The sequence below is a fragment of the Microbulbifer variabilis genome (genome assembly GCF_052467165.1).
The window spans coordinates 982,915-1,040,585 of the sequence record NZ_CP174301.1 but is presented as its reverse complement, the minus strand read 5'-3'; the positions used below and the strand labels follow the sequence as shown (position 1 = coordinate 1,040,585).

The following is a 57,671-nucleotide window of genomic DNA, read 5'->3' as shown; positions in this document are numbered from 1 at the left end:
CAAATTAGCTGTGTATTTAAAAACTCCTAATATGTTCCCCTAATTGGGTAATGATTATCAGGATTTCGAATAAACTCGATACCCACCAATAGCGTTTGCAAGTCAGGCCTTGCAAAAGGTGCATTGGAAATATCGACTATTTGCAGCCTTCCTGATTCGTTGATGACAAAAACACCCGGTTCAGCAAAGGGCCTGTCTGTTTCTTCTGGGGAGCGGGGTTTTGAAATATAGAGCCCAAGCTGCTGCATTTGGGGTATTGATAAACCGTAACCGATAGTAAATCCCGGCTGAATTGTTTCCATATGCAGAGAAGCTTTTTCCTCGGTATCGGCAGAGACAGCAACCACGTCAATACCCTCCGCATGATAGCGGGGTAGTAGCACACTCAATACACGCAAATACTTGGTACAAAGAGGGCAGTGCTTACCTCGGTAAGCGACTACCATCTGCCAATGAAAACTACCGTCGGGCTTCCCCAGCACCAACTCACCTCCGCCAAGTCGCTGTACCTTTATGGAAGGGAAATCTCTACCAGAAGCAAGCTTTATATTGCTCATTAGCACCCCACTTGAGAATATAAGTAGAGACCTAGTCAACCAATGAATCCCACCGTTAGTATAGGAGACTCGATGAAAAAGCCCCTTATTCGTTTTCTATCAACGCTACTAGCAACCGGACTGCTAAGTGGCTGCCCTGCTAACCACCAAAGTAACTCTTCTCCTGAAAATCATTCCCAACCACTCGAGTTTTTGCCTGCCCTGAAAGGGGACTACTTTAAGTTGGATTCAACGATTATTGGGCGCCCCTACCATATCTATACTCGCCTGCCTGAGGGCTACAATTCAAACGAGGATACAACTTACCCGGTAATTTATCTCCTCGATGGGGATTCCCTGTTCCCAATTTTGGCTACTAATCACCTGTTTATGCATTACGACGATTACGCCCCCGAGGCGATTATCGTAGGTATTGCATACGGCTCATTTAAACCCGAGATCAATCATCGCAGTTTTGACTTTTCGCTACCCAGTGACAGTGACACACTTAAGTACGGCGGTGCAGCACAGTTTCTCAACTTTCTAGAGCAGGAGCTCTTGCCAGCAGTTGAAAGCCGCTACGCAATAGACCCTCAGCAACGGGTTCTCTTCGGTCAAAGCCGCGGGGGGCATTTTGTACTGTACACGGCCTTTACTAAGCCCGACTTATTTCAAGGCTTGATAGCTAGTAACGCCACCTTTCTTCCACAGCAGGAGTTTTTCCATAGGGAACCTGTACAAGCGACAAGAGAGGATCTGACTCTGGTAGTAACCAGTGGCTCTAAAGACATGCCAAACCTACGCAATGATGCACTCTCCTGGCATAAGCACTGGAAAGAACGAGAGAACACTCCCTGGCGCATTGCATTTACAACGATTCCGGGCGGTACCCATGCGGCAAACAGTACTGACAGTTACCGTTTCGGCATCCATGAGATTTTTGCGGAAGAGATCGAAGTATCTCGTATGAAAGCAGAGAACAATTTACAAGTGGCAGAGGATCACTAGAGCTAAAAATTAATAGCAGTAAATATGTGATTCCCGCAAACTAAAAAGCCCGCTTAAAAGCGGGCTTTTTAAAACGATGAGCTAATTACTCTGTACAGGCAGCAATACGACCAGCCGTATTTTTACCGGCACCACAGTTCAGGCCACCGGGGATACCAGTGTAGTCTGGGGCCATAATACCGCCGTTACGCTGAGCATCATGGTCAGTATAGAGGCTCGCCAGGTTATAAGAGCGTGCAGTACCTTTGTGATCATTATCACAGGAGAAGATCGCGCTACCGTATGCGATACCCAGGAAGGTTTTGTATTCTTTCAGGTTTGAGTAGAGGTTGCGCTTCCCTGAGCCAGAACAGTTCATCTGAGACGCCAGGTTAATATAACCGTCGTCTTCACCGCCCAACAACAGGGAACTTGCAGTTGCAATGCCAGGGAAGCCCGCATAACCGCCAATGGTATAAACCGGTGCAGCCAAATTTGTACCTACATAGTTACGCACCGCATAAACATCATTTGTCTGCAGATAGCGCACCGCTGAGCACTCTCGACCTATAAACAGATCATTGACCACGCTTTCTATCCAACTACCGTTACACAGCCGATCGACAAATTCTGTGCCGGTAATAGCACCACCAGTAGTGAAAATTGCAGCAATACCACTAATCGCTTTATTAAAGTCAACCTCAACCGCATAACGGTCATCTAAACCAGCTACGTTATAGGTCTTGGTTTCGGTTTTACATCTCTTCCAGAACCATCTGCCAGTACAAACCTTTGAGCTTTCAGTAACAGTATTTGTGTCAAACTGGTTATAAGCGCGATTGTAGTAAGGAGATCCGGGTACAGCATTGCCGGTGAGGTACATCATTTGCGCCGCACCCTGGCTATGAGCAATCACCCAAAAGGTATCATCGGCTTCACACTGATTATCATGCTCGTATCCATCTCCCTTACCACTGCGAATATCAATGATCTGCCGGGCAATCTCACCTGCTGTACCATCATGCCAATAGGGCATTTCACCCTCATCGGTGGAGTTATATCCAACTACTCCGTAGTTGCCACCGTTCATGCGCAACTGCTGGATAAAATTACTACCATTGTATTTATCAAAGAAGGCCTCGCTCCAATAATCCAGGGCTGGCTGTTCCAGCTTACCTTGAGAATCAGTGCGCTGTTTAATATGCCCTTCGGTACCATGACCATGGACGAGAATATAGCAGTTGTCAGCTGCTGCAAAAGCTGACGCCATGAGCCCAGCAAGTGCAAGAGAGAGACTTACACCCAATCGTTTGTAGAATGTCATTGTTGTATCCTTATATTTTTTCCCAGCCCCACTTCACACTTCCAAAAAATTATTTTTATTGGCCGGAATACTATTTTTGGACTGGCAAACTTATCTGGAGAAGATATTGCGGTAATAGGACTTCAAGCGCCAAACGAGAACCCGGAGCGACATGCTTGCAGACCAGTTAGTCAGAAGGCAAGTATTCAGGCAGTTAACCAAATATATTTTAAAAAACTTATAAATCTTGACCAAAGCCCTGGTAAATCAAACAGACCGCACAGGAAGAACCCCATATCTGGATAGATTTTTTGTCCAAATTTTAACCAGGCCGAAAAATAGCAAATGTGAAAAAGGGGGCTTCCCCCCCCCTTTTTAGTCAACAAACCCTCTATAAAAAGCGCGCAGAAAATTAAAACTGCTGATCAAATTACAATCGAATTAGTTAACGCTTTTTGAGTGATAAATCATCGCCTGCCACGTATTCTGCTGACCACCACCATAGTTTTCAAAAGTTGGGTTCTTGATGTAACTCCAAGCTACCTTGCCACCACCCATATACATAGGCTCATCCAATCCACCCCAACCATGATTAGGCAACTGAATCGGCCCTTCAAGAACATTCAAGTCCGCATCAATTTCCATCACATAGTAGGCTTTGGGAACCAAGAGACGTAATGACTTTGGGCTATAAATTCGATCAAAGGGTAAGTTATCCGAGATACACTGGAACTTGGCATATCCGAATAAATAACGACCATTTTTTAAGTCAACTAGCTGAGGATCACTAACCTGGCAATCATTATCCTCTACCAGCCACTTAAAGCCTTGCCCACTAATGCTTCCACTACCATTGACCTTAGCAATACCAATGCGTGTCAGAGAGGAAGGATCCAGAGCATCTCCTGAATAAAGTCCTTGACGCTCAATTGAAGGAAACTGGGCTTTCTCTGGGTACCAATAATTGTAAGACATATAAGAGAGGAAGCAGTTATTTTCATCATAATCTGAACACTCCTCGTCAAATGGCCCCTCTTTGCTAGGGTCTACACCCACTTCATCTTGTAGAAACCGATCCATATCGGCATCAGCAATAAATTTTGGAGAGACAATTAATGACAAATTAGTATCTGCATCCAGGGGCACAACAGTATGCCCTCCACCATTGGAGACCATTGCCGCGGTTGAAGGTACAAAATGGTTAAAATAGCCTTCAGAGCTCGAACTTGAGGTTTCCATTTTAATCGCGATAGTTCCAAGCTGACCGTGAGTGCTGCCAATCCAGTCATTCCAGTCGCTAGTGCATAGAGCCCCATATTTCTCATTATCGGGATTATAGAATGCCCGGATATTGACAACATGGCCATCGCCACAAGCCCAATACCAACCGCGATTATCCGAACCACTCATATTCAGCGACCAATCATTTCGATTGATAACCGTTAAGCCCGCAGAATAATGTGAGTCCCCTTCATTATCGAATACACGGGCTGAGGCCGAGAAAGCATAGCTAGACCTCCCCTGGCTATCTGTATCCACGTAAACCAATTCTTCTGTTCCCACATGAGATCCGCCATGCATTTTATTTACTACATAAGCATCGGGCGTTTCACTCAGAGCTTCGCTCTCCCACTCCAGCAGCCATATCTGATCATTATATTTGTAACCATTGTCACGAATATGTTGTAGAAGAGCATCGTGATCGGCAGAGGATAAATTATCTATGATATATTCCATTTCCTCCTGCATTTCAGCACCTTTAATGGTAGTAAAGGAAGGTGATTCACCGAAATCAGTATCAGGGAACGTGCTTTTCAAACCGGGGAGAAAATCATCAAATTTTAATGTCGGGTGCTCAGTGAAGAAATCAATGAATTTTCCATGATTAGTGGCCACCATTAAGCCAATTTCATTACTAATTCGTGCTTCAATTTTGTCAATATTATCTTCCATTGTCATCCAACCGCTACCATACTGCTCCACAAGGTCCCCTTGAACCTCGTAGCGTTCATGCGCCTGGTAATCTGTATTACAAAGTACTGCCACTCGGGAGCAATCTTTGCTCGCGGCAATACCATGGGATTCATGGCATTGTTTTAAAATTGTCGCATTGCCTGTCTGGTCGAAGCTGGAGGTTTCGGGGTTATATTTTAGTTCATACACGGAACCATAGGTGGTATCGTCAGCGCTGGTCCCCTCAGATAAAGTTGTTGAGACAAACATTCGGGGAGTCTCGGTGTCCGTCGCACAGGTAGCTACATAGTTACGAATAGGGATATCAATGTCATTTTCATTCTGCTCACCATCTGTCCGAGCAATATAGTGAGCCATTTGATAGACTTCTTTGGCGTTATTCATTGCATCAGGCAAGGTCACATCCACAGCTTTCAAAGTGGCAAATCCAAGCTCAGTGACTTCTACATCACCGACCATCACTGAAGTACCGACATTATCTGATATTGGCGTATCACCTGCGCCTCCTTGCCCATTTCCGGAACCCTGTCCACTACCACCATCTCCTGCAGGTTGGTCAGTATCAGAAGATGAGTCTCCCCCGCCACCCCCACCACAGGCGGTCAGAAGTGTTACTAAGGTAACTGCAAGTAATTTCTTGTTAAATAATGTTCCCATGAGTTCTGCTCTTCCAGAAAGTCGCTACAAATATAGTTATTGGCTGGGCCTAGCCAGGTTGTCCCACCTAGAAACAACGGCCGACCTTAAAGGCTATGCAATCGATTTTCTGCGAAGTAGCTAAAGCAAAAAGTGTCTACTGGTTCAAAGTAAGCCTGAGGAATAAATATGCATAGGATAAAAACCTGGAAAAAGTATAGATAAAAGCTTTTATATAGATGAAATTAGCCAGAAAAATTCCCTAAAAAGACTTTCCTAAGCCCCGGGCGACCCAAAGTCATCTAGAAAAGTTATTTGATAAAAATCAGAATTTATTTCCCCAGAACGCCTAACACTCAACTTGTCACACTTTGGCAATTTAAATCAGTTTTTAGTGATTTTGGTCACTTATGACTAATTAATGACCTCGGAGGGGTTTGCAAATATAATTACAACTTCAGCTAATTTTTAATATAAGCCCACCAACAACGACTTTTCAAAGTGAGAAATCAAAATGAACAGGATGCTACTGTTATTTACCTTTCTTCTATCCAATATCTGCGTAGCAGAACCAGAAATAAAGGGTTCTCCTCAAGAATTACGCGGAATCCTATATCCTGCAGACAATATTGTCACAATCCGTGGTAGCGCTGAAGAAACCGCTTATTCTGACCGTGCCATCATCAGCTTAGTCGTTACTACCGAAGAAGAACAATTATCAGATGCCATCACAGCAAATCACTCTCTTCGTACAAAGCTCCGACAGAGCCTCATTACAACAGGCATTGATCAAGATAAAATCAAGAACTCCAGATTTTCTTCTTCTCCACAATTTGGCTGGCTAGGCAAAAGGCCTAACAGCTACAAAGTAATGAATCGAGTAGCAATTACAATAGAGGGAGAAGATCAGCTACAAGCTGTCGCCCGGCTCGCAGATCAAAATAAAGAGGTTATGATTGTAAACACTGCATTTGAGCATTCAAAAGAGAGGCAGACCAACAAAGAGGTACAGTCTCAAGCCCTACAAAATATTTTACAACAGAAAACCGACTATGAGATGGCTTTGGGTGTAAAACTAATACCCGTCGGCATTCGGAAAAATAACACGTACTTTCGAGCCACCGGTGGTGCCATGGCTATTGAGGAAGTCGTAGTCACTGGCTCCAGAGTACAACAGGATGACCTTTACTCTTTCGAGCAGGAACCTTCCTTTGATGAGATTCTATATGAAGCAGATCTTGCAGTAGATTTTAGAATTCAGTCTGAGTCCAGAACCCAATAAATCAGCCTTTGAATAAGGGCTTGACTTCGGTATCTGAATGAAGCGCTGGATAGCTATCACCACCCCCTATCCAGCACCCATAAACTCACCCTACAGATAGTGACAATATCTGGCTAATTTCATTCAAACTGCGATTGGATTGCATTTGCCAGGTTTCAATTGCTTCTTGCAATGCTGCCCAGTCCTTTTTTGAAGAGGGAGATTTATCCACTACTCCCTCCCTGACAAGCGCCCTTATGGTATCGCTAGCAAAAACCAGAGTATCTACCCCCATTCGGCGTAAGAATACTTGAGCAGTTTTACCTCCCAACCTATCTCCGCCCCTGCGCAGATACTTTAGATTCTCTATATAATTAGCTGTATTCCAGCTGGAAAAATAGCTTCCCAGACTGCCGTGCTTATTAGACAGCTGCCAAAAAAAATCTGCATTCCTTGGTATCGATCGTGTTTTCGTCCAATGCTTTATCATTCCCTCCTGGTGCATCAGGTCATCAAGTACCTCTTCCGGCAAGTACCGGCAAAAAGATAGGTCAAACCCATGAAAGATATTCTCAATACCTGGCCATTTTTTCTCCACCACCTTCCAGCTAAATCCCGCCTGAAAAACAGCCCTTGAGGCGGCAGATAGCCACTGACTATTGGGAATAGACTGGATCTGCTCCGCCGCCTTGGGTTTTGTCAATCTTGCTTCAAGGCCTGCCTCTCCTCCAAATCTATCAATTACCGGAGCCTCAATATCTAAAAAATTACGCATGTAAAAATACTCCGTAAAAATTCATACCGACTTATATCAGCCTAAAGCAAGGACGACTAGTAAAATGACAAGAGACTTTTAAATAGGGACTCACTCCCAGCCTGATTTCTGGTGAGTAAATTAGGACTCACCTGAGTAATGAAAACAGAGAAAAACTCTCCCCAAACTGATACTTTGTATACACCTACTTTCTTGAATATCTATTTTATAACAGCAGGAGTTCCATATGGTCCGACGTACACTCCCCGCCCTTATTTTTGCTATCTCAGTTGCTACAGCAGATGCTTCAGGGCCTGAATCACTACCAGAGGATGCTAGTTGGGTTAGCAGCCAATCTGAACAGATGAAATCCCAGGCTATTGAACTCGCTGATCACCTGTGGAGTTTGGCCGAGGTAGGTTATCAGGAAACCCTCAGCAGTGCGGCCATCCAAGCTCAGTTGAAAGCTGCGGGTTTCAGGATCGAAGAGGGTATCGCAGACATACCCACTGCTTTCGTCGCCACCTTTAAACAGGGACGAGGAGGACCAACCATTGGACTACTGGCAGAAATGGATGCGCTACCCGGAGTCTCCCAAAAAGCGGTGCCCTACCATAGCCCGATTGAGAAGCAGAACGCTGGGCACGCCTGTGGACATCACTTGTTTGGCGCTGGATCAACAACAGCAGCGGTTATGCTCAGTCGTTGGTTACAGGAAACTGACACGGACGGTGAGATTCGCCTGTATGGTACGCCAGCTGAGGAGGGAGGCTCTGGCAAGGTCTATATGGTAAGAGCTGGCGCTTTTGAAGATACCGACATAGTTCTACAGTGGCACCCGGGTGACCAAAATGAAGCTCACCCACAATCCAGCCTGGCAAACAAGTCTGCAAAATTTCGTTTCAAGGGTATTGCCAGCCATGCAGCCGCTGCACCTGAACATGGCCGCTCCGCTTTGGACGGCGTCGAGGCTATGAACTTCATGGTAAACATGTTGCGTGAACATGTACCAGACAGCACCCGCATTCATTATGTAATTACAAATGGTGGAATGGCACCCAATGTCGTTCCAGCCAATGCAGAGGTCTTTTACTATGTACGTGATCGCAGTGCTGCAGACCTAGAGCCAGTATGGTCACGCGTGGAAGAGATAGCGCGCTCTGCCGCCCAAGGCACAGGTACTGAAGTGGAGTGGGAGGTAATTCATGGTAACCATAGTCTTCTACCAAACCAAACGCTGAATCGCCTTATCGATTCCAGTATGCGGCAATTTGGCGGTATCCAGTACTCAACCGATGAATTGGAATTTGCCAAGAACCTGGAGGGACTTACTCACCGCCCCGGTCGTCAAATCGGTGACCAAGAAAACATTGTCGACTATAACCCTAGCGAGGCCCCCTTCCCCGGCTCCACCGATGTGGGGGACGTAAGTTGGAATGTGCCTACAGGCGGTTTTACCACCGCAACCTGGGTTCCGGGCACATCAGCCCATACCTGGCAGGCCGTAGCGGCAGGAGGGACAAGTATTGGTCACAAAGGGATGCTTTTAGCTGCAGAAACCCTGGCACTCACTGGAATTCAATTACTGAAGTACCCTGAACTGGTGGAACAGGCTAAGCAAGAGTTCAGCCAAAAGCGTGGAGAGAGCTTTGAGTACATCCCCCTTCTCGGCAATCGCAAGCCACCGCTTGACTACCGCAAATAAGTAAATTTCACTCTCTTTTGAATTAGAAAAGGGAAGCAAGCCTACCAAAAGCTTTGCCTCCCTTATTTCCAAGCTGCAACTTTCGCTACATCCTCAAAGTGGAGAAGTGCGCGTTTCTTAAAGTGAGACTCCAGTTACTCTACAGGTACAGCAACTGCCTCCTGCCCGATGAGATCCAGATAAAAGGCATACTGCAAAGCAGTTTCATGGTAACGGCGAAAGCGACCGGAAGAGCCGCCATGTCCGGCCTCCATATTTACATTGAACAGCAGCCGGTTTTTATCAGTTTTAAACTCACGTAACTTAGCCACCCACTTCATAGGCTCAAAATACTGTACCTGGGAGTCATGCAGGCCAGTAGTTACAAGCAGATTGGGATAGTCTTGTGCCTTCACCTGATCGTAGGGTGAATATGACAGCATATATTCATAGCTATCTTTATTATTCGGGTTTCCCCATTCATCATATTCGTTGACTGTCAGAGGAATAGACTCATCCAGCATAGTGGTCACAACATCGACAAATGGTACTGCCGCAGTCACTCCCCGATATAACTCCGGAGACATATTCACGACGGCCCCCATTAACAGACCACCGGCACTACCGCCTGAAGCGAATATCTTATCTGGAGCGCCATACTTCATCTTAGTAAGGCCTTTGGTTACATCGATAAAGTCCGTAAAAGTGTTCTTCTTATTGAACATCTTTCCATCTTCATACCAAGCCCGCCCCAATTTTTGGCCGCCGCGAATATGAGCAATCGCAAATACAAAGCCGCGATCAAGCAGTGAAATCACAGAAGAGCGGAACCAGGGGTCCACCGTACTACCATAGGAGCCATAAGCGTACTGCAGTAAAGGGTTAGAACCATCCTGCCGGAATTTATCTTTCCGATACACAAGAGATACCGGCACTTTTACCCCATCGCGGGCAGTAATCAGAATGCCTTCACTTTGATAGTGCTCTGGATCAAAGCCACCAGGAACTATATCTTGCTTAAGCAGCTCCAGATTACCGGTATCTAGCTCGGCCTCATAAACACTATTTGGTGTCGTCAAACTCGAATAAGATACCCGTACGCTATTAGAATCCAGGTTGGGGTTCGCGCTCAGGCCCAATCTATATACTGGATCATTAAAACCTACCTGAATATCTTTATTGTTCTCGAGATTGATAATCCTAAGACCCGTTTGACCAGCTTTTCGCTCTATCACAGCAAGGTGATGGTTAAATAAGGTGAAATCTTCCAATAAAACATCGTTGTTGTGTGGTATCACCTCCTGCCACTTAGACTTATCTGCAGCATCTGCCAGTGCAGCTTTCATCAAGCGGAAGTTTTCAGCTTGCCAATTGGTCAGGATATAAAATTCATCTCCCAGCTTTAGAGCTGAATATTCATGATCCTCTTCGCGGGGATGCAAAGGTGAAAAGTCAGTGAGCGGGGCGTTAGCATTCAGGATTGACTGGCCACTGCTGGTTGTGGAACTGTGGTGAATCCTCACCAGCTCCCCATCTCTTGATTTGGAAATCCAAGTATAAAATGCTTTGTCACGCTCTTCATAAACAACGACATCTTCACTTTGCGGCGTCCCTAACTTATGGCGCATTACCTGATAACCAAGCAAGGTCTGGCGGTCTTTATCAATGTAGAAAACTGTCTGGTTATCGTTAGCCCAAACAGCTACCGGGGAGGCATTCTCCAACTTATCAGGCAGCAATTCCCCAGTTTTCAGATCTTTGAAACGAATAGTGTAAACACGACGCCCTACATTATCCTCCGGATATGCCAACAACCTATTGCTGGGAGACACCCCTAGGCGCCCAACACTGAAATAACCTGAATCTTTCGCCAGTTGGTTGACATCCAGCATCACCTCCTCAGCAGCTTCCAGGCTACCTTTACGGCGTGCATGAATAGCATATTCTTTTTCCGGCAGGTAACGGGTGTAATACCAGTATCCATTGTGGTACACAGGTACAGTTGATTTATCCTTCTCCAGTCGCCCCGTCATTTCCTCAAAGAGTAGTTCCTGCAACTCTTTAGTGTGGCGCATAACAGTATCAGTATAAGTATTTTCCGCCTCAAGATGCGCGATGACTTCTGGAGCCTTGCGTTCGTCATCGCGCATCCAATAGTAGTTATCTATACGCTCATGACCGTGCACAATCATCTTATGAGGCACTTTTTTAGCAACTGGAGCCGATGGCTGCTCAGAAGGTGTTATTGCATCTAAATTAGCGTTAGCTGTCTCATCACTGGACTTGCCACAAGCGGCAAGGCCCAGGGCGAGTACTAACGTCGCGGTGGTGGTTTTCATTGATTCTTATTCCTCTACAGTTCCATTTTCTTATTCAAAATACATGACCAGACGATCAAAAAAGCAACTGCCAGCCGCTCTATGCCAATATCAATCCACACATCCCCGCAATAATGAGTGAAGCGGTCACGCTCAGCACTGCACCCTCCCGCACCATATCCTGCATACGCACCTTTCCTGTGCCATAGGCAATGGCATTAGGCGCCGTGGCAACTGGCAGCATAAAAGCACAACTTGCGCTCATAGCGGCGGGAATCATCAACACCATGGGATCGAAACCTGCGGAGGTGGCCGCTACAGCGAGGATCGGCATTAGTAAAGTCGCCGTAGCTGTATTACTGGTAATCTCTGTCAGGAAAGTAACCCCAAGACACAAAATAACCAACATCAACCACAGCGGCATTGCAGTCAGGAATGAGAGCCCATTCCCAAGCATGTCGCTCAACCCTGAGGCAGTAAAGCCCTTGGCAAGGGCAATACCACCAGCAAAAAGCAGTAGCATTCCCCACGGGATTGTCTCAGCAGTCTGCCAATCCAGCAGACGCCCCCCTTTGCCATTCGGTACCATAAACATGGCTACCACTGCCGCGAGGGCGACCGTACTATCCCCGGCAGCCCCAATTCCCAGCCAATCACTCCAGCCACCAAATGGTGCGTTGCGCGTAACCCAAAAAAAGATTGCCACCCCAAAAACTATCAGTGTGCGCTTTTCTTCAGCCCGCCACTCTCCAATCACCGGCGGTTCAATTTTATTTTTCAGATGCACATTACGGGTTAGCCAAAGAGCCATTATTGGTAAAGTTACCAGGGCAACCGGCACTCCCACCTTCATCCAACCCAAGAAACTGAATTCCCTGCCAGTCACCTCTTCATAGATTCCCATAAAAATCACATTAGGGGGGGTCCCAAGGGGCGTGCCCACCCCCCCGAGGCTGGCTGCGTAAGCGATACCAAGGATTAATGCGATAGTAAGACGTTCATTTTTTATGCGGGAGAGGATTGCCAAAGCAATGGGTAACATCATTAGGGTTGTGGCAGTGTTGGAAATCCACATGCTGAGGAACCCGGCAGCCAGCATAAAACCCAAAACCAAGCGCCGGCCACTGGAGACCCCAAAGAGACGCAGCATATAGAGGGCAAGGCGCTCATGGGCACCACTCTTTTCCAGGGCCTTCGATAAAATAAATGCGCCCATCAGCAGTAATATCACATGACTGCCCAAAGAGGCTGCTACCATTTTGTGGTCTGCAACCCCAAATAAGGGCAAAAGCACAAAAGGTACCAAGGACGTGGCGGGAATAGGCAGGGCCTCAGTAATCCACCAGATGACCGTCAGCAACGTAATTGCTGCGGTAACTGCAGGCAGATACTGCATCCCTACCATGGATAAAAAGAAGTAGAAAGCCACTGCCAACAATGGCCCCAAAACTATGAAGCGCTGCCGCGCAATCGACATACCTGCCCCCAAAATGCGTAAGGGTAAATTTGTTATTGGTTTATCTATCCTTTCGGGTAATCAGATTCGGTGTCCTCAGCCCTCCAGGTGGGCACACAAAATACAAGAAAGCAGACACTAAGCGCAGTAGTTTGAGATAAGAAAATCCAAAAGTATCCGCAGTACACAAAACCCTATCAGTCGCTGTTTAAATTTCACTCAATCGATAACAACAATGCCATCAAAAGAGCAAATATTCACTTACCAGGAAAGCCCGACAGGCCTACAAATTGGAAATGAGGCACTTTTAGTAAATCAGACGCAAATGTACAATAGTGACAATTTATTATTTTGTTATTTTTTTCCAAGCAAAAGCTAAAGACCTCCACATAAGCCAGGGACCTCAACGAACCCTATTATTTTGTAGGAGGCACTGATTAAAGGCTTGAGCATCTGCTTCTAGAGGTACCCTTTGAAATACACCACTCTTGTTACCCTTATTGCGCTGGCCAGCACCGGCGTTTACGCTGAAGAAAAACCTTTCTACTTGAAAGCTTCACTCGGCCATACAGAGTTCGATTCAGAAAGCTCCTACGCACTTAGAGAGAACCTTAGTTCTACAGGTTATGCCTTTATTTTTGGCTACCGGGTAAATAGCTATATTGCTGTTGAGGGGGGTATGACTGATCTGGGAAGTATCCGCAGAGACTATGAATCTAATGTTCACGGCCTCGAATGGTACATTGACGATGATGATTTCATAGTGGAAAACTATGATTACAAAAGTAAACAGGAAGCTGAATATAACTCCTATAGCGTAGGATTAGCTCTCACAGCACCAATTCAGCAAAACCTAAATGCTGGTATTCGCCTTGGTGTTCACCAGTGGTGTGAAAACAATAGCGGCCAAAGTGAGACCTCCGGTACTCTCAACTGGTATAACGGTGATCGTGAGCTGCTGGAGGTAGAACCCTACTATAGGTCTTACAGCTGGGACAATGAAAAGGATAGCGGGAGCAACCCTTACTATGGTGTGGAAGTGAATTGGACCACTCGTGACTGGAGTATTAGCCTGGAGCACACTGTCTACGAGATTCAAAATGATAAAGCCAACTTCTCTGCAGTGGGCGTAACCTATAGTTTCTGATCCCACGCCAAGAGACTGGGGCTTTGTTCGGCAGGTACTCACTTACTGTTTACAAGGGGCCCCACACAAAACTTGCCTATAAAACATACACGCCCATAATTCCTCCCCTCCCTTTTCCTGTACATATCATGATTATCCGGCAAACTATCACCCTCAAAGTGAGTGCAAAACAGGCGGAAGGGATTCATGAGTTCGATACCCAATACAGTTGAAGTACTGGATAAATTGCGTTGGAACGCACACCTGTGTAAGCACAGCCACTTCCGGGCCTCTATGAAAGGCCGAAACCTGCACGTGCTCTGCGGTGTACCAATCGTAGTAGTTAACTTGTTCTTAGGCTCCCTGTTCTTTTCCCTGATCAATGCTGAACTGCCTGACTGGACCAAATGGACTGGCGCTGCACTGGCATTAATAGCGGCGCTGCTGGGGGGAATTCAGACTTTTTTCAATTTCAAAAAGAACTACGAAGGTCATCGTCAAGTAGGCAATGAATACCTGGCGATTGCCAGGGAGTGTGAGCGCCTGATTGCACTCTACTTCGACCGCATCCTCGACCTCGAGCACCTTTCCAACAAGGTCTCCGAGCTAAACACCCGCTATAGTGAAATCAATCAAAGAGCCGAAGAGTTTATTGTATCGGACAAAGTCTACCGCCAGGCCATGCAGATCCAAAACCAGAAAGCCAGTCGCGAACCCTCCCTGGTGGAGAGAATGCGTAAGCTGCAGAGTAGATCTCACGTAGAAGCCAAAATAGGCTCACAGACATCAACAATAGAACACCCCTGAAACATTTTAGGGACCTGGCAAAGAACTTCAGCAGTAGTAACATGCAAAAAGAGCACAACGATCATTCACCTGGCAGACATAAGTTTTCTCTCTGCTACCTCGCCACTGACATCCGTACCCCCAGCAACGTGGGGGGGCTCTTTCGCATTGCCGATGCTTTGGGCGTGGAGAAAATTTACCTGGCAGGAAAGAGCCTAGTACCGCCAAACTCCAAGATCCGCAAAGTTTCCCGTTCAACAGAACAGCAGATCCCCTATCAATACGAGAATGATGCCCTAAAAACTGCCCAACGATTGAAAACAGAGGGGTATCAAATTATCTGCCTGGAAATTACATCACATAGTGTTGAATTAAGTCATGCCCCAGTTACCGGGGGTGATAAGATCTGTTTGGTTCTAGGTTCGGAGAAAGATGGAATTGGTGAGGAATTATTGAAGATAGCCGATGCAACTGTACATATAGTTATGCAGGGTGTTAACTCCTCAATGAATGTGACATCGGCCTGCGCTATTGCAAGTTATGAAATTCTGCGCAAGATAACTTCTAAACATCAAGATTGAAATGGAGAAATCCAGAAAATTTAATTTAACAAAGAACCTGACATCAAAATCAGTAGAGTTGTAAATTTCTTAAGTTCTCTCTTAATCCGGCACTTTTAAAGTCATATTAATTTTATGTACATAATCCGGGTCACCACCAAAACGTTTATTACAATTCAAGCTGTTTATTACCTGAATATCTGCATTACTCAGATTAAAATCACTCAACAAAAAATTGGTCCTAATATTCTCTAAGGACTCCGATTTGGGCACTACAATACGGTGCTGTTGGATATTCCACTTCAAAATTACCTGTGCAGGCGTAGCTGAATACTTATCGGCGATTTCGGCTATCACCGGATCTACAATTGGCTTTTCAGCAAGAGGCACACCGCTCCAACTTCCCGATCCGAGAGGAGAGCAACAGCCAATAGCAATTTTGTGAAACTGGCAGTAATCGACCAAAGGCTGTTGAGTAAAGTATGGATGCAACTCTATTTGATTAATAACCGGTCGCACTTCAGCAAAGGTCGCAATCTGCTCGATATCCGATTTGCGAAAATTTGATAAGCCCAGTGCCCTTACCTTTTTCTGCTGGTATAATGCCTCCATAGCCTCCCAGGTTTCACGCGTATAAGCGGGAACAGGCCATTGAATCAAATACAAGTCCAGGTATTCCAGCTGCAATCGCTCTAGGCTCCGAGCAAAGGCATCATGGGTTTTTGTCCCACCCTGCTCCGTATCCCAAACTTTACTGGTAATAAAAAGTTCTTCCCTGGGTAGGCCAGACTCCTTTATTGCACGGCCCAATGCCCGCTCATTTCCGCAAATCGAAGCGGTATCAAACAACCGGTAGCCAATAGCGATAGCTTTTAAAATAACATCAGTGACGTACTCATCATCCTGCTGCCAGCTGCCCAGCGCGGACATTCCCATTCCAATCTGGGGAATTTCCACACCATTATTTAATTCGATAAAATACATGATCGATACCCTTAGCGAATACCGCGACCGAGTGTCACAGCAATCTCCTACGGCTTCTATTAAAAGTGCTCGGCGCTGATTGTAGATGGCACAGTGTTTTTTAGCGAGAAGGCTTACTGAGGGGAAATAGCAGATAAAGCTTCAGAACCGGAGTGCAATTGTCGGCTCTTTTTTCTCACCGTTATGCTGGCCTCGCTATGTTAAAATTACTTGGGAGGCAGAGAACCGGCAAACTCGGCACCGCGATTTACCCAGTTATCCAAATCTTCCGCAACGGCATCCTCTTCAACATACACCATACCTTTAAGGGGCCTGCCGGTAAAATCCATTGGCCTGGTATAGCGCTCCGCCAATGCATCCTGGTAATTGTCCGGCCCAACACGAACCATTAGCTCTTCCCCAACTACACCACAAGCCATATTGCCATTTAACATAAATGCCAGGCCACCAAACATCTGTTTCTCACTCAGACCTTGATTTCCCTGCAGTAGGTTGCGCACTTTTTCTGCCAATGTTTCATTGTACGCCATGACAATCTCCTTAATTACTTTTGCTAAATGGGGAAAAATGCTTTGGGTACTGCCGTGATCCGCTCTGGTTAGAAACTGGCGGACAAAAGATAAATTGAGAGGGAATGATGAGTGCCCTTCCACGCTGCAAGCACCCATAGCAAACAGAAAAGTATTCAATAATCGATACAGATAACTGCACCATAGCGAAAAAAGTTATTTCGAATAATCGTTTAAGTGTAGCAGGAAATATCAAGTCATCTTCTGGCATGGCGGATTAGGCGCCATGGACATTTAAAAACTGTGAAAGCCTAGGAGGGAAATCGTGGCGACAACGACAATGTCGCCACGACAAACATCGGGGCACCTTGGGATTTCCACCCATCCGAAAAGTACCACCGACAGAAGATCTGACTTAGTCGACAAACACCCGCGCATTGCGGAACAAGCGCATCCAGCCGGAATCTTCTTTCCACTCATCTGGATGCCAGCTGTTGCTGACAGCTCGGGCAACACGCTCGGGGTGCGGCATCATAATAGTCACGCGGCCATCTTCAGAACTCAGGGAGGTAATACCATTGACCGATCCGTTGGGATTGGCCGGGTAAGTTTGGGTGATTTCCCCTTTGTTATTCAGGTAGCGCATCGCGATAGTACCGGAAGCTTCACACTTCTCCAGCGCCTGCTGGTCGGCAAACTCCACGCGCCCCTCACCGTGAGCAACGGCAACCGGCATGTAAGTACCCGCCATACCTTTAAACAACACGGAAGGTGAGTCTTCAATGCCCACCAGTGCGAAGCGCGCTTCATACTGCTCAGAGAGGTTTCGCACAAAGCGCGGCCAGTGATCCGCACCTGGAATCAGCTCTTTGATCACTGAGAACATCTGGCAACCGTTACACACCCCCAAGCCGAAGGTATCGTTGCGATTGAAGAAGCCCTCAAACTGATCGCGGGCACGATCGTTAAACAGGATGGTTTTAGCCCACCCCTCACCAGCACCCAGTACGTCGCCGTAAGAGAAGCCACCACAGCCCACCAAACCCTTGAACTCATCCAAAGCGACACGACCAGACAGGATGTCACTCATATGTACGTCGACAGCGTTAAAGCCAGCGCGGTGGAAAGAGTGCGCCATTTCCACCTGGCTATTCACGCCCTGCTCTCGCAGTACAGCAACTTTCGGGCGAACACCTTTAGCGATATAGGGTGCGCTGATATCGTCGTTGATATCGAAAGTGAGGTTTACTGTCAGGCCCGGGTCTTCTTTGGCGATTACAGCAAATTCCTGCTCGGCACACTCGGCGTTATCGCGCAGGGATTGGATGCGGAAGCTGGTTTCCGACCAGATCTGCTGCAATTCAGCACGGGAGCGCTTGAAGATTTCAACACCGTTATTGGTGATGCACAGGTGTTCGTTATTGTTCAGGTAACCGATCTTGTGGGTGGGTACACCCACAGCGGCAAAGCGCTGTACCAGCATATCCGCTTCACAGGCGGGAACCTGCAATACTGCACCCAGCTCTTCACTGAACAGCGCCGCAATCGGGTCTTCACCCAATTCGTAGATTTCCACATCCATACCCACGCGGCCGGCAAAGCCCATTTCCGCCAGGGTTGTAAACAGACCGCCGTCGGCGCGGTCGTGGTAGGCCATGATCAGGTCTTCATTCAGAGCCTGCTGTACCACCTCGAAGAAACCTTTCAGCTTCTTGGCATCATCCAGGTCTGCGGGCTTGTCACCCAGCTCGTTGTAGACCTGCGCCAGACAGGAACCGCCCAAGCGATTTTTGCCGGCACCCAGATCGATAAACAGTAACTCACTCTCACCTTTATCGGTGCGCAGCTGCGGTGTCACTGCCTTGCGGACATCAGTTACCGGAGTAAAGGCAGAAATTACCAGAGACAGCGGTGCGGTAACCGCTTTCTGCTCGCCCTCTTCCTCCCAGGCAGTGCGCATAGACATGGAGTCCTTGCCCACCGGGATGGTAATGCCCAATTCAGGACACAACTCCATACCCACCGCTTCTACGGTTCGATAAAGTTTTTCCTCTTCACCCGGATGGCCCGCAGCACACATCCAGTTGGCGGAGAGTTTGATATCGGACAGTTGCTTCACTGGGGTACAGGCGATATTGGTAATTGCCTCACCCACGGCCAGGCGGCCCGAGGCCGGCGCATCCAGCAATGCCACCGGAGTGCGCTCACCCATAGACATGGCTTCACCGGCGTAGCTGTCATAGGCAACGGTAGTTACCGCGCAATCGGCCACCGGCACCTGCCAGGGTCCGACCATCTGATCGCGGGAAACCTGGCCGGTTACAGTGCGGTCACCGATAGTGATCAGGAAGCTCTTGCTAGCCACTGTAGGCAGGCGCAGCACCCGCTCAGCCGCTTCATTCAGATCGATATCGGCAGTGGAAAACGCCTTGGTTTCCACCTGGCGAGTTTCTGCCTCGCGGTGCATGCGCGGCGGCTTGCCGAACAGTACCGACATCGGCAGATCCACCGGCTTGGAATCGAACTGCTTGTCATTTAAGAGCAGGTGTTTGTCTTCGGTGGCCTCACCAACAACGGCGTAAGGCGCGCGCTCGCGCTCACAGATTTGCTCAAAGCGCTCCAGGTCTTCCGGCATAACCGCCAGTACATAGCGCTCCTGGGATTCGTTACACCAGATTTCCAGCGGGCTCATACCCGGCTCATCGCAGGGCACATTGCGCAATTCAAAATTGCCGCCGGTACCGCCATCTTTCACCAGTTCGGGGAAAGCGTTGGACAAACCACCCGCCCCCACATCGTGGATAAAAGCAATGGGATTACTCTCACCCAGCTGCCAGCACTGGTCGATAACCTCCTGGCAGCGACGCTCGATTTCCGGGTTCTGGCGCTGTACCGAAGCGAAATCCAGATCTTCAGAGCTGGAGCCGCTGGCCATACTGGAAGCGGCACCTCCACCAAGGCCAATCAGCATGGCCGGGCCACCCAGCACTACCAGTTTGGCCCCAGGGGAAAATTCGGGCTTCTCTACATGCTCTTCGCGGATATTGCCATAGCCACCAGCCAACATAATCGGCTTGTGATAGCCGCGGCGCTCGCCGTCAAAATTCTCTTCGAAAGTACGGAAGTAACCACAGATATTTGGGCGACCAAATTCGTTGTTAAATGCCGCACCGCCGATGGGACCCTCAATCATAATATCCAGGGCGGTCACGATACGCTCGGGTTTGCCGTAATTGGACTCCCAAGGCTGCTCCCAGCCGGGAATCTGTAGGTTGGAAACAGTAAAGCCGGTCAGACCGACTTTCGGCTTGGATCCGCGACCCACCGCACCCTCATCACGAATTTCACCACCGGCACCGGTACCGGCACCGGGGAAAGGTGCGATCGCTGTAGGGTGGTTATGGGTCTCCACCTTCATCAGCATATGGATAGCTTCATTACTGAAGCTATATTCCTTGCTTTCCGGATCGGGGTAGAAACGACCGGCTACATTGCCCGCCACAACTGCGGCATTATCGGCATAGGCAGACAATACATTGTCACCTCCTTTACGATAGGTATTCTTGATCATGCCAAACAGGGAATGCGGCATCTCTTCGCCGTCGATAGTCCAGGAGGCATTAAAGATCTTGTGGCGGCAATGCTCGGAATTCGCCTGGGCGAACATCATCAACTCTACATCAGTCGGATTACGCTCCAGTTCTTGGAAACTGGTGAGCAGATAATCAATTTCATCTTCGGCAAGAGCCAGGCCCAAGGTAACGTTGGCATCCTCAAGCGCCTCGCGGCCGCCCTCGAGGATATCCACTCCGCGCAATGGGCGCGGTTCTTCTTCGACGAACAGCTGCTCCGCTTGCTCAAAGCCGGAAAACACCACCTCAACCATGCGATCGTGCAGCTGTGAAGCCAGAGCCTGGCGTTCAGCGTCAGTTAATTCCACGCCAGTAAGGTAGTAGGCAATTCCCCGCTCCAGGCGATGGATTTTTGTCAGTCCAGTATTGTGGGAAATATCCGTGGCCTTGGAAGACCAGGGGGAAATAGTACCCGGACGAGGCACCACCAGGATCAGCTCTCCTTTGGGCTCATGCTGTTCCTCAGTCGGACCATATTGGAGCAGCCGCTCAAGCAGCGCCATCTCCTTGTTATCCAGTGAGTCGCTATCTGCAAAGTGCACGAACTCAGCGTAGAGATCGTCTATGGTCGGTTGCAGCGCGCGCAGTTGATTGAGCAGTTTTTTATGGCGGAATTTCGACAGTGCGGGAGCACCACGCAGAACTAGCATTGCGGGAGGTTGCCTCTTGTCTGAATGAGAAAAAATGTGCAAAAGAAGGATCGCACAAGGCCCCGAAAATTTGAGAGGCGCAATTGTACCTGAAGCATCGCCAGTCCAACACACCCGCCGACCACTTGCATATACATGAACTAATTAGCAATCAATATGTTCAAAAGGCGAGCAAACTTATTGCTTAAAACCTCCTAAACAAGAGGCGAAAGAAAACTCCTACAAAAGTCCGGCAGGGTTTTCAAGCGCATAGATCACAGTGTCCAAATGCCAAATTGGGCAGATTGACGCCGGATAATGTAAAATTGGCGGACTGTGCCAGCTTTGGCCATAAAAGCCCTGGCGAACCGAACTTCACCGGGCCTTAGGCATAACAGCAATAAAACTAACGGACGAGCTAGAGGGGACAGCCTATGATGATGAAAAGCCGCGTGCTGCGCTATGTCCGCCGCCTGTTAAAAGGGCTGGCCATGTCATGCTGCGCCTCCCTGTTAGTTGCCAGCAAAGCACCGAGTACTCTTGAGCGGATCAAGGCCTCTGGTGAGCTGGTTGTGCTGTCACAAAATGGCCCCACTACATATTACGAAGATGCATCCGGTAATCCCACTGGCTTTGAATATGGAATGCTGCGGGCCTTTGCCGAAGAGCTCGGCGTCAAGCTGGTAATTCGCGACGTTCACGATCTAGACGAAATGTTTGAGCGCCTGCGTGACCCGGAAGAGGGTGCACACTTCGCTGCCGCTGGCCTTACCGTCACTCCGGAGCGCCGTGAGCAGGTACGCTTTACCCCCTCCTACTTCGAAATCCGCCAGCAGGTTATTTATCGTGTTGGTGAGCAGCGCCCACGAAAGACCAGCGACCTGGAGGGCAAGACTGTCGCCGTAATCGCCGGCAGTGCCCACGCGGAGGAACTGAAAAAACTCTCCCAGCGCTACCCACTGTTAGATTGGGAAGAAGTGTCTGATGTGGATGCAATGGAGCTGGTAGAGATGGTACAACAGGGCAAGTACAGCTACGCAGTAGTGGACTCCAATGCTTATGCGGTACACCGCGGCCTTTATCCAAACACCGCTGTTGCTTTCAATCTCACTCAGTTCCAACCGGTCTCCTGGGCTTTCCCTAAAAGCGACGATGACAGCCTCTACCAGAGTGCCCGCCTGTTTATGTTGCGCGCAAACACCAATGGCATGATTGCGCAGCTGCGCGAAGAGTTTTTTGGCCATGTCAGCGACCTGAATGTCGGTGGCGCCCAGGCATTTGCCAAGCGCAGCCGAGAGCGTTTACCAAAGTGGCGTGGAGCGATGCAGAAAGTGGCAGACCAGTATGATCTGGACTGGCACTTGTTGGCGGCGCTCAGTTACCAGGAGTCCTACTGGAACCCACGCGCGCGCTCCCGTACCGGAGTCCGTGGCCTGATGATGCTTACTCTGAATACCGCCAAAGACCTCGGTGTTAACCGGCTCAATCCCGAGGAGAGCATTGAGGGAGGTGCGCGCTATATAGTACAAATTCGCAATAAACTGCCTGAGCGCATTCGTGAGCCCGACAGAACCTGGATGGCACTAGCAGCCTATAACGTGGGCTATGGCCACCTTGAGGACGCCCGCGTCCTCACCGAACGTATGGGCGGCAACCCGGATCTGTGGCCCGATGTGCGCGACCATTTGCCTCTGCTGGCCAAGCGTCAGTATTACAAGACCACCAAACATGGCTACGCACGTGGCTGGGAGCCGGTAACCTATGTGCAGAATATCCGCCATTACCAGGCCCTGCTGAGTTGGAGCAGTCGTATTGAGGAGCAACGCCTGGCTGCAGCCAATGATGCAAATCGCGAAATTCTTGCTGACGGCAGCGCAATAGAAGCCGAAGCTAGCGCAGCTCCGGCACTCTAGCCCAGCCGTATTAAGTCCCGCCAACCTTCTGGCAAAAAAGATAAATCGCCCGGCTCATCAATATCTGCCAGCGCCTCCAGGCGCTGGCAATTCATTCCACACTCCCAAAGTCTATCCAGAGTCTGCCGGGCAACAACCTCAGTACTCCAGTGAATATCCTCAAACAGCCGCACCTGTATTTCCTTGAGCCCTAATAACGCATAGCCACCATCTTTTGCCGGATACATTACCGCATCAGACACCTGTAGCCCTTCTGCAGCGGCTCGCAAACGCTGCGCGGTAAGGGACGGACAGTCGGTACCAAGCAACAGAAGCCCCTGCCCCAATGCTCGTGCGTTTCCCGTAGCATGCCAAAGGCGCTGACCAAGGCTGCCTTGGGACTGCCCATAAACAGTGACTCCCGCAGGCAATGGGAAACCCCGCCAAAAAGCGTGGGACGGATCAGGTGTCACATGCAGCTCCACGGGTCCCAGCTCAGCTCTCACACACTCTTCAAGGGTATGGCGCAACAACTTCTCCGCAAGCGACGCGGCTCCCTGCTCCCCCAGTGCCGGAATAAGACGGGTCTTGGCATAACCAGCCAGTGGAGCCTTAGCCATCACCACAAGGCGCAGGAACTTCCTCGAAAGACGACTACTCATAGCGCCTAGCCAGGGTATCTGCAGGCACGCCGCGCCAATAAGCAAAACGCAAGCGCCACATCAGCAATACCGTGCGCAACACCCCAAATTTTTCCCAGCGTCGCCCAGAGGTTGAGACTCTTTGATGGAGACAATAGGGACGGCTTATTTTTAACAACTGCCGACTTAGCTCAACATCCTCCATCAATGGCTGCCTGGCATAACCGCCAATTTTTTCAAAAAGAGTACGCCGGACAAAAATCGCCTGGTCACCAGTGGCGATACCACTTAGACGTGAACGCCAATTAATCAGGTTGGAAATTAGGGGAAACCACAAACTCCGCCCTTCAATACGAATATTAAAGCGGCCCCACTCTGCTCCCTGAGCCACTGCCGATGCAACCGCACTCAATGCACCCTGGGGCAGGCGTGTATCAGCGTGTAAAAACAGCAGCCAGTTCCCACAGGCAATGGCTGCACCTGCATTCATTTGCGAGGCTCGGCCGCGCGGGGAAGTAATTACCTGGAACCCCTCAGCAGTAGCAATTTCCACACTGCCATCAATGCTACCACCATCCACCAGGATAATTTCACAGCTGGTAAAAGCCTTAAGTTCTTTTAACTGCACAATTAAATCGGGCAGTTGCTCCCGCTCATTCAACAACGGAACTACAACAGAATACTGCACTAACCCCGTCTCCAACGATGAAACACTTCGAGCCAACGCAACAACCCCTTGGGCGCATGGGCTCGTTTCCAGTTTCCTGCAACAAATTTATTGCCTTCAGTCATAGTCGGATAGATATGAATGGTAGATAGGATTTTATTCAGTCCAAAACCCTGCTTCATAGCAAACACAAACTCGGCTATAAGCTCCGCAGCATTCTCACCAACAATTGAAACACCCAGTATTTTATCTTTACCCGGTACTGTAAGCACTTTAATAAAACCCCGTGCCGCGCCATCCACGATAGCGCGATCCAGATCATCAAGGTTGTAGCAAGTTACCTCATAGGCAATAGCACGCTGCTCCGCCTCATGCTCACTAAGCCCAACGCTGGCCACCTCTGGATCAATAAAGATTGCCCGAGGTACCAGTGAATAATCCACAGCAAATTTCTTGATATCGCCGAAAAGGCCATTCACTGCTGCATACCAGGCCTGGTGCGAAGCCATATGGGTAAACTGAAATGGGCCCGCGAGATCCCCAGCTGCAAGAATATGGGGGTAACGAGTGCGCAGGAAGGCATCCGTTGTCAATTTACCATCTTGCAGTAAGTCCAGTTTTTCCAATCCAAACTCTTTAGTCCTGGCACGCCTGCCAAGTGCCAGGATAACTTCATCAAATGTCACCTGTGTTTCACCCACGGCATTACGCAAGTTTAATACCCCCTCTCGGCGATCTTCACTTCCAGTAAAAGAGACCGCCTCATGCCCAGTGAGAAGACACACTCCTTCAGATTCCAATGCCAGGGAAACAGCTTGCGACACTTCGTGGTCCTCCTGGGGGAGCAAACGTTCATCTCGCTCTATCAAGGTAACTCTTGACCCCAAGCGGGTGAATGCCTGAGCCAACTCACAACCGATGGCACCACCTCCCAGTAATACCAATCTATGCGGTGCCTTATTCAACTGAGCAAACCTATCCCAGAGTGTTTCGCTAGTCAGATAATTAACCGTGTCGAGGCCGGGGAATGGTGGCACTGTAGGTTCAGCACCGGTGGCCAGAATAATGGCTCGTCCCCGTAGGGACTTTTCACCACCACTATGCAACGTGATATCGACTGTCCAGGGATCTACTAATCGCGCGTACCCTTTTATTACTTCCACACCGAGATCTGAGTAACGCTCCACACTATCGTGAGGCTCAATCTGCTGGATAGATTCACGCACATGGCGCATCACCCCGGGAAAATCAATCTCCGGTTCCGGCAGGCGCACACCAAAATTACTCGCAGTGCGCGCGGAGTGTGCCACACGAGCACATTTGATCAACGCCTTACTGGGCACACAGCCGGTATTCAGGCAGTCCCCGCCCATATTTCCCGACTCGATCAAAGTCACCTTGGCTTTTACCGCCGCAGAAATGTAGGCACTCACCAAGCCCGCAGCGCCTGCACCAATAACAATGATATTGCGATCAAACTTTTTGGGTTTTCTCATTGGAGTCACTCACTTGGCCTCACGGCGACGTTTAAGCCAGTTGAGGAAGTATTTTGCCAATAGCGGGAATATACCCAATAGGGCAAAAGACAATAACAATTGCGGAGAAGCGATATCCTTCAGATTGTCTATACGAGCGAGTTGTGTGCCGGCATTAACGTAAACAATCGTAGCCGCCAGCATGCCTAATTGGCTCACCCAATAAAATGTCCAGACTCGAAGGTGGGTTAATCCCATCAGAATATTGATCAGAAAAAATGGGAAGATTGGTACGAGACGCAAAGCAAAAAGATAAAAGGCGCCCTCCCTCTCAATACCGTTATTTACAACCTGCAGGCGTACAGCAAACTTCTCTTGAACATAGTCACGAAATAAATAGCGGGCCATCAGAAACGCCAGGGTGGCTCCAATACTGGAAGCGAAGGATACAATGACAGTGCCCCACAACAAGCCAAAAATAGCACCCGCGGCAATAGTGAGAATCGCAGCACCGGGTAAGGATAAACCGGTTACCAAAATGTAAAAAACTAGAAACAGGAAGCTCACCAGAAATGGCGATGAGGCTTTCCATTGCTGAAACTGCTCACCGCCTTCCTGCAGCTTTTCCAGGCTCAACCAGTGGTGTAAATCAAATGCGTAAAAAGCAATCACCAATATCACGATAATCGCCAGCAGCAGTATTTTTTTTCTCATGGCATTCCCGCCCTCCGGCTATTAAACCCTATCCCCTTACAGTGCCCCACCGCAACTGCTGCCCTGCCCCGCAGTACAGCCATAGCAATGATCAGCCACACAAACTGCCGAATCTTTAAGATCAGCTTCGAGTAAATCACGCAGATGCAATCGGCCTGGCACTGGTATATTCAACTGCTGGTTAAAGTCGCAGTCATATAAATTCCCCTGCCAGTCAACACTCACCAGACTGCGACACATCACGCCCTCAAGATTAGATGCAGAGTAGCTCTCCCGAAGCAGCGTCATATAGTCTTTAAACTGCCCTTTGGAAATCAGCATGGAGCCAAAGCGTTTGATGGGCATATTGGCGAGAGCAAAGAGGTGATTAAATTCAATTCCAAAATGCGCGGCCAACTCTCGTCGATAGTCTGCCTCCAGGCCCTCCTGCTCCGGGGGTAAAAAAGCACCCTGGGGGTTATAGACCAGGTTAAGCTGAAGGCCAGTTTCCGACTTGCCATAGCCCAAGGCATTTAGCTTCTGCAATCCGGCAATACTTTTATCAAAAACCCCTTTGCCTCGCTGCTTATCTACATTTTCCATGGAGTAGCAGGGTAGAGAGGCAACCACTTCCACATGGTTCTGCGCGAGAAACTCTGCTGTATCCTGCTGTCCTGGCTCAAATAGTATCGTGAGATTGCAGCGATCTATTACATGCACACCCAGCGCCCGTGCAGCTTTCACCAAAGACCGAAACCCGTTGTGGAGCTCTGGTGCACCCCCAGTGATATCCAGGGTTCGCACCCCCCTTGCCTTGATAACGCCCAGTAGTAACTCCAGATTGTCGTCCGACATCATCTCAGTACGATTGGGACCTGCATTCACATGGCAGTGCACACAACTCTGGTTGCAGCGATAACCGATATTTATTTGCAGGGTTTCAATAGCCTCACGGCGAATCGCCGGGAAGTCCGATATTTCCAGTAACGGTAATGTTTCGTGCATTCCCCTCAGTGCTCCATTTCTTCAGGCACTGCTTCTGTCGGCGTAAGTAGCGGCTTTATTACAGCTTGTTTTTCCTCTGGCATCGCATCGACAGGTGTCACCAACCCGCTCGCCAATGCAGTATGGGCGGCGGATTCAGGTTGCTCAGTACCGAGCAAGCGGATTGCCTCTGCGGCAATCTTTTGAGCACGGGCGGCATTTTGCTGCAAATTGGCGATAGCCACGTCCGCTGTCACCGCCTCTTCCCGAGGGTGCCAACAGTCATAATCTGTTGCCATGGCGAGAGTTGCATAAGCCATCTGCGCTTCGCGGGCGAGTTTTGCCTCCGGCATATTGGTCATTCCGATCACCGAAGCATTCATACTGCGATACCAGTGCGACTCAGCTCGGGTAGAGAACTGGGGTCCTTCAATACAGATATAACTGCCACCTCGATGCAACCTGATCGGCTCTTCTCCCTGGGTATTGGCAAAAGCCCGCGCCAGGCTATCCGCCACAGCAGGGCATACCGGATCAGCCATGGAAACATGGGCTACAGCACCATCGCCAAAGAAAGTACTCTCCCGTTTGCGGGTCATATCGATAAACTGATCCGGGATCAGCATATCCAGTGGACGCACCTCTTCCTGGAGGGAGCCCACGGCAGAAAGGGAAAGAACATAGCGTACGCCCAACTGGCGCAATGCGTGGATATTGGCTTGATAGGGCACCTGGGAGGGAATCAGCCGATGACCGCGTCCATGGCGGGCAAGGAAAGCAACAGGAATACCATGAAGCTTGCCGCAGGCAATTGCATCCGAGGTGCTACCAAAGGGGGTCCCCATCTGGACTTCCTCCACCTCGGTTAACCCTTGCATCTCATAAAGACCGCTACCGCCGATAACACCGATTAAAGCCCTGGCCATGTCCACTCCTAAACAGTTGGTTTTTCCGCAGTATAGGAGTGCTCCTAGACCGTGTATATCACTGACATGTAAACAAAAATTAAGCGCGAGCAAAGCGGTCAACCTCAGCTTGGGAGGCCCTTCCCCATTGGGTCACATCAAAGGCAGAGGCCATGCAGAGAAACATTCCTTGTACATATGGTGATCAATGCACTATATTTACCCGGACATAAATATTTAACCCGGGTAAATATAGAGAAATACTTTGGCTACTGACTATATCGCTATCGACCAGCAACAGATTGTTGCGCGGGGGACATTGGAAGTAATTGTGCGCCGAGTGAAGAGTATGGGCACAACTCATGAGCCCATGGTCTTTGAAGCCGATAGCTGTAAACGGATAGAGGTGGATTGGCACGGAGATACCGAGGAAGTACTGGCAGCCTTATCGGTGGATGTACCGGCCCCGAAAACTAAACGTGGACGCCCCAAGTTAGGCGTTATTCCCAAGGAGGTTACCCTGCTTCCCCGTCACTGGGAATGGCTGGGTCAGCAGCCTGGCGGTGCTTCTGCCACTCTTCGTAAGCTGGTGGAGCAGGCACAAAAGCACGTTTCGCTTGAGGAGAGAATCACCACAAAACAGCATCAACTCGATAGATTCATGCTGTTAGTTGCAGGAGATACTCCAGGCTTCGAAGAGGCCAGTCGTGCACTGTACAGAAACAGCAAGGTCGGCTTTGAAAAAGCCATTCAATTTTGGCCTGAGGACCTCAAACAACTTTTATTGAGTAAGTTTAATGAGGTCGCAGAGATGCACAGCGGCAATTTGTAAAGTGAACTTACTATGACTCATCAACACGACAATATTTTTGTTAATGGCGCCTTACTGCCGGTTTTCTTTAAGACTGCTGCGCCTATTATTCTGATAATGCTGGTAAACGGCTCGTTTACCCTATTAGATGCCTATTTCCTGGGGAAATATGTAGGAGCTGAAGCATTAGCCGCAGTAACCTTAACATTCCCAATGTTTATGTTACTGGTAGCACTTTCTTCATTAATCTCCAGCGGATATTCGAGTGTATTGGCCAGATTACTCGGCGCGGGAGAAAAAGATAAAGCGAGGCAGGCATTTTCCCAAGCTATTACACTGGCTCTGGTGGTTTGCACTGTGTTGATGTTGTTATTTGTGGCTTGGGGTAAACAATTAACACTATTAGTTGCCAATGGCTCAGCAGATCTAGCAGGGATGGGGTACACCTATTTAACGATATTAATCTTCCTTTCCCCAACTCTGTTTATCAGTTCTGTGAATTCCGATACTTTGCGATGCGAAGGGCAACTGTCGCTAATGGCGATGGTTTCCCTTGCGTCGGTAATGCTCAATATTATTTTCAATTATATTTTTATTGCGCACTTGGAGATGGGGGTGGCCGGCTCTGCTTATGGCACTGCCCTTGCACAGGCAATCGCCCTTTTGATAGTGGCGTGCTATCGCCATTATGGCCGCACGGTGATTGATACACAGATTATCCGGATCTCAAGCAGGCGTGATTTTTGGCCTGGATACCTATCTTTGGGCTTACCATCCAGCTTAAGTTACATCGGTGTATCACTCACATCTATTGCTGTAATTTTTAGTATCCAGGCCTGGGGGGTTAGTAACTACGATGCGACAGTAGGAGCCTATGGGATCACTACCCGTATTATGACCTTTATCTTCCTGCCACTTCTCGGGCTGAGCCAGGCATTTCAGACTCTGATCGGCAATAATGTTGGCGCTAAAAGCTGGTCTCGGTCCGACAGCAGTATCAATATCGCTTTAACAGTAGCGTTCGGTTACTGCCTCGCTTTACAGCTTGGCGTGTTAATACTGAAAGACTCTTTGGGAGCCTTATTTGTCAGCGATAAACAGATTATTACAGAGGTTGCACGTATCCTGCCCATGATGACGCTGGTCTATTTTTTGGCCGGACCACTCATGATGATCAGCACATTTTTCCAGGCTATAGGCGATGCCAAACGTGCCGCCATTCTCGGAATTGCAAAAACTTACGTTTTCGTTTTGCCACTCATTTTGATTTTACCCCCACTCATGGGCGAAGTGGGAATATGGTATGCGGGTCCAGTCGCGGAACTCATGCTGCTTATATTAACGGCTTTTATCCTTTATCAGCGGGGACGCAATCACGGTCAAAAATATGGTTTATATGGTACTCAGCAAACATCCGGCTGATTATTTCCAATCCAAATAGAAAAACATTCCTGAAATATTTTTGAGATCAAATAAAAAAGGCCGCTTCGAAAGAAGCGGCCTTTTCACAGACAAGGTACTTACCCAGCTCTTACCAGCCAGTAACTTCCTTCAGAGCGTCGCCAATCTGAGCCAGGGAGCGCACGGTTTTAACACCCGCGTCTTCCAGAGCAGCGAACTTCTCGTCAGCGGTGCCTTTACCACCGGAGATAATCGCGCCCGCGTGACCCATGCGCTTGCCGGGAGGAGCCGTTACACCGGCGATATAGGAAACGACCGGCTTGGTAACATTTTCCTTGATGTAAGCCGCCGCTTCTTCTTCAGCAGTACCACCGATCTCACCGATCATAACAATCGCTTCGGTCTGCGGGTCATTCTGGAACATTTCCAGGATATCGATGAAGTTGGAGCCCGGGATGGGGTCGCCACCGATGCCCACACAGGTGGACTGACCGAAGCCGTAGTCGGTAGTTTGCTTAACCGCTTCATAGGTCAGAGTACCGGAACGGGAAACGATGCCCACTTTACCCGGCTTGTGGATGTGACCCGGCATAATACCGATCTTGCACTCACCGGGAGTGATCACACCCGGGCAGTTCGGGCCAATCAGGCGCACGCCCAGCTCGTCGCACTTCACTTTAGCGTCGAGCATATCCAGGGTCGGGATACCTTCGGTGATACAAACGATCAGTTTGATACCAGCGTTGGCCGCTTCCAGGATGGAATCCTTACAGAAAGGCGCAGGTACGTAGATTACGGAAGCTTCTGCACCGGTCTCTTCTACCGCTTCTTTCACGGTGTTGAATACCGGCAGGCCCAGGTGAGTCTGGCCGCCTTTACCCGGAGTTACACCACCAACCATCTTGGTGCCGTAAGCAATCGCTTGCTCGGAGTGGAAAGTACCCTGGGAGCCGGTGAAGCCCTGACAGATTACTTTGGTATCTTTGTTAATCAGTACTGACATGATTATTTACCCTCCGCAGCTTTAACCACTTGCTGAGCCGCATCGGTCAGGCTGGTAGCCGCGATAATGTTCAGGCCACTGTCGCTCAGAACCTTGGCGCCCAGGTCTGCGTTGTTACCTTCCAGACGCACAACAACCGGTACTTTAACGCCAACTTCTTTTACTGCGCCCACAACGCCTTCGGCGATCATGTCACAGCGAACGATACCACCGAAGATATTGATCAGTACGGCTTTTACGTTCTCGTCAGACAGGATGATCTTGAACGCTTCAACAACGCGCTCTTTGGTCGCGCCGCCGCCAACATCCAGGAAGTTAGCTGGCTTGCCGCCGTGCAGGTTGACGATGTCCATGGTACCCATAGCCAGACCAGCACCGTTTACCATGCAGCCGATGTTGCCATCGAGGGCTACGTAGTTCAGATCGAACTTGGCAGCGTGCGCTTCACGGGAATCTTCCTGGGAAGGATCGTGCATTTCGCGCAGGTCCGCGTGGCGGTACAGCGCGTTGCTGTCGATTACCACTTTGGCGTCCAGGCAGTGCAGGTTGCCTTCGGTAGTAATTACCAGTGGGTTGATTTCCAGCAGGGCCAGATCTTTTTCTTCGAACATTTTCGCCAGGCCGAGGAAGATCTTGGTGAACTGCTTAACCTGAGTCGGGTTCAGGCCCAGTTTGAAAGCCAGCTCGCGCGCTTGGTAAGGCTGAGCGCCTACCAGCGGGTCGATGGTGGCTTTCAGGATTTTTTCCGGAGTCTCTTCCGCTACTTTCTCGATCTCAACGCCGCCTTCGGTGGAAGCCATGAAAACGATACGACGGGTGGAGCGGTCAACAACGGCGCCAAGGTACAGTTCTTGGTCAATGTCGGTGCAGCTTTCAACCAGGATACGGGAAACAGGCTGGCCATTTTCATCTGTTTGATAAGTTACCAGGCGCTCGCCCAGCCACTTCTTGGCAAACTCTTCAATTTCTGCCTTGGAATCTACCAGCTTTACTCCGCCAGCCTTACCGCGGCCACCAGCGTGTACCTGGGCCTTTACTACCCACTTATCACCGCCAATTTCGTCAGCCGCTGCTACTGCCGCTGCCGGGGTTTCCGCTGCAATGCCTTTGGAAACCGGCAATCCGTATGCCGCAAACAGTTGTTTGCCCTGATACTCATGCAAGTTCATAGTCAATACCAATTCACATGTGAAATGTGTTTATTAATTGCAGATCTCTCTGCACCTGAAAGACAAAACTCAAAATTTCCGTCGTTGCAAATTTTGAATTCCGCAAATGAAACCGGGGCGCTAATTAATCAATAATTAGTGCCCCGATATCGAAATAACTTCTTACTTACGCTTCTTGCGATTTACGGTGTGAATCGCATGGCCGTTCACGCCCAATGCCGCTTCTTTCACGGTCTCAGACAGAGTCGGGTGTGCGAATACGGTCATACCGATATCTTCGGCGCTGGAGCCGAATTCCATCGCGATCGCTACTTGCTGAACCAGATCGGCAGCAGATGGGCCAACGATGTGGGCACCCAGTACACGGTCAGTTTCCGCGTGAGCGATGATTTTCACAAAGCCCTGGGTATCGTTGGCGGCCATGGCACGACCGTTGATCGCAAACGGGAAGCTACCTACGTTGTAGGGCTCGCCATCGGCCTTCACCTGCTCTTCGGTGCGACCAACCGCAGCGATTTCCGGGTGGGTGTAAATAACGTTGGGGATCACGTCGTAGTTCATCATTGGCTTCTGGCCGGCGATGCGCTCAGCGACTACAACACCTTCTTCAGAAGCCTTGTGCGCCAGCATCGGACCGCGTACCACGTCACCTATCGCCCATACGCCCGGTGCAGAAGTCATGCACAGGTCGTTAACGTAGATAAATCCACGCTCGTCCATCTTCACTCCGGCATCTTCAGTCAACAGGCCTTCGGTGTAAGGACGACGGCCAACGCAGACGATCAGCTTGTCGAAAGTTTCCTGGTGCTCTTTACCATCCTTGTCCTGGTAAGTAACAACCACTTCCTCGCCCTTCACTTCAGAGCCGGTTACGCGGCAAGCGAGGCGGATATCCAGGCCCTGCTTCTTGAAGATCTTCTGGGATTCTTTGGCAACCTGTTGGTCCATGATCGCCAGGAACTTATCCATCGCTTCCAGAACAACGACTTCGGAGCCCAGGCGATTCCATACTGAACCCAGTTCCAGACCGATAACGCCGGCACCGATAACGCCCAAACGCTTGGGCGTTTCAGAGAATTCCAGAGCGCCGGTAGAGTCGACAATAATTTTATTATCTACCGGAGCAGGCGGAATATTTACCGGTACAGAACCGGAAGCCAGAATGACATTTTCGGCTTCGTAGACAGTGCTGTTGCCTTCGTCGTCGGTCACTTCCACTTTCTTGTTGGCCAGCAGTTTACCGGTACCGAAAATGGAGGTCACTTTATTGGCGGTGAACAGGCCCGCTACGCCGCCGGTCAGTTTCTTAACGATCTCGCCCTTGCGCTCGATCATCTTGCTCACATCCATCTTGACCTTGCCGACTTCAATGCCGTGCACGTCGAGAGCATCTTTGGCCTCGTGGTACTTCCAGGAGCTGTCCAGCAGTGCCTTGGAGGGAATACAACCTACGTTCAGGCAGGTACCGCCGTTAACGTATTTACCTTCCTTGTTTTTCCACTTTTCAATACAAGCAGTCTTCAGGCCCAGCTGAGCGGCACGGATGGCAGCGACATAACCACCAGGACCAGAGCCGATTACGATTACGTCAAATTTTTCCGACATGATCAGTTCCAGATATTTCTAATGCAGTGTGATCGAGGGGCCCGCAGGCCCCAGAACTTATTTTTTAAACTTCGAGCAAGATACGCGCTGGATCTTCGATCATTTCCTTGATCGCTACCAGGAAGCCAACCGCTTCTTTACCGTCGATCAGACGGTGGTCATAGGACAGCGCCAGGTACATCATCGGCAGGATTTCCACCTTGCCATTTACCGCCATCGGGCGCTCCTGGATTTTGTGCATACCCAGAATTGCGGTTTGCGGCGGGTTCAGGATCGGAGTGGACAGCAGGGAGCCGAATACACCACCGTTGGTAATGGTGAAGGTGCCGCCAGTCATCTCTTCGATAGACAATTTACCATCGCGGGCGCGAACACCCAGATCGCGGATATTGTTTTCCATATCCGCCAGGCCCATATTTTCGGCGTTACGCAGAATTGGCACAACCAGGCCTTTCGGAGAGGAAACCGCTACACCGATATCCTGGTAGCCGTGGTAAACGATATCGTTACCATCGATAGACGCGTTCACCGCGGTGTAGCGCTTCAACGCTTCTACCGCAGCTTTCACGAAGAAGCCCATAAAGCCCAGGCGAGTGCCGTTGTGGGTCTTCTCGAACAGGTCTTTGTAGTTCTTGCGCAGGTCCATAATCGGCTTCATGTTCACCTCATTAAAGGTGGTGAGCATGGCGGTGGACTGGGAGGCATCCAGCAGGCGCTCAGCGATACGCTTGCGCATACGGGTCATAGGAACACGCTTCTCTACGCGCTCGCCCGGAGCAACCGCAACTTCAGCAACAGCAGCGGCAGGTGCAGCAGCAGCCGGCGCAGTACCCGCTTTCATTACGTCTTCCTTGAGAACGCGACCACCCTTGCCAGTGCCTTCAACACCCGCCAGGTCTACGCCCTTCTCAGCAGCCATTTTCTTGGCAGATGGCATGGCAATTTTGTCGCCAGCCGCAGGAGCTGCGGCTTCAGCAGCCGGAGCTTCTGCTTTTTCTTCCGCCGGGGCAGCGGCCGCGCCAGCGCCCGCTTCAAACTTGGCAATCACTTCATTGGAGAGAACGGTATCGCCCTCGTCCTTAATGATCTCGGAGAGAACGCCGTCTGCCGGCGCAACCACTTCCAGTACCACTTTGTCGGTCTCAATATCCACGATCAGTTCATCGCGGGACACGGCTTCACCGGGTTTTTTATGCCAGGTGGCGACAGTACCGTCCTGAACGGATTCCGGGAAAGTTGGCGCTTTAATCTCGATCGTCATTTTTCCTGTTTCCTGAGATTGTCTCTGCTTAAAATACTGCCGCCCGTTACTTGACGGTCAGCGCCTCGTTGATGAACTTATTCTGTTCTTCTAAATGGGTGGACATATAGCCCGCCGCAGGTGCCGCCGAAGGGGCGCGGCCCACGTATTCCAGGTCCAGCTTCGGATGCGTTTCCGCCAGCAGGCGACGCAAGTGATGCTGACTGTGGTACCAGGCGCCCTGGTTCATGGGCTCTTCCTGACACCAGGCAACACTCTTAATGTTCTTAAATGCGGATACCGCATCCACGAACTCCTCGTCCGGGAAGGGGTACAGCTGCTCGATACGTACGAACGCCACATCTTCCTGTTCGCGCTCCATGCGCGCTTCCAGCAGGTGGTAGTACACCTTGCCGGAACACAGGATCAGACGTTTAACCTTTGCCGGGTCCACCCCCTGGTCTTGAATCACATTTTGGAAACGACCTTCAGCCAGTTCTTCCAAGCTGGAAGTAGCGAGCTTGTGACGCAGAATCCATTTAGGGCTCATAATCACCAGCGGGCGGCGCATCGGGCGCACCGCCTGGCGACGCAGCAAGTGGAAGATTTGTGCCGGGGTAGTGGCGTTACACACCTGGATATTGTGCTCGGCACACAGCTGCATAAAGCGCTCGAGACGCGCGGAGGAGTGCTCCGGACCCTGGCCTTCATACCCGTGTGGCAACATCAATACCAGGCCGCACATACGACCCCATTTGTGCTCACCGGAAGTAATGAACTGGTCGATCACGACCTGGGCGCCGTTGGCGAAGTCACCGAACTGAGCCTCCCACACCACCAGGGATTTTGGCGTGGTAGTGGCATAGCCGTATTCGAATGCCAGTACCGCTTCCTCAGACAGCAGGGAATCGTACATGTAGAAAGGCGGCTGGTCCTCGAACATATGCTGCAAAGGCACATAGCTCTGACCGTCTTTCTGGCTGTGAATTACCGCATGGCGGTGAGAGAAGGTTCCGCGGCCCACGTCCTCACCGGTAAAGCGGACCATAAAACCCTCTTCCAGAAGGGTGCCGTAGGCCAGGGTTTCCGCCATACCCCAATTAAGCGGCAGGGCGCCACCGGCCATCTTGCGGCGATCATCATAAATCTTGGAAACCTGACGCTGCATCACAATGCCATCGGGCACCGTGGTCATACGATTGGCGACGTCCTGAAGTTTCGGCATTGCGAAACCGGTGTCTGCAGGCACCTGCCAGTCGTGGCCCAGGTAGGGACTCCAGTCTACAAACATGGACGAGTCCGGCTGCTTAACCAGACCAGTGGCCACATCTTCACCCGCATCCAGCTTATCGCGGTAGTCGTTCGCCAGCTTGTCCGCTGCAACCTTGTCCAGGATGCCCTCTTCCACCAACTTCTCGGAGTAGAGAGTGCGAGTGGTTTTGTGCTTGCGGATGGTCTGGTACATCAGCGGCTGGGTGCCGGATGGGTCGTCGGTCTCGTTGTGACCGCGACGGCGATAGCAGACCAGATCGATGACGATGTCTTTCTTGAATTCGTAACGGTAATCGACAGCCAGCAGAGCCGCCAATACGACCATTTCCGGATCGTCGCCATTCACGTGCAGCACCGGTGCATCGATCATTTTGGCGGGATCGGTGGAGTACTCAGTGGAGCGGGCATCTTCGCGCTTGCTGGTGGTAAAGCCCACCTGGTTGTTCAGTACGATGTGCACAGTACCACCGGTGTAGTAACCGCGGGTCTGGGACATCTGCAGGGTTTCCTGCACAACACCCTGGCCGGCAAAAGCCGCGTCGCCGTGGATATTGATCGGCATTACCTTCTCACCAGCAGCATCTTTGCGGCGGTCCTGACGGGCGCGCACAGAGCCAACCACTACAGGCGCACTGATTTCCAGATGCGATGGGTTAAAGGCAAGGGCCAGGTGAACTTCACCACCGGGGGTCATTACGTTGGAGGAGAAACCCTGGTGATATTTCACATCACCAGAGGTATCGAGGGTTTTCTTACCTTCGAACTCCTGGAACAGATCCGCAGGGTTCTTGCCGAGGATATTCACCAGGGTATTCAGGCGGCCGCGGTGGGCCATGCCGATCACAATTTCCTTCACCCCGTAAGTGCCGGAGCGGCGGATCAGCGCATCCATCATCGGGATCAGGCTCTCACCGCCCTCCACACCAAAGCGTTTGGTGCCTGGGTATTTGGAATCCAGGTGACGCTCCAGGCCTTCTGCGGCAGAGAGACGCTGTAGAATTTCAATTTGGATATCGGTGCCAAAGTTGGCCTTGGACTGGCTGCGCTCCAGGCGCTGCTGGAACCACTGCTGCTCTTCCAGATTGGAGAGATGCATGATCTCCGCACCCAGATTGCCACAATAAGTCCGCTCCAAGCCCTCTACGATTTCACGCAGGGTCGCCTCTTCTCTGCCAAGGAACAGGCTACCGGTATTGAAGGTGGTATCGAAATCACCTTCAGTCAGGCCGTGGTAGCTCAACTGCAGGTCGGGCACCTGTTCGCGGGCCATCAGGCCGAGCGGGTCCAGGGTAGCTTTCTTATGGCCGCGATGGCGGTAGGAATCGATCAGCTGCAGAACCTTGATCTGCTTGCGCTCGTGCTCAAGATTAATAGAGCCGGAACCGGAGCCTGGTGCCGCCACAGGGCGGGCGCGATGCTTGCTGAGCAGTTCGAAGTGCTGGCGCACTGCGGCGTGGGAAACGTCGCTGCTACCGCCAACGCGGGGGAGGCTGTCGAAGTAATTGCGCCACTCCTCCGGTACACCGTTGGGGTCGTGCAGATAGGTCTCGTAAAGCTCCTCCACGTAGGCGGCATTGCCCCCGGAGATATGGGAGCTACGCCACAGCTGCTCCATGGTACTTTCGTGCATTTTGATGCCTACCTCGATTGCAGTGGGCTCTTATTTGCCTAAGCCACTGCGCTTTCCTTTCACTCACAAAAGGGGAGGCGCATAAAGCCACCTCCCCTTTTCAATTAGTTGCCGGTTCTCACCGGCTTTATCATTAGATAAGCGCCTTACCTGGCACCGGACCCACTACAAGTGGCCCCTAACGGGTCGATTAATGACCCGGATTCCCCTATACCGCACGCGTCAGCAGCATATTGCGAATATGGCCAATGGCGCGCGTTGGGTTCAATCCCTTTGGACACACATTCACACAGTTCTGGATACCGTGGCAGCGGAATACGCTGAAAGGATCGTCCAGGTTTGACAAGCGCTCGTCAGTGGCCAGATCGCGACTGTCCGCCAGGAAGCGGTAAGCCTGCAGTAAGCCGGCCGGGCCTATAAACTTATCCGGATTCCACCAGAAAGACGGACAGGCAGTGGAACAGCAGGCACACAGGATACACTCGTACAGGCCATCGAGCTTTTCGCGATCTTCTGGAGATTGCAGGCGCTCAATCGCCGGAGCCGGAGTGTCATTTTGCAGGTACGGCTCGATCTTTTTGTACTGCTCGTAGAACTGCTCCATATCCACGACCAGGTCGCGGATTACCGGCAAGCCGGGCAGCGGACGCAGGACCAGCTTACCTTTAGGGGCAGCTTCAGACAGTGGCGTAGTGCACGCCAGGCCATTGCGGCCTGAAATATTCATACCGTCGGAGCCACACACACCCTCGCGACAGGAGCGGCGGAACGACAGGGTCGGATCCTCGGCCTTCAGCAGCTCCAGAACATCCAACACCATCAGGTCCTTGCCCTTGGTGTCCAGCTCATAGTCCTGCATATACGGCGCTTTATCGGCTTCCGGGTTGTAACGGTAAATGCTTACTTTCAACATACTCTATTCCGCTCCCGAATCAGTAGGTCCGAGCTTTCGGTTCAAAGGCTTCCATGGTGTTCGGTGCGAAGTTTACCGCACGCTTGCCGACACGTTTCTCAGCCGGGAAATACATGGAATGACACAGCCAGTTTTCATCGTCGCGCTCCTGGAAGTCTTCGCGGGCATGGGCACCGCGGCTCTCAGTGCGGGTCTCCGCGGCAATTGCAGTAGCCTCAGCAACTTCCAACAGGTTCTGCAGCTCCAGGGCTTCAACACGGGCAGTATTAAACGCGCGGCTTCTGTCGTCCAGGCGCACATTTTCAATACGCCCACGCAGATCAGCCAGCTTCTTCACACCTTCTGCCATGTAGTCGCCGCGACGGAATACGCCGAAGTGATTCTGCATCACACCCTGCAGCTCTTTGCGCAGGTCGGCAGCTTTCTCGCCGGTTTCGTTGGTTTCCAGACGGTTCAGACGAGCCATAGCGGCTTCGATATCGGACTCGGAAGCTTCGCGGTGCTCGATACCTTCGCGCAGGGCCTTCTCGATAAACAGGCCGGAAGCCCGTCCGAATACCACCAGGTCCAGCAGGGAGTTGCCACCCAGACGATTAGCGCCGTGCACGGATACACAAGCAACCTCGCCACAGGCATAGAAGCCGTCAATGATCTGGTCGTTGCCGGCAGCGTCCTGGGTCAGGGCCTGACCGTGAACGTTGGTGGGAATACCGCCCATCATATAGTGACAGGTCGGCACTACCGGGATCGGCGCCTTAACCGGGTCGACATGTGCAAAGGTCTTAGATAGCTCACAGATACCGGGCAGACGGCTGTTGAGCAGCTCTTCACCCAGGTGATCAAGCTTCAGGAATACGTGATCGCCTTCCGGACCACAACCGCGACCGTCGAGGATCTCCAGCACCATGGAGCGGGCTACAACGTCGCGGGACGCGAGGTCTTTAGCATTGGGGGCGTAGCGCTCCATAAAACGCTCGCCGTCTTTGTTGATCAGGTAACCACCCTCACCGCGACAGCCTTCGGTCACCAGAACACCGGCACCATAAATGCCAGTTGGGTGGAACTGCCACATCTCGATGTCCTGAACCGGCATACCGGCACGCAGGGCCATACCGACACCGTCACCGGTATTGATGTGTGCATTGGTGGTGGAAGCGAAGATACGACCGGCACCACCGGTAGCGAATACGGTCGCCTTGGACTTGATAAATACCACTTCGCCATCTTCGATGCACATGGCGATAACACCAACAACGGCACCATCCTGGTTTTTCACCAGGTCAATGGCAAACCATTCATTCAGAAATTCGGTTTTATGTTTTACGTTGTTCTGGTACAGAGTGTGCAGCAACGCGTGGCCGGTGCGGTCAGCAGCGGCACAGGTACGGGCAGCCTGACCACCACGGCCGAAGTCTTTGGACTGGCCACCAAAAGGACGCTGGTAAATACGGCCTTCTTCAGTACGGGAGAACGGCAGGCCCATGTGCTCCAGTTCGAACACGGCTTCCGGACCTACGGAACACATATATTCGATCGCTTCCTGGTCACCGATATAGTCGGAACCCTTAACGGTATCGTACATGTGCCAGCGCCAATCGTCATTGGGGTCGGAGCTGGCGATCGCACAGGTAATACCGCCCTGGGCGGACACTGTGTGAGAACGGGTTGGGAATACTTTGGTAATTACCGCAGTCTTGTAACCTGACTGGGCCATCTGCAGGGCAGCGCGCATACCAGCACCACCACCGCCAATTACAATCCCATCAAAAGAAATAGTACGCATATTCGCCATTGTTTATACACCCCAAAGAATTTCAATGCCCCACACCGTGTACAACACGGCAACCGCAGCCAGAACCACTTCTACGAACAAGCGCAGAACAGTGGCTTTACCGCCCATCATCCGATTGGTGATGTAATCGGTAACCACGGACCAGAGGCCAATCCAGGCGTGAATAATGGTGGAAAGCAGAGCAACCAAGCTGAATACGCGCATCCAGCGCTGGGCGAACAGCTCAGACCAGGCTTGGTAGCCAAAGTCTTTAGTGAAAAAGATAAAGCCCACTATAAAGAGGACATACGCGAGCAGTATCACTGCGGTAACTCGCTGGTAGAGCCAGTCGAAAGTGCCGCTACGGCCGAAGCTAGTTACTGTTCTTACCACAACCATACTCCCACTAAAAGAATAAGGATTACACTCACCACCAGCACCGTAATAGCACTGCGACGGCCGCCCTCAAGGCTCTCACCCATACCCATATCCATAAACAGGTGACGCACACCCGCCACCAGATGGTATATAAGAGCTGCCAGAGAGGCCCATAGGATGAGCTTGGCTGGAATACTATTAAATGCTGCCGCGACATCGGCGAAGCCTTGCTCTGATTCCAGACTGGCATCGAGCATGCAGAGCAGAAGCGCTACAACGGCGAAGAGCACAACGCCAGAAATTCGATGCAAAATGGAAACCAAAGCGGCAGCGGGAAGCTTTATAGTGGAAATGTCTAAATTGACAGGTCTGTTTTTGTTCACAGGAAAAACACCTTGTTGCCCTGAACGACCGGGCGCCCGTTAGCTTTTCAATGGAGGGACGAGCTGCTTGCTGATCACTTTGCACTCGACCTGTTGAAGCCTTGTACAAAGTAGCCGTACCATGGCGCAAGCCGCGCGGATTATAGGCATTCAATAGTCAAAACACAACGAACGCCTGGGAAACTGCCGGCTTTGGCGGTCTTCATGACCTGTCAATTGGCGCCGCGGGATTTCCGCAGATTTTCACGCCTCACTCCAGGCAAAAGCTCTACAGGCCCGCCCTGTCGCCAGATATCCTGTTGCCCGCAGACTGACCGTCCACTCCTTTTGGTTTGACAATTTGAGGCCCGGCACTTAAGTTTGGCCCGCTCAAAAGGCTGCCAGCACCCGAAAATCCTAGGAAAAGGCCGCCATAAGAACAGTTTTAGGAGTCCGCAATGTCCGATAAAAAAGCGCAACTCACAGTCGATGGTATCGACGGCGCGATAGAGATGCCCGTACGATCTGGCACCCTCGGCCCAGATGTTGTCGATGTCGGTAACCTGACCGGCAAAGGCTTATTCACCTATGACCCGGGCTTCGTATCCACTGCCTCGTGTGAATCCAAGATTACCTTTATCGATGGCGGCAAGGGCCAACTGCTGCACCGCGGCTACCCCATCGAACAACTGGCAGAAAAATCCGACTACCTGGAAACCTGCTATCTGTTAATGAACGGCGAACTGCCAGATGCCGAGCAGAAAAAGAAGTACGTAGACACCATCATGTCTCACACTATGGTACATGAGTCCCTGGTTAGCTTCTTTAAAGGCTTCCGTTACGACGCCCACCCAATGGCCATGATGTGTGGCGTAGTAGGCGCCCTCGCCTCCTTCTATCACGACTCCCTGGATATCAACAATCCACAGCACCGTGAAATTTCCGCACACCGCCTGATCGCAAAAATGCCAACCCTGGCTGCCATGTGCTACAAGCATTCCCAAGGCATGCCCTTCATGTACCCGGATAACAGCCGCAGCTACTCCGAAAACTTCCTGCACATGATGTTTGGCAACCCTTGCGAAACCAGTAAGGTCGATCCGGTTGTCGCCAAGGCGATGGATATCATCTTCCTGCTGCACGCAGACCACGAGCAGAATGCCTCCACCTCTACTGTGCGCCTGGCCGGCTCCTCCGGCGCCAACCCGTTCGCATGTATCTCTTCCGGTATTGCCGCCCTGTGGGGACCTGCACACGGTGGAGCCAACGAAGCTGTACTGAACATGCTGCAGGAAATCGGTGATGAGAGCCGCATCGATGAGTTTGTTAAACGCGCCAAAGACAAGAACGACCCCTTCCGCCTGATGGGCTTTGGCCACCGCGTTTACAAGAATTTCGATCCGCGCTCCCGCGTAATGCAAGGCATCTGTGATGAAGTTCTGGGTGCTATGGGTGCAGAGAATGATCCGCTGCTGAAGATCGCCAAAAAGCTGGAGAAAATCGCCCTTGAGGACGATTACTTCGTGGAGAAAAAGCTCTACCCGAACGTAGACTTCTACTCTGGCATTATTATGAAAGCGATCGGTATTCCCACCGATATGTTCACCGTAATCTTTGCCACTGGCCGCACCGCAGGCTGGATCGCCCACTGGAATGAAATGATTTCCAACCCGTACAAGATTGGCCGCCCGCGCCAGCTCTACACTGGCTACACTCAGCGCGACTATGTCCCCCTGGAACAGCGCTAATTAGCTCCCCAAAAAAAGCCCGGCACCACCGGGCTTTTTTATGCGTCTTGAACAAATAAATATTCAACACAATTTTAATAGCGCAATAGTGGTTTCACGCAAAAAATGTGACACGCACCTCATTTTTTAAATTTTGCTCAAATCCCCTTCCCTATTTGGCAGTAAATAAGCTGTCATCCAATGTAAAATCCGCCGCTCCCCGGCCATAGCGAAATAACACTGCGTTCCCACTCGGCAGTTACTTTCCATCCGCGGAACTCCTTACTCGTACAAACACAAAACCACAATACTAATTAAGGGCACAGCATATGCTTAGCTTTATCTCCGGTATGTTCCGAAGTAGCAAGTCGGAAGAGTCTGCCGACCTGGAAGAAAAATACACCCGCAGTACCTATGCCGGCTCCAAGGGCGCCCGCACAATCTCTTATGACCCAACATTAATTAAAGCCCTGGAAGACGATCACCGTCACCTGATCGGAATTTTTCAGCGTATGTGGTCTGAGGGTTTTGAAAAACAGAACTACCGCCAGCTATCGCAACTATTAACCCAGTTTAAGTCTGGCTTTCAAGCGCACCTGATCAAGGAAAACGTGCGTTTCTATGTCTATCTGGAACAAGCACTGGCCGGCGATGCCCACACGCTGCAGGTAGTTAAAGACTTTCGTACTGACATGAACGAAATTGCCAATGCTGTGGTGCAATTCTGTAAGCGCTACAACCACGAGGCATTTACTCCAGAGATGGTTCGCGATTTTAAGATGGACTACCAAAAGATTGGCGAAGCACTTACTCGCCGTACTGCATTGGAAGAAAAAGAACTCTACGTTCTTTACCAACCCTCCTGACAAAAGCTTCTCCAATCAGTGGAATATACTGTTACTTCAGCTCTACAGGAATTGGGCGCAAGCCGCTGAGTAAGCAATAACTTATTGAATAAAAATCCACGGGAATTTCACTGCGGCCCACAAGGACGGGGCGCAATTTCCCAACCCTCAGAAAATAAAGCACCACTGCATCTCCACTTAATCAAAGACTCACTAGAAAATAGTTTCTTACAGGCTCCCCCCACTAAAGCAATTTGTCAAAATTCATCGAACAAGCACCTGCTCTACTTATTTGCAATTTGGGCAAGCCCCAAAAAAGTGCGCAATTACAATAACTTAATAAAACTTTCCATCCAGACCTCCCTTAACTTCCTATTCTCTATCGTCATTCTTATTCAACACTAGACGTTTATTTAATTTTGTTTAAACATAGGGGAATTAGAATTTAAAAAAAATTTCCGTGATGGGATATTGGTCTAAGAAGTTCTGATAGCTTTGTGGCTTAAAAACAAGAATGACAAAAAGGCCAGTAGTAAAAGCCGGAGTACTTGGGGGAAATATGACTGAACTAGAAAGTTCAGCTGCTCGACAATATACGCCAGATAGCACCCACACCAGTGATAGCAGCTATCCGATTTATGTGATTGTGGGTACCGGGCCCGTCGGGGTCCGCTGCGCACAAAAACTCCTGGAATTCTGTGACGAAGCTCAAATTGTTATTTATGGAGCAGAAATAGAATCACCTTATAACCGAGTAAAGCTCTCACAATATCTCTCTCGCCATGTGGATCGGGAGGAGCTCGACAACCCAATCCTCGGAAAGACTGATCACAGGCTTGCCGAATATATCGATCGGAAAATTGTGGCGATTGATCGCGCAAACAAAACGGTCACCGATGCCGAGGGCAATATACAACCCTATACCAAGCTGATCCTTGCTACAGGCTCCAATCCGACCATTCCTCAAATCCCCGGAGCGAACCTACCCAGTGTTTATCCATTTCGCAGTCTGCGTAACACGAATGACCTGATTGCCCTACGTGAGCGCCACGCGGACATTTGCGTTATCGGCGCCGGTGCGCTCGGGCTTGAAGCTGCAACCGCACTAAAGACCCCAAAAAATTCCGTCACCCTACAATCACGCGGTAAATTACTCAGTGGCCTGCTTGGTGAAGAGGGAGAGGAGTTTCTGAAGTCCTCCTTGTCAGCACTCGGCGTTGAACTTAAAGTCGGCAATGCCCTTAAGGCGATTGAGCAGCACGAAGAAAACAACATTCTGCAGTTTTCTGATGGTGAGTACCTGAACGTAGATGCCATAGTTCTATGTACGGGTATCCAGCCTGAGGTCACACTCGCCCAACAAAGCGGTCTGGAAACCGAGCGGGGAATTGTTGTTAACGAGTGGATGCAAACCTCCGATCCCGACATTTACGCAATTGGAGAGTGCGCTGAGCATGACCGTAAGGTTTATCAGCTGGTGCGCCCCGGTTATGAACAAGCTGAGAGTTGCTGCTCACATATTCGCCGCAATCATGGCGGTGAGGTGCTAGAGCGCCCCTACTCCGGAAGTTACACCGATATCCAGCTTAAAATTGCCCATATTCCCTGTGCAATTATTGGGGATGTCGCCTCGGACAATCTCAAGCAAGGGGATGATGTACAGAGCTACATCTACCGCAACCGCTTCAAGGGAATTTACCGGCGCCTGTTCGTCAGGGATGGGCTTATCCTCGGCGCCGTCTATATTGGTAGCTGGGATGAGGCCAGTAGTCTGCGCCAAGCCGTGGCCCAGGAAGAAAAAATTAGTCAACGCGCCTTCAGTGACTTCGAAAGTGAGGGGCGTCTATTTGGCAAGAAAAAAACCAATAGCATCAAGGATTTTCCTGATGGCTATCTGGTGTGCCAATGTAATTCAGTCAGTAAAGGGGAACTTTGCAAAGCCATTTCTGATGGCAAGCGCACTCTCAACGAGTTACAGCAGGCCACCACCGCGGGTTCTGTATGCGGCAGTTGTCGCCCTCTGATGGCAGAGTTATTGGATGCTCCTGTTCCCAACCTGGTGATGCGCCATGCCAAAGGTATACTAATTACCTCGCTCATATCATTACTCCTCATAGCGCTGGCATTTTTGATGCCCTCCCCCCCAGTCTCAGACACCGTACAATCGGGACAACTCTGGGACAAATTGTGGTATGACAATTTCTGGAAGCAGGTTACCGGTTACAGCATATTAGTGCTGTGTATATTTACTGCCGCTCTCAGTGTACGCAAGCGCTGGAAAAAAATAACTCTCGGGCATATGGACCATTGGCGTTACGCACACAGTTTGATTGGCGTTGTCGCCCTTGCAACACTTGCAGTGCATACAGGGTTTCGCCTTGGGAAAAATCTCAATCTGGTCCTGATGTTGGTGTTTCTGGGGGTAACTGCAACCGGCTCACTGGTCGGTGTCTTTATGGCTCGCAATCATCACTGGACGGATCTCAGGCTGCGCGAACACCGCAAGTGGTGGTCTCGCATTCACTACGCCCTGCTCTGGGCGCTGCCGGTACTCCTTGCTTATCATATTCTCGCTGTTTATTACTTCTAAATGAAATCTTATCAATTTAAATTCTGGCATTACGGCCTGTTGCTGACGCTCACTGTTGGTTCATTGGCTGCGTACAACCTAACCGTAGCCGATAAGTCATTATTCGTAACCGGTGAGCCTACCCATGGGCACCATCAAATAGAGCTCGCATGTACTTCCTGTCACGCAGATGGTTTTGCTGGACAAGATGCAATCCAGAAGTCCTGCCTGAACTGCCATGCGGAAGAACTGGAGCTCGCCGACGACTCCCATCCGCGGAAGAAGTTTCTCGATCCCAGAAATGCTCAATTACTAGAGACTCTTGATGCGCGTCAGTGCATTAGTTGTCACACAGAACACAAGCAGGAAATTACTCGTGAAATGGGTGTAACCCTAGCCGGGGATTTTTGCTTCCACTGCCATAGCGATATTGCCGAGGAACGCAGTAGTCACCAGGGTATGGGCTTCGAAACCTGTGCCAGTGCCGGCTGCCATAATTATCATGACAATGGCACTCTCTATGAGGACTTCCTGATTGCCCATGTTGGGCAACCCGACCTTCTTGATGAGGCAAAACTGCCAGCACGCACCGCAATGGCTGCCTGGTTGCGGAAAAACCCGAACAAAGAACCGCTGCAATTGACTCATGCTGACCTGAAAGTTGAAAGTAGGAGTACAGAAATTGCAGCTGCTTGGGCGCAAAGCGCTCACGCTCAGGCAGACGTGAATTGCACCAGCTGCCACGCTGACGGGAAAATGCAATTTAACAGTGTGGAAATTCTTGAGCAGTGTGCCAGCTGTCACAGCGAGCAGAAAGAGTCTTTCACCCAAGGCAAACATGGCATGCGCCTCTCTTCCAAACTGCCCGAAAATTTTGCTGAACAGGTCGGTGCCATGTCTCCTCAACTGGCCAGGACTCCTATGCAGAGTAATGCATCAGGTGAGTTAAACTGTATCAGCTGTCACGGCCCTCACGAAGTAGACCTGCAATATGCTGCAGTAGAGGCATGCCTCAGTTGTCATAGTGATGAGCACAGCCTGGCCTATAAAGAGTCCCCCCATTTTAATGCGTGGGAGTCTAACCCCGAGCAGGGTGCCAGCTGTGCAAGCTGCCATCTCCCACGGGAAGCCCATAGTGAACAAATCGTGGTGAATCACAACCAGAACCATAATCTCCGCCCCAACGAAAAAATGTTACCGGTTTGCCTAAATTGCCATGGGGCTGAGTTTTCCTTGGCAGCAATGGCAGACAAAAAATTGATCTCTCAGAATTTCAAGTATAAACCTGCGGATAAACACGAGACATTTGACTTGATTCGTGACCGTATTGCGAAGATTTCCAACAGCAAAAATAAGCAAACACAATCCCAATAGGAGGGGAACACTATGCGTATTGCCGCTTGTTTTATCGCCGGACTGGCACTGCTCACTGGCTGCGAAAAAAATCAGGGAGTTGCGCCCGAGCGAATGGCGGATGCCATCTTTGCCGTGATTGAGGCGGATCGAGCAAACTACACCAACAAGGTAGTTAACCGTTTGCAGAATGAAGAGAAAATTCTGGACGCTGACGAACACTGGCAGGATAAAAAATTACTGCCGCTACCCGCGCAAATGATGCGTATGGGAGCCGAGCGTGTTGCAGAAAAAGACTCTGGTTTTAACTATGCCCTGCTATCCCTTTGGCCTGTTAACAAGCAGAATAAACCGCGCACTGATATGGAAAAAGAAGGGCTACAGTATGTAATCGATAACCCAGGTAAGAATTTTTACGGCCGTGAAAAACTGGGCGACACAGAATACTTTACTGCAGTCTATGCTGATGTCGGCGTATCCCCCGCTTGCGTCAGCTGCCACAATGACCATGTGGACAGTCCACGAGACAACTTTGAACTCGGAGAAACTATGGGTGGTGTAGTTATCCGTATCCCGCTCTGACTTATAAATAGCACAATCTTAAAGGGGCCTTCATTGGGCCCCTACGCCTTCCTATGCTCAACGCATCAGTACTTGGGCCCGTCAAGTCCTACTTTATTTCTGATTTTTCGCACAATCTCCAACCAATCAAATTTTTTAGGAAAACTAAGCACCTAACTCATAAGAGTTGGGCGAATTGAGCGCTTTCGCGGACCGAGATCAGCAACTTAAATTTGAGCTGCTTACAATTAATTAGCGGCCGAAATCATTTCGACCGCTCCCTCTTTCAATTGACTGGCTCTACTCCCGCTGCAACCTCGCTGAAATCATTCAGACCAGTGGTCACCCGCTGTGGGCCTATTTCCGGGTAAGTCCAGTCTCCATTACGGACCGCTTATTGTTTCACTTCGCTCCGCGAAGCACACCTAGGCATTAATATATTAGTCACTCAAAGAGGGATATCAAAGAAGATAGATATTGCACTTAAGAATTTGGACAAATAGGAAAAACTTATAAAAGCTTTTCAAGTGTTACTTTGCTTTAATGGGGTGATAAGCCCCTGCAACCCTTCAACTTTGATTTCCAAAGTCAACGCCATCAGTTGCCCCAGTCTCCCCTCGGGAAATCCTTTTTGGGAGAACCAGAGCAAATACTCTTCAGGAAGATCAATAAGCGCTCGCCCCGTATATTTGCCAAAAGGCATCGGCGTCCGCGCTACCTCTATTAGGTACTGTTTTTCAAACATATCAAAATCCGACAAAACTTCACTTTTGTGCTATAGCAAGCTCTCGCCCTGGAAATTTGTTGCTGCTTTCTGCCCACCTTACACTGGCTCCGAAATTGTTCGGCCTAATCCGCCGTTCCTATACCTCAGGCAATTACTAACAGAGGTGCCTATGCGTATTAAAGCTATTAAATATCTCAGCCTGGCAGCTGTGCTCAGCGCTAGCCTGGGAGGCCAAGGCTGTGCCAATATGAGTGATACCGACCGCCGAATAGGCACCGGGGTTGGCATTGGGGCCGTTACCGGCGCCCTGATTAGCGGCGGACGTCCAGGCGGTACCGCTGCAGGGGCAGTTATTGGGGCTGGAGCCGGCTATCTCTACGACAGGGAGCGCAAACGTAGAGACTACTATCGTTATCGCGGTCGCTACTATCGCTACTAATTTACTGCTATCGATCCAGGACAGGAACAGACAGTCAGTAGATAATGGTCTACGGGTGGGTGCAGCTTAAAGCCGCCCCCACCCTTAATGTTAAGAAAAGACGCTTCCCCAACCATTAAAGGAGCTGTCTAATCACATTGATTCAACCTGGACAGAAATTACCGGTGGGAAACATCCTTAGAGTAACCGGGTCTTATTTTTTCCACAGCGCTCACAACGATACTCAGTGACCAGCTTTCCCTGTTTAACATCAAACTTACGCTCGGTGATCACCTTCCATTTATGGAAACCCTCTCTACACAGGGTTTTCCCCTTGTGTTTCTGCCAGGCAGTTTTCTTTTTAAAAGGGATTACATCTCCCATATATTTTCACACATCATATTTTGAATTCTAACTATCATTTGGAATAATAAAAACTGAACTCCAGTTAAAAAACTAGCAAATGTATGCTTCCGGAGCGGAGCCTAGGCCACGCTAAAATGAGACGTACTATAACTATTCATCGTTAATCTTGGCAAGCATATACAAGCTTTTATCATATGACTAAGAATCAATTGACCGAACAGTCAACTTCTATTCTCTCTTTAAAGCTAAGAGCCCCATAAACATACAAAGCCTACTTAATCTTAATATTCTAAAGCTAGTTAAATCTCTTGAATGAGAGGCTTATGAGCGAAGCTGGCAGAGAGGTTAACCTTGACTCCACCTATCAACTGAAGCATCAATAGTGAAGACTCTAATTGGCAGTCAGAAGCTTTACGATTTAATGAATAGAGCCCACCGTAAAATCAACTGACATTTTGAATATTAATTTTTACCAAAATACCTGTTTTCAACTTCTTTCTTAAGTGTAAAATTTAAATACCGGTGCATTAATGTAATTCTCTCTATGCCTTGGTAATAGCCGAGAATTTTTACTGGAAAGGCCTAATAAACTATAACGCCCTATATATGTAGATTCATCAACCTTATCAATATGGATTAAGATTTTAATTTTGGATAATTGTTTGAGGATAACGTTAATAAAAACTTGCTTAGTGGTGTTACGAATAAAATTAACTAGACTCCGGGTATTCGGTATGGGTCCCATACTACCCAGAAAAACTCTCAAAAAAAATGAGTAGTCTAACTTAAGAACCGCAATATTGCCTCTAAAATCAATCGGCTTAACGGTAATCAATTGCATTCAAAATAGTCATTTTCCTACTTCACATCTCCCAACCACTTTCTCTAAATTTGTGATCTTGATCTTATTCGGAAATTGATTTTTATCAATCGACAATTCCAGTATTCACAAGGGAATTGTTTGCCTACGAGAATCCTTCTGGCTAGGAGGTTGGAGTTTCTACCCACGCAGCCAATCATATTTTACAACTGCACTGCAATGGACAATCAATTACTCCAACTGCAGTGCAACTTGATTAAATACACATGAAATCACTAAAAAACAAGCACCTTGTGAAAACTTCAATTAGACGAAGAAAACACAAAACTCTTCACAGAATATTATTTAGTACTTAATCTACAGGACATACTCGAATTATATGGCCATCTGGATCTTCAACAAGAAAAGTACGGCCAAAGACCTCATTGTAAGGTTCTTTCGCAAACTTGATTTCGGTATTCTCTCGCCAATTCTCATAAAGAGAATCTACATCTTCACTAGAAGGCAACATAATACCAATCTCAGAGAAACGAGGGGTATCAGCATTTGGCTCTGCTCCCCCTGTCCAAAGGGCAAATAATGCTTCGCCATCCGCTGCAAATGCCACATAACGAGGACTGGAAAATATCGGATCTGAATTGAAAAGCATTTTGTAAAAGCCCGTTGAACGTTCAATATCAGACACGTAGATAAGTTGAAGATTAGGTTTGGGGGATACTTTAATCATATAACTTCACTTCCCTAAAGCAGGTTAAAAAATCCTGTACCAAATTAATTATACAAGGCCTAAAAATCAGCAGCAAGAATAGTTTTATCGCTGGATGCTGATATCTATAGAAAATAAATAAATAAATTTTAATAGTGTACAATCAAACAAAATCAATATATTTTAAACACTAAGGTCGCTGATTACATTGCACAGTCAAAAATTCGAGCATTGGAAAATTACAACTCTAAATATTAACAACAAACTCCGTACCGAAAATTCGTCCCTTATTTAAAATTGTAAATGTCGATTCCTGGCTATAAATTGGCATACTGGTATTAAGGCCTTCCGTTACTTCATTAAGAAGATTACGGCCATAAAGCGAAAACTTCCAGCCACCATCAGCTGGTTCTATCGAAAGGTTCACTTCGAGCATATCTGCCGCGCTCAGCACACCGCGATTGTTATCGTCATAGAATTGTCTGTCCCGGTGATTGAAAGCAACACTGCCACTGAAAATGCCAATAGAGCCAATATCTTGGGAATAGATTACCGAGGCACCATAACTCCAAGGAGCTAAACGCGGCAGGCTCAGCTTCTTATCAAAACTATTAATTTCCCCATCTTCATTAAAATCATAAAATATATGTGTATATTTATCATCCATATATCCAATATGACCAGTAAATGAAATTTTGTTCGATAGGTATACTTGACTTTCTAACTCAACACCCAATATCTGTGCATCCGCAGCATTAGTTATTGTTTGAAAAGTAACATTATCCTGTCCTATAAAGGAAATTTCCCTCTGAAGATCGTGAATCTCGTTATAGAAAGCCGATAAATTAACTCGTGTGGTATTTGAGAAATCTTTTTTGACACCAACCTCATAGGCATCCTGTTTTTCTGGATCGAATGGGCCAGGAATTGTGGTATCGTTATTACGGAAATTGTAGCCACCACTGCGAAATCCGCGAGTCCAAAAAGCGTAAACCTGAGTATCATCATCTGGTACCCATTGAAACCCAAATTTTGGAGTATAGGCTTTCCACTCTTCATTGTCATTGAACGTCACATTACAACTTTGTCTCATGAGGCTGCATCCACTAGGCACGAGATCTGCAAGGGCCGCTTCTTTTTCTTCGTGGGTAAAGCGAATACCTGCATTTAATAGCCAATTTTCAGATAAGTGCCAATCTGTTGAAGCAAAAAAGCCCAAAGTTTTATAGGTCTGATCCCCACCACCAGTTAAACGTAACGCTCCAGTATTCACCAACCGGTCTTCGATATAGTCAATATTCTGAGTAAAGTAATAGATACCCGCGGTCACGTCTACTAAGTTAAAAGTACCTGAGTAACGCAGCTCATTACTGAATTGCTCCTGGTCAGTCCATGTTTCAGCATGAGCACCTATAATTGGAGAAGAATCAATATCCGATAAGGTACCGGCTTCGTACTGACGCCAGGCAAAAACGTTGGTGAGAACACCATCTCCAAGTGCAATATTGATATTGCTCTCCGATACTGCGCTTTTCCAATCAACATCGGAATACCCGGGTTCATCAATTTGAATGTCGAATTCGCTCAGTGCCGCAATGTCCCTGTTTTGGTTGGCAGGACCATCTCCCTCCATTTGACCCAACTCCAACTTTAGGATCATTTGTAGTCCATCCAGAGGGTAAGCATTTAATGCATGACGAATAATTTTGGTCTCAGAGCGACCGTGCCGGTCACCGGTGTGTGTGTTTTCAAACCACCCAGAATCGTCGGAGTAATAGGCGGCAATCTTAGCATTTAAAAGATCGTTAATTACCGGTCCAGACAGCACTCCACTAGTGATCTTTTTTGTTCCACTTTCAAGAGCAAAACGCCCATTAGCTTGTAATTCATCACCTGGGACTGTTGTATTTAATAGAATTGCACCGCCAGTAACGTTTCTACCGAACAAAAGTCCCTGAGGGCCACGCAATATTTCTATGCTCTGTAGATCAAAGTTGTCAAAAAGCACACCACCACTAATGCCCAGATACATACCATCGACAAAAACACCAACTGTTGGATCAATAGAAGGTATAGAGCTATTGATACCAAGTCCACGTATGGAGAAATTTGCATATCCAGGAAAAGTACCAATATCATCAAGGGATACATTCGGCACACTGTATCCCAAATCACCCAAAGAAGTTACATGCCTATTTTCTAGTTGAACATTGTCAAATGCGGTGACAGCTGTAGGAACATCTTGAATACTAATCGCCGTCGTTTTCTTCATTGCCGTAACTACTACTTCGTCCATGACTGAGTTCATGTTGGCTGTCGCGCTATTGGTTATGGTTAGGATTAAAATTGATATTCCAATTACTCGACAAATCAATAAATTGTTACTCGATTTTACTATCATATCTTTCATCCTGAAAAAGTTTTAATATTCCTTGATCATTCCAAATTTAATTACCACTTCACATACAAGCTGTTAAATTTGCTTTCTATTCTGCTAACTGGATTTTAACCATTGAGTGTGAACCCGAAGTCCCCGATTACACATTAAGAAATCAGCTAAATAGCCATCGTGAGGTACCCGATAATCCATCCAGGTAGTGGGAATAATGCCAATATAAACATTGGAAATGGAAGCATCCGATAGTACTCGGTGAATTAGTTCTTTCTCGCGGGATAAAAGCGTAACAACAAGAGAGCCAGATAATGCACTAAAATCTTCCTGCCGATTAAAAGGTGCAACAGTTATACAGGGAAATGGCAGTTCACGCTGGACCTTGGCATCGGTTGCACTCTCAACTAAGGTAACATGGGGTTTTAAGGGGTACCCATTAGTGGAAGTGTGATCATATAGCCATGGATTTTCTTCAGCTTGCAATAGATTCATATATGCATCAACCTCCCGCCTTCTACCCAGGGTAAGGGGTTGCTGTTTCGCGCGAACTTCTAGTTCAAGCCTTAGCCGATGAGCAAAGCCATAGGGGTCATCCTCCACCAATACTGCACTGGCGCAGACGCAGGCCGCACCACCTCGTGATAAAACAGACTCAGCAACAACAGTGACAGCCTCTTCATGATCAACATCCCTACCTACAACCATTTTCGATCGTCCCGGACCTTGGACTAGAACTTTAGGATTGCTTCCATACCGCGTAGTAACCTCTGGGCCACCATAAACTATTGCCAGATCACTTAGCTCAATCAGGCTATCTACCCCCCTGTGATCAGTCGGGATCAAAGCAACGTATTGTTCCAACCCCGCCAACTCAAGAGCGCAAATAAGTCTCTGTGCAGTGAAGGGTTCGCGGGATGAAGGTCTGACCATGGTTCGGTATCCCATAGCAATAGCCTGGGGCCAAAGGCCATGGACACCCGGACCGTTACCTGCCGCAATAATTGAAACAACATCCCCTCGACGTGACAACAAGCTACAACCGTTACTAGCGGCGGAGTCTCGGTAATCCCAAACAGCGCCGGCTGGGGTAGCGGCCTGCATAATCCCGAGCATATTATTAAGACTATGAGAAATGTGAGTCATAGACTCAGCCACCAGGGATTTCTGCAACCCCGTTACATTAGCAACCATCGAAATATAGGCGTCCGGTTCCAGGCCTGCTAAATTTGCTTCCTTATATATCTGGCCAGCCTTTGCTAATCGCTCATAGCGTTGCGAAAGTGTTAGTGATTCCCCTTTCCGCATCTGTACGATTTTATCTTGTATATAAACGGTAGGGACAATCGCACTTTCACCAACGATGCGATCAGATACATCCATTATCGGCTGCCGTCGCCTGGTATGATGAGAAGCACCTAGGCAACGTGCTTCCACCTGTAGTACCTGTTGCTCAAAAGGAGTTTTCCGGACATCACTAGTGAGCGCTGCCATTAATACACTCCTTCAATCACTGCTTTACCGGAGACCTGCGCAACGGGTTTTACATCACTGACAGAAGAACCGGGACAATTCCCTAAAGTGGGAAGTCGCACTGCCGTATCACGCTCAAAGATATTGGGGAAAAATGCAAAGCGACTCAGGTGATTCATCACCACCTGTCCTCGCCCATTGTACTCAACGGGTTTTCCACTTTCTGGGTCGACCACCTCCAAAATGACATAAGGTGCGTAGCTGTCAAAGATAGGGGATCCGTTATAGTCCTGATTAATCCGCGCTTTGGTCTCCGAAAGAATCATAGTGCTTCCATAACTCGCTGTTATAGGGACATCAGGGAATACCATCGTTTTCAAATAATCTAGTGTGTCTACATCCATATGAGTTCCTCCCCAAGTGATCATCTCAAGGGTACTGTTGAGAGTTTCAGCTAAGGAGCGGCGACGCGCTATCGCCTCTAACAAAGGCGGTGTTGCAATAAGATATTTAATAGCTTGTGTAGCAATGATGGGTTCCGCCTGGTCAATAAGATGATCGGAGTAGTCCCTGGCACCTTCCATATTTCCTGCCTGGATCAATTTTTTTACCCAACGGGGATCTAAATCTACAGTGAAGCACTGCCCACCAAAAGCTCTGGCACGACGACGGTTGATGGCTCCTACGATATGAGGGCCCGTCGGTATAATTGCCAGCGTATTTTTCGGAGTCTTATCTGTTGAGGTTTCAAATCCCTCCAAACGCCAACTAACCACCTGCTCAAGCCACTCCTCATAAGCAACAACCCGTTTGGCTGTCCCCGTTGTCCCGCCACTTTCAAATATCCCGGCAAGCCTATAATCGGCCAGTCCCTTAGGTTGCAGATCTTCAATCGCTATCTCACGAAGCAACTGGCTGATATCAGGAAATAAAGACAGATCGGCCAATGATCGGACATCCTTAACTGGATCAAAATCAAGTTGACTGCGCATTGATAACCAAAATGGAGAGCCGGTATCCGGCGAAAAATGCCAGTTCAAAATGTCAGCCAAATGACGTTGGAAGTCAGGTGATTCCATAGGAATGTTCCTCCGTTGAATAGGTGACTAAGGCTGAAGTCGTATATGCTTCCACTCCGTTTGATCCCGTTCGAATCGCAACCTCTTGTGAAGCCGATTAGAACTCGAGGACCAAAACTCGATTGCTTGAGGCTCGAGAACATACACTGAAAACCTCTCGGGACAAGGCAATGCGCCTACACGATCAAGCTCTTGCGCAGCAGCTAGCAGTTGATCATAGGAATCCAAAGGCTCACTTTGATGAGAAACCGTCGACATCGCGTGCAGAGGTATTGGGCGAGCGTCCCACTCTCTAACTGCCCGCTCTCGATCGAGCTGCCTAATTTTCCCACTTACGGAGAGCTGGCGACCAAGCTCGCGCCAGTAAAAGTGTCCACAAGCAAAGGGGGTCTCTTCGGTATCTTTTATTTTACGGCTACAGCTGTGTGTGGCGAAGATGATACCAATGGTCGCAAAATCCAATATAGCCATGACTCGCGATGACAGAGCGCCTGAGAGGTTCGCTGTCGCCATTACCATCGCCCGAGGTTCACGAACCTTGTTATCGATAGCCTCCTGGAGCCATTGTCGTGCAAGAGACATGGGGTCACTAGGAGGGGTATCGTATTCAGAAAAGCTTTGATCCACTTTCCCTGTCATGCTTTCAAAAGTACTGCTCATAATTCCTTCCTAGATAAAATATTGACCAGTA

The 57,671-nt window shown here is 49.3% G+C and carries 47 protein-coding genes (1 of these 47 running past the window's edge); 15 read left to right on the top strand and 32 right to left on the bottom strand.

The window, feature by feature from the left end:
- Positions 1–26: 26 nt before the first annotated feature.
- Positions 27–557: a redoxin domain-containing protein gene (locus ACJJIP_RS04500; RefSeq protein WP_020412708.1), complete on the bottom strand. Its 531-nt coding sequence runs from the start codon at positions 555–557 to the stop codon at positions 27–29.
- A 72-nt stretch (positions 558–629) separates the two neighbouring features.
- Here ACJJIP_RS04500 and ACJJIP_RS04495 point away from each other — a divergent pair, with 72 nt between their 5' ends.
- Positions 630–1,544: an alpha/beta hydrolase gene (locus tag ACJJIP_RS04495; protein WP_444946296.1), complete on the top strand. Its 915-nt coding sequence runs from the start codon at positions 630–632 to the stop codon at positions 1,542–1,544.
- An 85-nt stretch (positions 1,545–1,629) separates the two neighbouring features.
- Here the strand turns inward: ACJJIP_RS04495 and ACJJIP_RS04490 are convergent, their stop codons facing one another.
- Together ACJJIP_RS04490 and ACJJIP_RS04485 are read right to left on the bottom strand one after the other, a co-directional pair.
- Positions 1,630–2,847, bottom strand: coding sequence for a hypothetical protein (locus ACJJIP_RS04490; RefSeq protein ID WP_020412706.1), 1,218 nt, complete (start codon positions 2,845–2,847; stop codon positions 1,630–1,632).
- Between the two features lie 420 nt (positions 2,848–3,267).
- Complete coding sequence (locus ACJJIP_RS04485; RefSeq protein WP_444946295.1) at positions 3,268–5,457, bottom strand: hypothetical protein; 2,190 nt, start codon at positions 5,455–5,457, stop codon at positions 3,268–3,270.
- Positions 5,458–5,950: 493 nt separating this feature from the next.
- On the opposite strand from ACJJIP_RS04485, the gene ACJJIP_RS04480 reads away from it, so the two are divergent.
- Entirely contained in the window at positions 5,951–6,718 is a 768-nt protein-coding gene (locus ACJJIP_RS04480; protein ID WP_020412704.1) for an SIMPL domain-containing protein, read from the top strand.
- A gap of 85 nt (positions 6,719–6,803) precedes the next feature.
- On the opposite strand, the gene ACJJIP_RS04475 is transcribed toward ACJJIP_RS04480, so the two are convergent.
- Positions 6,804–7,472, bottom strand: a complete 669-nt coding sequence (locus ACJJIP_RS04475; protein ID WP_444946294.1) for a DNA-3-methyladenine glycosylase I — start codon at positions 7,470–7,472, stop codon at positions 6,804–6,806.
- A gap of 226 nt (positions 7,473–7,698) precedes the next feature.
- Here ACJJIP_RS04475 and ACJJIP_RS04470 point away from each other — a divergent pair, with 226 nt between their 5' ends.
- Positions 7,699–9,156 (top strand): amidohydrolase, encoded by a 1,458-nt coding sequence (locus ACJJIP_RS04470; RefSeq protein WP_020412702.1) that lies wholly within the window; start codon positions 7,699–7,701, stop codon positions 9,154–9,156.
- A 134-nt stretch (positions 9,157–9,290) separates the two neighbouring features.
- Here ACJJIP_RS04470 and ACJJIP_RS04465 read toward each other — a convergent pair whose 3' ends face one another.
- Both ACJJIP_RS04465 and ACJJIP_RS04460 read right to left on the bottom strand, forming a co-directional pair.
- Complete coding sequence (locus tag ACJJIP_RS04465; RefSeq protein ID WP_444946293.1) at positions 9,291–11,474, bottom strand: S9 family peptidase; 2,184 nt, start codon at positions 11,472–11,474, stop codon at positions 9,291–9,293.
- 79 nt (positions 11,475–11,553) lie between these two features.
- Positions 11,554–12,930, bottom strand: a complete 1,377-nt coding sequence (locus ACJJIP_RS04460; protein ID WP_020412700.1) for an SLC13 family permease — start codon at positions 12,928–12,930, stop codon at positions 11,554–11,556.
- A gap of 451 nt (positions 12,931–13,381) precedes the next feature.
- Between ACJJIP_RS04460 and ACJJIP_RS04455 the strand changes: the two genes are divergently transcribed.
- The 3 genes from ACJJIP_RS04455 (at position 13,382) to ACJJIP_RS04445 (ending at position 15,402) form a co-directional block, all read left to right on the top strand.
- Complete coding sequence (locus tag ACJJIP_RS04455) at positions 13,382–14,056, top strand: outer membrane beta-barrel protein (protein WP_444946292.1); 675 nt, start codon at positions 13,382–13,384, stop codon at positions 14,054–14,056.
- A 186-nt stretch (positions 14,057–14,242) separates the two neighbouring features.
- Entirely contained in the window at positions 14,243–14,842 is a 600-nt protein-coding gene (locus ACJJIP_RS04450) for an SLATT domain-containing protein (protein ID WP_020412698.1), read from the top strand.
- 41 nt (positions 14,843–14,883) lie between these two features.
- Positions 14,884–15,402, top strand: a complete 519-nt coding sequence (locus ACJJIP_RS04445) for a TrmH family RNA methyltransferase (RefSeq protein WP_353376070.1) — start codon at positions 14,884–14,886, stop codon at positions 15,400–15,402.
- A gap of 81 nt (positions 15,403–15,483) precedes the next feature.
- On the opposite strand, the gene ACJJIP_RS04440 is transcribed toward ACJJIP_RS04445, so the two are convergent.
- From ACJJIP_RS04440 to purL, 3 genes are all read right to left on the bottom strand, one after another.
- On the bottom strand, positions 15,484–16,365 hold the full coding sequence (locus tag ACJJIP_RS04440) for an aldo/keto reductase (protein ID WP_020412696.1): 882 nt from the start codon (positions 16,363–16,365) through the stop codon (positions 15,484–15,486).
- A 206-nt stretch (positions 16,366–16,571) separates the two neighbouring features.
- Positions 16,572–16,895, bottom strand: coding sequence for a TfoX/Sxy family protein (locus ACJJIP_RS04435; RefSeq protein ID WP_020412695.1), 324 nt, complete (start codon positions 16,893–16,895; stop codon positions 16,572–16,574).
- A gap of 394 nt (positions 16,896–17,289) precedes the next feature.
- A complete protein-coding gene (gene purL / locus ACJJIP_RS04430; protein ID WP_444946291.1) occupies positions 17,290–21,156 on the bottom strand; it encodes a phosphoribosylformylglycinamidine synthase in 3,867 nt (1,288 codons plus the stop codon).
- Positions 21,157–21,569: 413 nt separating this feature from the next.
- On the opposite strand from purL, the gene mltF reads away from it, so the two are divergent.
- On the top strand, positions 21,570–23,048 hold the full coding sequence (gene mltF, locus ACJJIP_RS04425; protein ID WP_020412693.1) for a membrane-bound lytic murein transglycosylase MltF: 1,479 nt from the start codon (positions 21,570–21,572) through the stop codon (positions 23,046–23,048).
- Here mltF and ACJJIP_RS04420 read toward each other — a convergent pair.
- The 6 genes from ACJJIP_RS04420 to mtnP are packed head-to-tail and all read right to left on the bottom strand — an operon-like array spanning position 23,045 to position 28,413.
- A complete protein-coding gene (locus ACJJIP_RS04420; protein WP_444901131.1) occupies positions 23,045–23,689 on the bottom strand; it encodes a TIGR04282 family arsenosugar biosynthesis glycosyltransferase in 645 nt (214 codons plus the stop codon). The genes mltF and ACJJIP_RS04420 overlap by 4 nt on opposite strands.
- Positions 23,682–24,356 (bottom strand): TIGR04283 family arsenosugar biosynthesis glycosyltransferase, encoded by a 675-nt coding sequence (locus ACJJIP_RS04415; protein WP_020412691.1) that lies wholly within the window; start codon positions 24,354–24,356, stop codon positions 23,682–23,684. The genes ACJJIP_RS04420 and ACJJIP_RS04415 overlap by 8 nt, the downstream gene beginning before the upstream one ends.
- Positions 24,356–25,831 carry a dihydrolipoyl dehydrogenase family protein gene (locus ACJJIP_RS04410; protein ID WP_444946290.1) on the bottom strand — a complete coding sequence of 492 codons (1,476 nt, stop codon included), beginning with the start codon at positions 25,829–25,831 and terminating at the stop codon, positions 24,356–24,358. The genes ACJJIP_RS04415 and ACJJIP_RS04410 overlap by 1 nt, the downstream gene beginning before the upstream one ends.
- A gap of 9 nt (positions 25,832–25,840) precedes the next feature.
- Positions 25,841–26,524: a TVP38/TMEM64 family protein gene (locus ACJJIP_RS04405; protein WP_020412689.1), complete on the bottom strand. Its 684-nt coding sequence runs from the start codon at positions 26,522–26,524 to the stop codon at positions 25,841–25,843.
- A 36-nt stretch (positions 26,525–26,560) separates the two neighbouring features.
- Entirely contained in the window at positions 26,561–27,508 is a 948-nt protein-coding gene (arsS, locus tag ACJJIP_RS04400) for an arsenosugar biosynthesis radical SAM (seleno)protein ArsS (protein ID WP_353376066.1), read from the bottom strand.
- Positions 27,509–27,513: 5 nt separating this feature from the next.
- Positions 27,514–28,413, bottom strand: a complete 900-nt coding sequence (gene mtnP / locus ACJJIP_RS04395) for an S-methyl-5'-thioadenosine phosphorylase (RefSeq protein WP_444946289.1) — start codon at positions 28,411–28,413, stop codon at positions 27,514–27,516.
- A 244-nt stretch (positions 28,414–28,657) separates the two neighbouring features.
- Here mtnP and ACJJIP_RS04390 point away from each other — a divergent pair, with 244 nt between their 5' ends.
- On the top strand, positions 28,658–29,224 hold the full coding sequence (locus tag ACJJIP_RS04390) for a DUF2239 family protein (protein WP_020412686.1): 567 nt from the start codon (positions 28,658–28,660) through the stop codon (positions 29,222–29,224).
- 12 nt (positions 29,225–29,236) lie between these two features.
- The gene (locus ACJJIP_RS04385; RefSeq protein WP_020412685.1) at positions 29,237–30,625 is read left to right on the top strand and encodes an MATE family efflux transporter; all 1,389 of its coding nucleotides are present in this window, start codon (positions 29,237–29,239) and stop codon (positions 30,623–30,625) included.
- Between the two features lie 109 nt (positions 30,626–30,734).
- Here the strand turns inward: ACJJIP_RS04385 and sucD are convergent, their stop codons facing one another.
- The 9 genes from sucD to sdhC form a co-directional block, all read right to left on the bottom strand.
- Positions 30,735–31,607, bottom strand: coding sequence for a succinate--CoA ligase subunit alpha (gene sucD, locus ACJJIP_RS04380; protein ID WP_226645469.1), 873 nt, complete (start codon positions 31,605–31,607; stop codon positions 30,735–30,737).
- A gap of 2 nt (positions 31,608–31,609) precedes the next feature.
- The gene (gene sucC / locus ACJJIP_RS04375; RefSeq protein WP_252082922.1) at positions 31,610–32,776 is read right to left on the bottom strand and encodes an ADP-forming succinate--CoA ligase subunit beta; all 1,167 of its coding nucleotides are present in this window, start codon (positions 32,774–32,776) and stop codon (positions 31,610–31,612) included.
- Positions 32,777–32,938: 162 nt separating this feature from the next.
- Positions 32,939–34,381: a dihydrolipoyl dehydrogenase gene (lpdA, locus tag ACJJIP_RS04370; RefSeq protein WP_444910252.1), complete on the bottom strand. Its 1,443-nt coding sequence runs from the start codon at positions 34,379–34,381 to the stop codon at positions 32,939–32,941.
- 64 nt (positions 34,382–34,445) lie between these two features.
- Positions 34,446–35,642 (bottom strand): 2-oxoglutarate dehydrogenase complex dihydrolipoyllysine-residue succinyltransferase, encoded by a 1,197-nt coding sequence (gene odhB / locus ACJJIP_RS04365; protein ID WP_444946288.1) that lies wholly within the window; start codon positions 35,640–35,642, stop codon positions 34,446–34,448.
- A gap of 46 nt (positions 35,643–35,688) precedes the next feature.
- Complete coding sequence (locus ACJJIP_RS04360) at positions 35,689–38,523, bottom strand: 2-oxoglutarate dehydrogenase E1 component (RefSeq protein ID WP_444946287.1); 2,835 nt, start codon at positions 38,521–38,523, stop codon at positions 35,689–35,691.
- A gap of 208 nt (positions 38,524–38,731) precedes the next feature.
- The gene (locus tag ACJJIP_RS04355) at positions 38,732–39,436 is read right to left on the bottom strand and encodes a succinate dehydrogenase iron-sulfur subunit (protein ID WP_020412679.1); all 705 of its coding nucleotides are present in this window, start codon (positions 39,434–39,436) and stop codon (positions 38,732–38,734) included.
- 19 nt (positions 39,437–39,455) lie between these two features.
- A complete protein-coding gene (sdhA, locus tag ACJJIP_RS04350) occupies positions 39,456–41,228 on the bottom strand; it encodes a succinate dehydrogenase flavoprotein subunit (protein WP_282952689.1) in 1,773 nt (590 codons plus the stop codon).
- Between the two features lie 3 nt (positions 41,229–41,231).
- Complete coding sequence (gene sdhD, locus ACJJIP_RS04345; RefSeq protein ID WP_026305008.1) at positions 41,232–41,600, bottom strand: succinate dehydrogenase, hydrophobic membrane anchor protein; 369 nt, start codon at positions 41,598–41,600, stop codon at positions 41,232–41,234.
- Positions 41,594–41,968, bottom strand: coding sequence for a succinate dehydrogenase, cytochrome b556 subunit (gene sdhC / locus ACJJIP_RS04340; RefSeq protein ID WP_020412676.1), 375 nt, complete (start codon positions 41,966–41,968; stop codon positions 41,594–41,596). Before sdhC ends, sdhD begins: the two co-directional genes overlap by 7 nt.
- A 437-nt stretch (positions 41,969–42,405) precedes the next feature.
- Here sdhC and gltA point away from each other — a divergent pair, with 437 nt between their 5' ends.
- From gltA to ACJJIP_RS04315, 5 genes are all read left to right on the top strand, one after another.
- Positions 42,406–43,695 carry a citrate synthase gene (gltA, locus tag ACJJIP_RS04335; protein ID WP_020412675.1) on the top strand — a complete coding sequence of 430 codons (1,290 nt, stop codon included), beginning with the start codon at positions 42,406–42,408 and terminating at the stop codon, positions 43,693–43,695.
- A 308-nt stretch (positions 43,696–44,003) separates the two neighbouring features.
- Positions 44,004–44,540, top strand: coding sequence for a hemerythrin domain-containing protein (locus ACJJIP_RS04330; protein WP_282952687.1), 537 nt, complete (start codon positions 44,004–44,006; stop codon positions 44,538–44,540).
- Between the two features lie 538 nt (positions 44,541–45,078).
- The gene (locus ACJJIP_RS04325) at positions 45,079–47,109 is read left to right on the top strand and encodes an FAD-dependent oxidoreductase (RefSeq protein WP_444946286.1); all 2,031 of its coding nucleotides are present in this window, start codon (positions 45,079–45,081) and stop codon (positions 47,107–47,109) included.
- Positions 47,110–48,462: a cytochrome c3 family protein gene (locus ACJJIP_RS04320; protein ID WP_020412673.1), complete on the top strand. Its 1,353-nt coding sequence runs from the start codon at positions 47,110–47,112 to the stop codon at positions 48,460–48,462.
- A 12-nt stretch (positions 48,463–48,474) separates the two neighbouring features.
- Complete coding sequence (locus ACJJIP_RS04315) at positions 48,475–49,023, top strand: Tll0287-like domain-containing protein (protein ID WP_020412672.1); 549 nt, start codon at positions 48,475–48,477, stop codon at positions 49,021–49,023.
- 502 nt (positions 49,024–49,525) lie between these two features.
- Here the strand turns inward: ACJJIP_RS04315 and ACJJIP_RS04310 are convergent.
- Positions 49,526–49,747, bottom strand: coding sequence for a DUF3820 family protein (locus ACJJIP_RS04310; RefSeq protein ID WP_282952683.1), 222 nt, complete (start codon positions 49,745–49,747; stop codon positions 49,526–49,528).
- A gap of 151 nt (positions 49,748–49,898) precedes the next feature.
- Between ACJJIP_RS04310 and ACJJIP_RS04305 the strand changes: the two genes are divergently transcribed.
- A complete protein-coding gene (locus ACJJIP_RS04305; RefSeq protein ID WP_020412670.1) occupies positions 49,899–50,168 on the top strand; it encodes a YMGG-like glycine zipper-containing protein in 270 nt (89 codons plus the stop codon).
- Between the two features lie 177 nt (positions 50,169–50,345).
- On the opposite strand, the gene ACJJIP_RS04300 is transcribed toward ACJJIP_RS04305, so the two are convergent.
- From ACJJIP_RS04300 to ACJJIP_RS04270, 7 genes are all read right to left on the bottom strand, one after another.
- Complete coding sequence (locus ACJJIP_RS04300; RefSeq protein ID WP_020412669.1) at positions 50,346–50,531, bottom strand: hypothetical protein; 186 nt, start codon at positions 50,529–50,531, stop codon at positions 50,346–50,348.
- A gap of 1,154 nt (positions 50,532–51,685) precedes the next feature.
- A complete protein-coding gene (locus ACJJIP_RS04295; RefSeq protein WP_282952682.1) occupies positions 51,686–52,060 on the bottom strand; it encodes a VOC family protein in 375 nt (124 codons plus the stop codon).
- Positions 52,061–52,286: 226 nt separating this feature from the next.
- The gene (locus ACJJIP_RS04290; protein ID WP_444946285.1) at positions 52,287–54,335 is read right to left on the bottom strand and encodes a TonB-dependent receptor; all 2,049 of its coding nucleotides are present in this window, start codon (positions 54,333–54,335) and stop codon (positions 52,287–52,289) included.
- 198 nt (positions 54,336–54,533) lie between these two features.
- Positions 54,534–55,922 (bottom strand): aldehyde dehydrogenase family protein, encoded by a 1,389-nt coding sequence (locus ACJJIP_RS04285; protein WP_444901125.1) that lies wholly within the window; start codon positions 55,920–55,922, stop codon positions 54,534–54,536.
- Positions 55,922–56,980 carry a phenylacetate--CoA ligase family protein gene (locus ACJJIP_RS04280; protein WP_353376060.1) on the bottom strand — a complete coding sequence of 353 codons (1,059 nt, stop codon included), beginning with the start codon at positions 56,978–56,980 and terminating at the stop codon, positions 55,922–55,924. Before ACJJIP_RS04280 ends, ACJJIP_RS04285 begins: the two co-directional genes overlap by 1 nt.
- A gap of 27 nt (positions 56,981–57,007) precedes the next feature.
- Positions 57,008–57,640 (bottom strand): pyridoxal 5'-phosphate synthase, encoded by a 633-nt coding sequence (locus tag ACJJIP_RS04275; RefSeq protein WP_020412662.1) that lies wholly within the window; start codon positions 57,638–57,640, stop codon positions 57,008–57,010.
- Between the two features lie 9 nt (positions 57,641–57,649).
- Positions 57,650–57,671, bottom strand: the end of a protein-coding gene (locus ACJJIP_RS04270; RefSeq protein WP_444946284.1) for a PhzF family protein. 821 nt of this gene lie beyond the right edge of the window; 22 of the gene's 843 nt are visible here — the last part of the coding sequence; the start codon falls outside the window, past its right edge; it ends in the stop codon at positions 57,650–57,652.

Coding starts and splice junctions, on each gene's coding strand:
- ACJJIP_RS04500 (WP_020412708.1), bottom strand. CDS start 557: ATGAGCAATATAAAGCTTGCTTCTGGTAGAGATTTCCCTTCCATAAAG.
- ACJJIP_RS04495 (WP_444946296.1), top strand. CDS start 630: ATGAAAAAGCCCCTTATTCGTTTTCTATCAACGCTACTAGCAACCGGA.
- ACJJIP_RS04490 (WP_020412706.1), bottom strand. CDS start 2,847: ATGACATTCTACAAACGATTGGGTGTAAGTCTCTCTCTTGCACTTGCT.
- ACJJIP_RS04485 (WP_444946295.1), bottom strand. CDS start 5,457: ATGGGAACATTATTTAACAAGAAATTACTTGCAGTTACCTTAGTAACA.
- ACJJIP_RS04480 (WP_020412704.1), top strand. CDS start 5,951: ATGAACAGGATGCTACTGTTATTTACCTTTCTTCTATCCAATATCTGC.
- ACJJIP_RS04475 (WP_444946294.1), bottom strand. CDS start 7,472: ATGCGTAATTTTTTAGATATTGAGGCTCCGGTAATTGATAGATTTGGA.
- ACJJIP_RS04470 (WP_020412702.1), top strand. CDS start 7,699: ATGGTCCGACGTACACTCCCCGCCCTTATTTTTGCTATCTCAGTTGCT.
- ACJJIP_RS04465 (WP_444946293.1), bottom strand. CDS start 11,474: ATGAAAACCACCACCGCGACGTTAGTACTCGCCCTGGGCCTTGCCGCT.
- ACJJIP_RS04460 (WP_020412700.1), bottom strand. CDS start 12,930: ATGTCGATTGCGCGGCAGCGCTTCATAGTTTTGGGGCCATTGTTGGCA.
- ACJJIP_RS04450 (WP_020412698.1), top strand. CDS start 14,243: ATGAGTTCGATACCCAATACAGTTGAAGTACTGGATAAATTGCGTTGG.
- ACJJIP_RS04445 (WP_353376070.1), top strand. CDS start 14,884: ATGCAAAAAGAGCACAACGATCATTCACCTGGCAGACATAAGTTTTCT.
- ACJJIP_RS04440 (WP_020412696.1), bottom strand. CDS start 16,365: ATGTATTTTATCGAATTAAATAATGGTGTGGAAATTCCCCAGATTGGA.
- ACJJIP_RS04435 (WP_020412695.1), bottom strand. CDS start 16,895: ATGGCGTACAATGAAACATTGGCAGAAAAAGTGCGCAACCTACTGCAG.
- purL (WP_444946291.1), bottom strand. CDS start 21,156: ATGCTAGTTCTGCGTGGTGCTCCCGCACTGTCGAAATTCCGCCATAAA.
- mltF (WP_020412693.1), top strand. CDS start 21,570: ATGATGATGAAAAGCCGCGTGCTGCGCTATGTCCGCCGCCTGTTAAAA.
- ACJJIP_RS04420 (WP_444901131.1), bottom strand. CDS start 23,689: ATGAGTAGTCGTCTTTCGAGGAAGTTCCTGCGCCTTGTGGTGATGGCT.
- ACJJIP_RS04410 (WP_444946290.1), bottom strand. CDS start 25,831: ATGAGAAAACCCAAAAAGTTTGATCGCAATATCATTGTTATTGGTGCA.
- ACJJIP_RS04405 (WP_020412689.1), bottom strand. CDS start 26,524: ATGAGAAAAAAAATACTGCTGCTGGCGATTATCGTGATATTGGTGATT.
- arsS (WP_353376066.1), bottom strand. CDS start 27,508: ATGCACGAAACATTACCGTTACTGGAAATATCGGACTTCCCGGCGATT.
- mtnP (WP_444946289.1), bottom strand. CDS start 28,413: ATGGCCAGGGCTTTAATCGGTGTTATCGGCGGTAGCGGTCTTTATGAG.
- ACJJIP_RS04385 (WP_020412685.1), top strand. CDS start 29,237: ATGACTCATCAACACGACAATATTTTTGTTAATGGCGCCTTACTGCCG.
- sucD (WP_226645469.1), bottom strand. CDS start 31,607: ATGTCAGTACTGATTAACAAAGATACCAAAGTAATCTGTCAGGGCTTC.
- sucC (WP_252082922.1), bottom strand. CDS start 32,776: ATGAACTTGCATGAGTATCAGGGCAAACAACTGTTTGCGGCATACGGA.
- lpdA (WP_444910252.1), bottom strand. CDS start 34,381: ATGTCGGAAAAATTTGACGTAATCGTAATCGGCTCTGGTCCTGGTGGT.
- odhB (WP_444946288.1), bottom strand. CDS start 35,642: ATGACGATCGAGATTAAAGCGCCAACTTTCCCGGAATCCGTTCAGGAC.
- ACJJIP_RS04360 (WP_444946287.1), bottom strand. CDS start 38,523: ATGCACGAAAGTACCATGGAGCAGCTGTGGCGTAGCTCCCATATCTCC.
- ACJJIP_RS04355 (WP_020412679.1), bottom strand. CDS start 39,436: ATGTTGAAAGTAAGCATTTACCGTTACAACCCGGAAGCCGATAAAGCG.
- sdhA (WP_282952689.1), bottom strand. CDS start 41,228: ATGGCGAATATGCGTACTATTTCTTTTGATGGGATTGTAATTGGCGGT.
- gltA (WP_020412675.1), top strand. CDS start 42,406: ATGTCCGATAAAAAAGCGCAACTCACAGTCGATGGTATCGACGGCGCG.
- ACJJIP_RS04330 (WP_282952687.1), top strand. CDS start 44,004: ATGCTTAGCTTTATCTCCGGTATGTTCCGAAGTAGCAAGTCGGAAGAG.
- ACJJIP_RS04325 (WP_444946286.1), top strand. CDS start 45,079: ATGACTGAACTAGAAAGTTCAGCTGCTCGACAATATACGCCAGATAGC.
- ACJJIP_RS04320 (WP_020412673.1), top strand. CDS start 47,110: ATGAAATCTTATCAATTTAAATTCTGGCATTACGGCCTGTTGCTGACG.
- ACJJIP_RS04315 (WP_020412672.1), top strand. CDS start 48,475: ATGCGTATTGCCGCTTGTTTTATCGCCGGACTGGCACTGCTCACTGGC.
- ACJJIP_RS04310 (WP_282952683.1), bottom strand. CDS start 49,747: ATGTTTGAAAAACAGTACCTAATAGAGGTAGCGCGGACGCCGATGCCT.
- ACJJIP_RS04305 (WP_020412670.1), top strand. CDS start 49,899: ATGCGTATTAAAGCTATTAAATATCTCAGCCTGGCAGCTGTGCTCAGC.
- ACJJIP_RS04300 (WP_020412669.1), bottom strand. CDS start 50,531: ATGGGAGATGTAATCCCTTTTAAAAAGAAAACTGCCTGGCAGAAACAC.
- ACJJIP_RS04295 (WP_282952682.1), bottom strand. CDS start 52,060: ATGATTAAAGTATCCCCCAAACCTAATCTTCAACTTATCTACGTGTCT.
- ACJJIP_RS04290 (WP_444946285.1), bottom strand. CDS start 54,335: ATGGACGAAGTAGTAGTTACGGCAATGAAGAAAACGACGGCGATTAGT.
- ACJJIP_RS04285 (WP_444901125.1), bottom strand. CDS start 55,922: ATGGCAGCGCTCACTAGTGATGTCCGGAAAACTCCTTTTGAGCAACAG.
- ACJJIP_RS04280 (WP_353376060.1), bottom strand. CDS start 56,980: ATGGAATCACCTGACTTCCAACGTCATTTGGCTGACATTTTGAACTGG.
- ACJJIP_RS04275 (WP_020412662.1), bottom strand. CDS start 57,640: ATGAGCAGTACTTTTGAAAGCATGACAGGGAAAGTGGATCAAAGCTTT.